The sequence below is a fragment of the Veillonella parvula genome (genome assembly GCF_018378075.1).
GTDB classification, from domain to species: domain Bacteria; phylum Bacillota; class Negativicutes; order Veillonellales; family Veillonellaceae; genus Veillonella; species Veillonella parvula_K.
Map to the genome: position 1 here is coordinate 1 of NZ_JAGZYE010000005.1, position 57,671 is coordinate 57,671.

Annotated in this window: 41 protein-coding genes, 1 other RNA gene and 1 pseudogene (1 of these 43 running past the window's edge); 32 read left to right on the forward strand and 11 right to left on the reverse strand. The window is 41.1% G+C overall.

Translation table 11 applies throughout. The annotated features are described in order from the left end of the window. Positions 1–31: 31 nt before the first annotated feature. Complete coding sequence (gene tnpA / locus KH286_RS05595) at positions 32–496, forward strand: IS200/IS605 family transposase (protein ID WP_038125930.1); 465 nt, start codon at positions 32–34, stop codon at positions 494–496. A 74-nt stretch (positions 497–570) separates the two neighbouring features. Here tnpA and KH286_RS05600 read toward each other — a convergent pair whose 3' ends face one another. Further along, on the reverse strand, positions 571–1,563 hold the full coding sequence (locus KH286_RS05600) for a hypothetical protein (RefSeq protein ID WP_004694840.1): 993 nt from the start codon (positions 1,561–1,563) through the stop codon (positions 571–573). 351 nt (positions 1,564–1,914) lie between these two features. Here KH286_RS05600 and KH286_RS05605 point away from each other — a divergent pair, with 351 nt between their 5' ends. Then, complete coding sequence (locus KH286_RS05605; RefSeq protein WP_278617730.1) at positions 1,915–5,409, forward strand: PD-(D/E)XK nuclease family protein; 3,495 nt, start codon at positions 1,915–1,917, stop codon at positions 5,407–5,409. Further along, entirely contained in the window at positions 5,399–9,154 is a 3,756-nt protein-coding gene (addA, locus tag KH286_RS05610) for a helicase-exonuclease AddAB subunit AddA (RefSeq protein WP_278617731.1), read from the forward strand. The genes KH286_RS05605 and addA overlap by 11 nt, the downstream gene beginning before the upstream one ends. 80 nt (positions 9,155–9,234) lie before the next feature. On the opposite strand, the gene KH286_RS05615 is transcribed toward addA, so the two are convergent. Next, entirely contained in the window at positions 9,235–10,176 is a 942-nt protein-coding gene (locus KH286_RS05615) for a diacylglycerol/lipid kinase family protein (RefSeq protein WP_004694845.1), read from the reverse strand. 208 nt (positions 10,177–10,384) lie between these two features. Here KH286_RS05615 and KH286_RS05620 point away from each other — a divergent pair, with 208 nt between their 5' ends. Beyond that, positions 10,385–11,092 (forward strand): GntR family transcriptional regulator, encoded by a 708-nt coding sequence (locus KH286_RS05620; protein ID WP_004694848.1) that lies wholly within the window; start codon positions 10,385–10,387, stop codon positions 11,090–11,092. Positions 11,093–11,269: 177 nt separating this feature from the next. Here KH286_RS05620 and KH286_RS05625 read toward each other — a convergent pair whose 3' ends face one another. After that, entirely contained in the window at positions 11,270–11,653 is a 384-nt protein-coding gene (locus KH286_RS05625) for a helix-turn-helix domain-containing protein (RefSeq protein WP_278617732.1), read from the reverse strand. A gap of 189 nt (positions 11,654–11,842) precedes the next feature. Between KH286_RS05625 and crcB the strand changes: the two genes are divergently transcribed. From crcB to KH286_RS09595, 3 genes and pseudogenes are all read left to right on the forward strand, one after another. Continuing rightward, the gene (gene crcB / locus KH286_RS05630; protein ID WP_101928541.1) at positions 11,843–12,223 is read left to right on the forward strand and encodes a fluoride efflux transporter CrcB; all 381 of its coding nucleotides are present in this window, start codon (positions 11,843–11,845) and stop codon (positions 12,221–12,223) included. 84 nt (positions 12,224–12,307) lie between these two features. Further along, a complete protein-coding gene (locus tag KH286_RS05635) occupies positions 12,308–13,288 on the forward strand; it encodes a molybdopterin-binding protein (RefSeq protein WP_278617733.1) in 981 nt (326 codons plus the stop codon). A 420-nt stretch (positions 13,289–13,708) separates the two neighbouring features. Beyond that, positions 13,709–16,207: pseudogene (locus KH286_RS09595) on the forward strand (S-layer homology domain-containing protein). 134 nt (positions 16,208–16,341) lie between these two features. On the opposite strand, the gene KH286_RS05650 reads toward KH286_RS09595, so the two are convergent. The 3 genes from KH286_RS05650 to KH286_RS05660 form a co-directional block, all read right to left on the reverse strand. After that, positions 16,342–16,572 carry a hypothetical protein gene (locus KH286_RS05650; RefSeq protein WP_008602207.1) on the reverse strand — a complete coding sequence of 77 codons (231 nt, stop codon included), beginning with the start codon at positions 16,570–16,572 and terminating at the stop codon, positions 16,342–16,344. 9 nt (positions 16,573–16,581) lie between these two features. After that, on the reverse strand, positions 16,582–17,427 hold the full coding sequence (locus KH286_RS05655) for a metallophosphoesterase (protein ID WP_278617736.1): 846 nt from the start codon (positions 17,425–17,427) through the stop codon (positions 16,582–16,584). A gap of 76 nt (positions 17,428–17,503) precedes the next feature. Further along, positions 17,504–18,277, reverse strand: coding sequence for a DUF4931 domain-containing protein (locus KH286_RS05660; RefSeq protein WP_281782483.1), 774 nt, complete (start codon positions 18,275–18,277; stop codon positions 17,504–17,506). A gap of 117 nt (positions 18,278–18,394) precedes the next feature. On the opposite strand from KH286_RS05660, the gene KH286_RS05665 reads away from it, so the two are divergent. From KH286_RS05665 to KH286_RS05675, 3 genes are all read left to right on the forward strand, one after another. Further along, on the forward strand, positions 18,395–18,916 hold the full coding sequence (locus tag KH286_RS05665; RefSeq protein WP_058948160.1) for an 8-oxo-dGTP diphosphatase: 522 nt from the start codon (positions 18,395–18,397) through the stop codon (positions 18,914–18,916). A gap of 126 nt (positions 18,917–19,042) precedes the next feature. Continuing rightward, positions 19,043–20,140, forward strand: coding sequence for an A/G-specific adenine glycosylase (mutY, locus tag KH286_RS05670; protein ID WP_278617738.1), 1,098 nt, complete (start codon positions 19,043–19,045; stop codon positions 20,138–20,140). Between the two features lie 16 nt (positions 20,141–20,156). Further along, positions 20,157–21,338, forward strand: coding sequence for a metallophosphoesterase (locus KH286_RS05675; RefSeq protein ID WP_278617739.1), 1,182 nt, complete (start codon positions 20,157–20,159; stop codon positions 21,336–21,338). 626 nt (positions 21,339–21,964) lie between these two features. Here KH286_RS05675 and KH286_RS05680 read toward each other — a convergent pair. Further along, positions 21,965–23,320 carry a class II fumarate hydratase gene (locus KH286_RS05680; RefSeq protein ID WP_278617740.1) on the reverse strand — a complete coding sequence of 452 codons (1,356 nt, stop codon included), beginning with the start codon at positions 23,318–23,320 and terminating at the stop codon, positions 21,965–21,967. 448 nt (positions 23,321–23,768) lie between these two features. Here KH286_RS05680 and KH286_RS05685 point away from each other — a divergent pair, with 448 nt between their 5' ends. Next, positions 23,769–25,847: an OPT family oligopeptide transporter gene (locus tag KH286_RS05685; protein ID WP_278617741.1), complete on the forward strand. Its 2,079-nt coding sequence runs from the start codon at positions 23,769–23,771 to the stop codon at positions 25,845–25,847. Between the two features lie 11 nt (positions 25,848–25,858). Beyond that, positions 25,859–26,704, forward strand: coding sequence for a hypothetical protein (locus tag KH286_RS05690; protein WP_004698216.1), 846 nt, complete (start codon positions 25,859–25,861; stop codon positions 26,702–26,704). A gap of 94 nt (positions 26,705–26,798) precedes the next feature. Here the strand turns inward: KH286_RS05690 and KH286_RS05695 are convergent, their stop codons facing one another. Together KH286_RS05695 and KH286_RS05700 are read right to left on the reverse strand one after the other, a co-directional pair. Next, the gene (locus tag KH286_RS05695; RefSeq protein WP_101928535.1) at positions 26,799–28,169 is read right to left on the reverse strand and encodes an S-layer homology domain-containing protein; all 1,371 of its coding nucleotides are present in this window, start codon (positions 28,167–28,169) and stop codon (positions 26,799–26,801) included. A gap of 183 nt (positions 28,170–28,352) precedes the next feature. Then, positions 28,353–30,068, reverse strand: a complete 1,716-nt coding sequence (locus tag KH286_RS05700; protein WP_278617742.1) for an S-layer homology domain-containing protein — start codon at positions 30,066–30,068, stop codon at positions 28,353–28,355. Between the two features lie 523 nt (positions 30,069–30,591). On the opposite strand from KH286_RS05700, the gene KH286_RS05705 reads away from it, so the two are divergent. The 6 genes from KH286_RS05705 to KH286_RS05730 all read left to right on the forward strand — a co-directional run bounded on the left by KH286_RS05705 (position 30,592) and on the right by KH286_RS05730 (position 38,582). Further along, entirely contained in the window at positions 30,592–31,329 is a 738-nt protein-coding gene (locus KH286_RS05705; RefSeq protein WP_004698263.1) for a (Fe-S)-binding protein, read from the forward strand. A 12-nt stretch (positions 31,330–31,341) separates the two neighbouring features. Then, positions 31,342–32,787, forward strand: coding sequence for a LutB/LldF family L-lactate oxidation iron-sulfur protein (locus tag KH286_RS05710; RefSeq protein WP_004694882.1), 1,446 nt, complete (start codon positions 31,342–31,344; stop codon positions 32,785–32,787). Then, positions 32,787–33,515, forward strand: a complete 729-nt coding sequence (locus tag KH286_RS05715) for a LutC/YkgG family protein (RefSeq protein ID WP_077707742.1) — start codon at positions 32,787–32,789, stop codon at positions 33,513–33,515. Before KH286_RS05710 ends, KH286_RS05715 begins: the two co-directional genes overlap by 1 nt. 176 nt (positions 33,516–33,691) lie before the next feature. Further along, positions 33,692–35,083 (forward strand): cation:dicarboxylate symporter family transporter, encoded by a 1,392-nt coding sequence (locus KH286_RS05720; RefSeq protein ID WP_077707741.1) that lies wholly within the window; start codon positions 33,692–33,694, stop codon positions 35,081–35,083. A 249-nt stretch (positions 35,084–35,332) separates the two neighbouring features. Then, a complete protein-coding gene (locus tag KH286_RS05725) occupies positions 35,333–36,886 on the forward strand; it encodes a nitrite/sulfite reductase (protein WP_278457314.1) in 1,554 nt (517 codons plus the stop codon). Positions 36,887–37,766: 880 nt separating this feature from the next. After that, the gene (locus tag KH286_RS05730) at positions 37,767–38,582 is read left to right on the forward strand and encodes a nitroreductase family protein (protein ID WP_004694890.1); all 816 of its coding nucleotides are present in this window, start codon (positions 37,767–37,769) and stop codon (positions 38,580–38,582) included. 72 nt (positions 38,583–38,654) lie between these two features. On the opposite strand, the gene KH286_RS05735 is transcribed toward KH286_RS05730, so the two are convergent. Then, positions 38,655–39,473 carry a MetQ/NlpA family ABC transporter substrate-binding protein gene (locus KH286_RS05735; protein WP_278457312.1) on the reverse strand — a complete coding sequence of 273 codons (819 nt, stop codon included), beginning with the start codon at positions 39,471–39,473 and terminating at the stop codon, positions 38,655–38,657. A gap of 261 nt (positions 39,474–39,734) precedes the next feature. Between KH286_RS05735 and KH286_RS05740 the strand changes: the two genes are divergently transcribed. From KH286_RS05740 to KH286_RS05750, 3 genes are all read left to right on the forward strand, one after another. Next, entirely contained in the window at positions 39,735–40,901 is a 1,167-nt protein-coding gene (locus tag KH286_RS05740; protein WP_278457311.1) for an iron-containing alcohol dehydrogenase, read from the forward strand. Between the two features lie 100 nt (positions 40,902–41,001). Beyond that, positions 41,002–41,667 (forward strand): AzlC family ABC transporter permease, encoded by a 666-nt coding sequence (locus KH286_RS05745; RefSeq protein WP_278457309.1) that lies wholly within the window; start codon positions 41,002–41,004, stop codon positions 41,665–41,667. Further along, positions 41,660–41,998 carry a branched-chain amino acid transporter permease gene (locus KH286_RS05750; protein WP_278617743.1) on the forward strand — a complete coding sequence of 113 codons (339 nt, stop codon included), beginning with the start codon at positions 41,660–41,662 and terminating at the stop codon, positions 41,996–41,998. The genes KH286_RS05745 and KH286_RS05750 overlap by 8 nt, the downstream gene beginning before the upstream one ends. 102 nt (positions 41,999–42,100) lie before the next feature. Here KH286_RS05750 and KH286_RS05755 read toward each other — a convergent pair whose 3' ends face one another. Beyond that, positions 42,101–42,952 carry an aldo/keto reductase gene (locus KH286_RS05755; RefSeq protein ID WP_101928528.1) on the reverse strand — a complete coding sequence of 284 codons (852 nt, stop codon included), beginning with the start codon at positions 42,950–42,952 and terminating at the stop codon, positions 42,101–42,103. 111 nt (positions 42,953–43,063) lie between these two features. Here KH286_RS05755 and KH286_RS05760 point away from each other — a divergent pair, with 111 nt between their 5' ends. From KH286_RS05760 to KH286_RS05810, 11 genes are all read left to right on the forward strand, one after another. Then, the gene (locus KH286_RS05760) at positions 43,064–44,179 is read left to right on the forward strand and encodes an efflux RND transporter periplasmic adaptor subunit (RefSeq protein ID WP_156697300.1); all 1,116 of its coding nucleotides are present in this window, start codon (positions 43,064–43,066) and stop codon (positions 44,177–44,179) included. 101 nt (positions 44,180–44,280) lie between these two features. Next, complete coding sequence (locus tag KH286_RS05765) at positions 44,281–45,216, forward strand: DUF2156 domain-containing protein (protein ID WP_058948150.1); 936 nt, start codon at positions 44,281–44,283, stop codon at positions 45,214–45,216. A gap of 237 nt (positions 45,217–45,453) precedes the next feature. After that, entirely contained in the window at positions 45,454–46,647 is a 1,194-nt protein-coding gene (locus KH286_RS05770; protein ID WP_118091255.1) for a GNAT family N-acetyltransferase, read from the forward strand. 1 nt (position 46,648) lies between these two features. Next, positions 46,649–47,518: an RluA family pseudouridine synthase gene (locus tag KH286_RS05775; protein WP_024061287.1), complete on the forward strand. Its 870-nt coding sequence runs from the start codon at positions 46,649–46,651 to the stop codon at positions 47,516–47,518. A gap of 315 nt (positions 47,519–47,833) precedes the next feature. Beyond that, positions 47,834–52,417, forward strand: coding sequence for a glutamate synthase large subunit (gltB, locus tag KH286_RS05780; protein ID WP_021148599.1), 4,584 nt, complete (start codon positions 47,834–47,836; stop codon positions 52,415–52,417). A gap of 113 nt (positions 52,418–52,530) precedes the next feature. Then, an RNA gene (gene ffs / locus KH286_RS09625) (signal recognition particle sRNA small type) lies at positions 52,531–52,630 on the forward strand. A 168-nt stretch (positions 52,631–52,798) separates the two neighbouring features. After that, positions 52,799–55,477, forward strand: a complete 2,679-nt coding sequence (dnaX, locus tag KH286_RS05790; protein ID WP_156697297.1) for a DNA polymerase III subunit gamma/tau — start codon at positions 52,799–52,801, stop codon at positions 55,475–55,477. 140 nt (positions 55,478–55,617) lie between these two features. Continuing rightward, entirely contained in the window at positions 55,618–55,947 is a 330-nt protein-coding gene (locus tag KH286_RS05795; RefSeq protein ID WP_008714816.1) for a YbaB/EbfC family nucleoid-associated protein, read from the forward strand. Continuing rightward, entirely contained in the window at positions 55,948–56,544 is a 597-nt protein-coding gene (gene recR / locus KH286_RS05800; protein WP_004694915.1) for a recombination mediator RecR, read from the forward strand. A 4-nt stretch (positions 56,545–56,548) separates the two neighbouring features. Beyond that, entirely contained in the window at positions 56,549–56,800 is a 252-nt protein-coding gene (locus KH286_RS05805; protein WP_156697296.1) for a hypothetical protein, read from the forward strand. A gap of 12 nt (positions 56,801–56,812) precedes the next feature. Beyond that, positions 56,813–57,671 carry the beginning of a 3'-5' exonuclease gene (locus KH286_RS05810; RefSeq protein WP_278617744.1) on the forward strand. It continues 1,730 nt past the right edge of the window, so only the first 859 of its 2,589 coding nucleotides appear in the window; it begins with the start codon at positions 56,813–56,815; its stop codon lies off the right edge, out of view.

Genomic DNA, 57,671 nt, shown 5'->3' on the forward strand with positions numbered 1-57,671 from the left:
ACAACATTTCAACATAGGAGGTTCAATGTCAATGAATGACGTAAAAAGCTTATCACATAGTAAATGGAGATGTAAATATCATATTGTTTTTGCTCCAAAATATAGAAGACAAATAATTTATGGTCGGATAAAAGCTGATGTAGGTAAAATTCTAAGAGATTTATGTAAAAGAAAAAATGTAGAGATTATCGAAGCGGAATGCTGTCCGGATCATATCCATATGCTAGTAACGATTCCACCACATTTAAGTGTATCGAGTTTTATGGGGTATTTAAAAAGCAAAAGTAGCCTCATGATATTCGACAAACACGCAAATTTAAAATATAAGTATGGAAATAGACATTTCTGGTGTAGAGGATATTATGTGGATACGGTAGGACGATATGAAGGAGCGATAAAAGAGTATATTCGCAATCAACTACAAGAAGATATAGCACAAGATACATTAAACTTTAAAGAGTATACCGACCCGTTTACGGGTGAGCCGGTAAAATAGGCAAAATAAAAGCCCCCGAGTAGGGGGCAGCCAGTGGTAATAGAGTGGTTGTCAGATCATTCATTCGTAACGAATTATTTTTTAGATTTAGTAGATACTTTGTTATTGGACACCTTAGCAGATTGTGCAATTGCGTATGCAGTGCCTTTTACTAAATCAGAAGCTTCAGCAGTGTTGCCAGATACGGTTACAGCTGCTACAGTGTCTTCAGTTACTGCGAATAATGCAGTTGCGTAAGGGTGTTGCGCACCATTTGGTACAGTTACAGCACCGGATTTAACAACAATGTAACGACCGTTGTTGTTGAAGATATCGTAATGAGCTGCTTGTTTTACACCATCATAGCTTTCATTGTAAGCGAACAATGCAGCTACTTCACCACTTGCTACTTGACCAGATTGTTGCATGGAACGCAATTTAGCGGCTGCCACAGCTGTTGGTTGAGTCATGTTTACAGTGATGCGCAAAGAGTTGTTATTTACAACTGCTTCAGTGATTACGTTTGTAGAGAATACATTCGCAACACCGTTGCCAGCACGGTTGTAAGAGCTAGCAGTTTTAACTTGGTAGCCATTAGTGTATGCAGGCAAGTCATATGTATAAGTTTTGCCATTTAATAATAAGTCAAACGCATTCAATTGGTTAGCTTTGTAGCGAGAAACGTAGGAGCTGCCGTTGCCATTAGCTGTTACGGAGTTTACAGTTTCTTGGTATACAGGTTGGGCTTCAGTAGGGATAGGATCCATGATTTGAAGACCTACAGCTGTTGTTTGAGGTGCCACAAAGATTGGATCACCTAATTCTTTAGATACAGGCATTTGTTGAGCCATATCGCCTGCTGTATAAGGCACTGCTGGCAATGGTTTGTAACCAGGACGTGGTGCACTTGTGGCATAACTAGTTTGGTAAGCTGGCGTAGCCGCTTGTGGTGCAGGATAAGAATATTGCTCTGCTGAAGCACGTTCATAAGCGCGTGCATTAGCATCGATAGTTGCAGCAAAAGCAGAGAAAGACATTGTTGTAGCTGCAAATACTGCAAAAGCAGTTGCTAAATGTTTTTTGTTCATAATAATTTACTCCTAAATACATGATTTTACAAATAACACAGATACTAACTTGTATTATATAGGAATTCATGCTAATTGTAAATAAAATATAAAATATTATCTTAATTATAAATAAATATAATCAGATGAGTCAAATATTGTACAATTAGCCATAGAATGTCATATTACTATATAATAATAATCAGTATAGTAATTTATTATATCGAAAAATTTCGTTTAATGCTATATCTAATTCGTATAGTGCTACAACTAATTTGTGTAGTGTTATATCTAATGCGTTAAATGATATGAGCAACATACATTTGTGAATTACATCAATTGAGATGGTGAAAGTTTCACTAGGGAGGTCTCATGAGTATTAGCGTCTATTATGGACGGGCTGGATCAGGCAAGACACGTGCCGTATATGAGCGCATACGTCAGGTCATGACAGATTGTCCAGGGGAACCAATAATTTTACTTGTTCCTGAACCTGCCACCTATCGGGTAGAACGGGAGCTAGCTGAATTTATGCCTGAAAAAGGCTTTACTACGGTTCGTGTCGTAGGCTTTGGGCGTTTGGGTTATCAGGTATATCAATCGATAGGCTCAAAAGGGGCTGGTCAATCAAGTTTATCAAGCTTTGGCCGGTCTATGTTGTTGCGCCTTGTAATGAAACGAAAGCAAAAGGAACTGGGGCTGTTAGAACAGGCTACAAAGCGGCCTGAGTTTTCCTCCGTATTGCAACAGCTCTTTTCTGAATTCCGCGCCTTTCGTGTAGGCCCTGCTGACCTAGAACGAGGGGCAGAATCTGTTAAAAATAATGTATTACAAAAGAAATTACGCGAGCTAGCTATCTGTATGTCTGCTTATGAAGAGGAACTCAGTCATCATGGGGAGCGCGACATCGATCCTATCATGGAAATCGTAGAGGCTTTGCCACAATCTCCTCTCATGGAGAATAGCCACGTCTTTATCGATGGTTTTCATTGGTTTACGCCCACACACTACGAGTTGATTTATACCTTGTTTGACTTGGCAAAGGAAGCCGTTATTACTATCGATTTACCGATGGCCCCAAAGGCGTTAAATTTAGCTCGTCGAGGGGAGCATCTTTTCAGCCGCCCTTTAGAGATTTACGACACCTTAGTTGCTCGTTATGGCTCTAGTATCAACTGGGTTGGCTTTGATGGGAAACGAGGCCCTCAAATCGTTCAAGAGCTAGAGGCTAATTATTTTGCTAGCCCTAGTAAGAAAAATACTACAGATGCAACGATTCCGCTTATTCGAGGCTATAACAGGGAACGCGAAGCCGATGCGGTGGCTCGTCGTATTTTAGCCTATATAGAATCATCTGAAGAGGCTCGTTACCGAGATGTATGTATCATGCTCCGCGAGTCTGAAACCTATGGTGACACTTTAGAAAAGGTTTTTGCTCGCTACGGCATTCCGCACTTTATCGACCGTCAGCGGCCTATGAAAAACCATCCATTAGGTGAGCTATTGTCGGCTCTCTTTGATATCGTGCGTCATAACTATAGTCGGGACAGCATGTTTCTATTGCTCAAGACGGACTTGATGCCGCTTACTCGTGAGGCTGTAGATGAGTTAGAGAACTACGTTCTCGAGTTTGGTATCGACCATTATAAATGGGAACGTGAAAGCTGGCCGTACCTACGAGGCTTTCATGAGGGGCAAGATGAAGAGAGCCACGTAGATGCACCACGCAGAGCACGTGTTAACAAAGCAAGAGAAACCATTATGGATATATTATCTCCATGGTTTGACTTTGCTGCTAATGCGGAGGGTCATACAGGGGCTGAGTGGGGTACACAACTTTATGGTTTATTAGAAATCTTACAAGTGCCAGAGCGGCTCTATGAATGGGCGAAGGACGCAGAAACTATAGGTGATCAAGAATCCAAAGCTAGTCATGAACAGATGTATAATGCGGTTCTTTCCTTTATAGACGAAATTTCTATGGTCATGAAGGATGAAATATTGACTCTGGACGAGATGATGCTCCTCCTCGAAGAAGGCCTTAGCGATGTAAATTACTCTATGATTCCGCCGTCTTTAGACCATGTGGTGATTACCACTATCGAACGTGGTTACAGCCAGTGGTGGCCTAAGGTGTTCGTAATGGGCCTCAACCAAGGCGTATTCCCTCAAAGTATGGGCGATGAAGGCCTCATCAAGGATAAGGAGCGTCAAGAATTGGCCGATGCTGGCATTACCTTAGCAGAAGGGGCCTTGCCGAAGGCTTTCAACGAGAATTTCCTATTATATCTCGCCATGACACGGGCATCCGATTCGTTGACCTTGTCCTATGCGGGCTCTGGTGAGGATGGAACAGGTCTTGAGCCATCCCTCGTTGTAAAGCGATTAGAATCTCTTGGGTACGTAGATCAGGCAGTAGATATTCCTCTCTCCATTGCACCTGATACAGAGGCAGATTACATGTGGCGCCCGCTTCAAAGTCTGTCATTGTTATCGGAGCGTTGGGGTGCGCTCTTTAGTGGTTATGAGGTTAATCCTCTTTGGTGGGGCCTCTATAATTGGGCTCGTGAAAGCGAAACCTATCGTCCTCGTTTAGCGGAGGTGTCACGTGGCATTCGAGATAACAACGATGTGCCTGTCATAACGCAGGATTTAGTGAATGGTCTATTCTTGTCTAAGGGCTACATGTCTGGTTCTGTGACGCGCCTTGAACGATACCAACAATGTCCGTTTAAGTTCTATGCCCAATATGGTTTGAAACTAGAACCGCGTCCAGTACGCTCCTTTGGAGCTCCTGAAATCGGTACGTTCTTGCATGCTAATTTAGAGCGCTTAGGTAATTATCTACTAGAAAATAACAAACAATGGCGTGACCTCGACGAAGAGGAACAAGAAAATCTATGCCGTACTGTGGCAGACGAAATCTTGCAAGAAAATCAGCTAGGTGAAGAAACGAGCGATGCCTACCAAAAGGCCATTGAACAGCGTGTACAGAGAACATTACATGTGACGGTAGACCGCCTCATAGAGTGGTCTAAGCGCAGCGATTTTGATACGAAGTATTTAGAGCAAGATTTTGGTCGTCAAGGTGGCTGGGATCCTATTCGGGTCCCTCTTGGTGAAGACCGTTACTTGCGACTTATCGGTCAAATTGACCGCATTGACGAATATACACGGGATGATCAAACCTATGGCATGGTTATCGACTACAAGTCGGGTGGTGCTCATGTGACGGCCCAAGATGTGTATTATGGACTTAAACTGCAACTCATGACCTATCTGTTGGCTTTGGAGTCCGCTTATGGTAAAACACATGGCGGATTTATGTCCCCTGCGGCGGTGGTTTACTCTTACGTGAAGAACCCTAAAATCCCTGCTGATGCGCCTATATCTTATGAAGATGCCGTTTCGTTGGCTAATGAAAGCGATGCTTGGCAAAACAGTGGGTACTTCTCCGATGATATAGAGTTGTTGACGCATATTGACAATAAGTTCTTGTCCTATGGATCTAAGCGAGGGCCTTATGTGCCGATTGCTACGAAAAAAGATCAAACCATTTCTAGCAGAGATTTGCGGAAGGTTAAGTCTACAGGTGAATTTGACATAATGTACCGCTATACAAATCACGTGATGGCTGAGACGGGTCGTCACATTGGGGAAGGGCAGTTCCCGATTAAGCCATATCAATTGAATGGCCTTAGACCTTGTACATTCTGCGACTACAGAACGGTATGTCGCTTTGACTCTAGCCGTAATCGATATAATTATTTGTCTAGATTGTCCGAAGATGATGCATTAGAACGGATGAAAGAGGTCTTAAACGACAGAAATAATAGCAACGAAGGAGGTGAAAACCATGGGTGTTAAATGGACGCCAGAGCAGGAGTCTGCTATTATAGCGCCTAAGGATTCCTCCTTAGATAATCAGACCTTACTTGTTGCGGCTGCTGCCGGTTCAGGTAAGACCGCGGTTCTTGTAGAACGCATTATTACGCGCCTTAAGGACATGGATAATCCCTTATCTGTTCAAGAACTCATGGTTGTAACTTTCACAAAGGCTGCGGCCCAAGAGATGAGCGCTCGTATTGGCCTTGCCTTGGCTAAAGCCATGGAATCTACAGATGATGCTGCACTACAAACGCGCCTTGAACGACAGCTCAATCTGTTGCCCTCTGCTCATATTTCTACATTGCACTCCTTTTGCCAATGGGTAATCCGGTCCTATTTCTATAAGCTCGACATTAATCCGACAGCGCGCATCGGCAATGAAGCAGAAATGGCATTGCTACAACAAGAGGTATTAGCCGATTTATTAACTAAATCCTATGAAGAGGGCCTTTATAATATCTATGAGCTAGCGGATTTCTTCAGCGATGATAAATCCGATGCAGGCTTAACGGCGAAGATTATGTCCCTGTATAACTACGCTATGTCCCTCGCCAATCCCGATGGATGGTTACGCAAAGCCTTAGAGCCTTATAAAGAGGCGATGGACATAAACCCTAGCGATACGTTATGGGGCGAATATATGTGGTCGAATCATTTAGCTACTATCAATCGTATTCGTGAGCGCTTAGAGCGGATGGAACAAATCTTGCTCGATCCGACAGGGCCTCACAAATGGCAAAACATATACGATAATCAACTGGCTGCACTAGGCATGCTTTCAGCGGCTCAAACTTGGGACGACATGGGCGAAGTTTGTAAACATATAGATACCTTTATTAAAGATCAGTTCCGCATGGGTTCAAAAGAGGCGCAAGCCTATGATCCTATATTGGTGGCAGAGTTTAAATCTTTGGGTGGTCAAAATAAAGATGACCTCAAAGCTATGCAAACCGCTATATTTACCGTTCCGGAAGCTACCTTGCAAGACCAGTTCAAGGCTCAATATCCAATCATAGAAGGGTTAGTAGAACTCACAATTGCGTTCCACCAAGCGTATCGGGATATGAAACAAGAGCAAGGCATCATGGATTTTAGCGACCTTGAGCATCTATGCTTGGCCCTTCTCGTTGAGCCTGGCACAGAGGATGAGCCTAAGCCATCTGAAGTAGCAAAGGAACTGCAAGATACGTTCAAAGAAATCATGGTCGATGAATACCAAGATACGAACGGCGTGCAAGAGACGATTATCAACTTGATTTCTCGCGTCGATAATAGGTTCTATGTGGGGGACGTGAAGCAGGCTATTTATAGCTTCCGTATGGCCGATAGTTCTCTATTTATGGAGAAATACAACACCTATGGGGGTAATGATGCCGTAGAGAGACGTATCGACTTGGCGAAAAACTTCCGATCTGACGCAAATATTTTGGCTGCTACGAACTTCTTGTTCTACCAAATTATGACGGAAGACGCGGCAGAGCTCAATTACACAGAGGCTGAATCGCTCATTCCTGGCCGCATCGTAGAGGATGCGCCAGAGGATTGGGTCGGTGGTGACGTGGAATTGCAACTCTTAGATGTGAGTAAGGATACCCTTGGTGCTGGTGAAAGCGACGAGGACGAAGGAGATGATCCTGAAAACAACGAGCGTGAGCTAGATTTCATCATTCAAAAAATCAAAGAAATCCATGCTGCTAAGAAACAGGTGCAAAATCCAGATGGCACATTCCGTCAAATCGAGTGGCGAGACTTTGCTATTTTGCGCAGATCCTTAGCGGGCTGGGGGACGCGTGCCGTAGAAGCCATGCGGCAAGCGGGAATTCCTGCAGTTGTAAATGAGCGAGATGGTTACTTTGAAGCCCAAGAGATTCAACTCTTATTGGCATTGTTATCCATCATAGATAATCCTGAACAAGATTTGCCGATGGCTGCCGTGTTGCACTCTGGCCTCGTAGGCCTTGATGCCAACGAACTAGGTGCATTGCGTCTGTCTGGTGAGGGCTCCTTATGGTCTCTTATGCCAGCCTATGCAGAAGAGGTTCAAGATGAGCGTTTATTGGCCTTTATTGGACATATGGAAAGGTGGCGCACCTTATCGCGTCGTCACGGTGTGACCGACTTGTTGTGGGATATTTACGAATCTCAAGACTATGTAAATTATGTGGGAGCTATGCCGAATGGCCTCGTTCGCCGTGCCAATGTGCTCGCCTTATACGATAGAGCCAAGGGCTATGAAGCCTCTGGCTTCCGTGGGCTCTTTAGGTTCTTGCGCTTTGTGGAAAGCTTGCGCGACAGCAACCAAGATATGCCTCTTGCCAATGTGGTGAGCGAGGCGGATAATGTGGTGCGCCTCATGACCATCCATAAGAGCAAGGGCCTTGAATTCCCTGTAGTATTCCTATCTGGTGTACAAAAGCGATTCAACATGATGGACTTGCGTTCAGAACTTCTTATCGATAAAAATGCAGGTCTTGGTTTGAAAGGGTATTTCCCAGATATTCGAGTATCCTTCCCGACCATGCCTTGGTTTTATGTGAAAGACGTAAAAGAAGCGGCCCTCAAGGCGGAGGAGCAGCGCATTCTCTATGTTGCTTTGACACGGGCACGAGATAAGCTGTTCATGACAGGCTTTATTAAAGGCTTTAAAAATTCTAAAGGTGTGTTAAGCACCATAGGTGAGCTCATTAAAAATGCGGCTTCCGTAGAAACTCAACAGTTACCGACAGATATTATTACACAAGCTAATACCTATCTAGACTGGATGATTATGGGCTTTGCTCGTCATTTAGATGGTGGCAATCCATTGCGCGTAGCCATTGAGTACGAAGGGCCAACTTATTTTGATTTACCGGATAAACAGTGCCGTTTAAAGGTTGAAATCCATGATGGCTCTCTTTATGGTGATCTCGATTACAAAGCGGATATCGACGAGACAACCATCAACAAGGTGCGTGAGTTAAAAGCTGTTAATTCCGTAGAATTACCGCAGGAAATCGTGGACCGCTTCAACTATAGCTATCCGTACAATGATGCTACTCGCCGAACCGCAAAAATTTCTGTCAGTGAATTAAAACGACGATTCCAAGAACGAGAACTTGAAGCAGGAACTATTGATACTTTGAATGAACCAATCGCAACGGTAGAAGTTTCAGCAGATGACCTAGCAAACTCCGTATTCGGTCGAAAGCCACAAGCATTACAGTCTGAAGATGATGTATTAACCGGTGCTCAATGGGGGACCTTGATGCATGAGGCTATGCAATGGCTACCTCTTGTGACGTATACGCAAGCTTCTTTGACGAAAGAACTCGATGCACTGGTGGCGAATGGGACTTTTACAGAGGAAGAACGGAATTTATTAAGCGATACGAGTTTGTATAAATTTTTTAGCTCTGATCTTGGTAAGCGCCTTATCAATGCAAAACGTATCGAGCGAGAGTTGCCGTTTAGCATGCTCTTTGAAGGAAAACGCGTATACGACACCTTAGAGGACGGGGAAAATCTGTTCCTTCAAGGTATTATTGATACGGCCTTTGAGGAGGATGGCGAATGGGTTCTCGTAGATTACAAAACGGATCGCGTTACATCCGGAGAAGAACTCATTAAACGATATAAAATCCAAATGGACCTCTATAAAGAGGCCTTGCAGCGATTGACGGGGATGCCCGTGAAAGCATGCTATATTTATAGCTTCCGCTTGCATGATGCAATCATCGTGGACTAATGTACATAGATTCTTATAAACTAATAAACACAAAAGCTCTCTATCTTTTGATAGAGAGCTTTTGTGTTACCAATTACTTGTTATATATGTGGTAGTTTAGGCAGATTTAAGGCTTTTTTCTTTTTGTGTTTTGCAGGTGCAAATACTTTGAGTACGCGTGGCAATACTTCAATATCCACAGGCATATCCGGACCCGCATCACCATCCATATTGGTCGATAAATCATCGACGTCAGATAGAAGTTCGATATGAGCTTTTTTCACCGTTAATGTCGTTGTATAACGAGAATTATAGATGGCACCACTGATAATGAGTGGTAATACGCTGAGAATATCGAGGATAAAATATTCCTTGAAGATAATGATACGCATATAACCATCATCTACTGAGGCTTGTGGCATAAAACGCTCAAAGCTAGAGACTACATTGGTAAGTAGGGCTAAAACGAGAGGAGATTTGCAAATGAAATCGTCATCCTCTGTTTTGATGCGGTACGTGTAGTCCTTTGTAGTGAACAATGCTTGGCCTGCTCTCAAGAAATACGCGAGAGGGCCGAGTATGCTTTTTTCCTTTGGTGTAACCTCATCTACAACTTTAGGAATAACGCCAGCTGCAATGTTATTGCAGAAATACCGATCATTACAACGGCCGATATCAATGGTTCGAGTTTCATTGATATCGATACGCCTGATAGCTTGTGTTGGATTTTGGGGAATACCGAGCGCACGAGACATATCATTTACTGTACCAACGGGGATAAACCCAAAGGTACAGGAGAATCCACCTTGGGCAATACCATTAACGGTTTCGTTAACAGTGCCGTCACCACCCATGCAGAATACGGCATCAAACCCGCGCTCACAAGCGTTCTTAGCGAAACGTGTAGCATCGCCTTCACCTCTGGTGAATTTGACCTCAATCGTTTCGAACAAGGTACTCAATTTCCATTGTAAATCGAGGGCGTAACGGCGCGCTGCACCGCCTCCTGAGACAGGGTTGATGATAATCAAACAACGGCTCATAGTATACTTCCTTACTTTCAAAAATGAGATATAGCTATTATCTATAGTTAAATTGACAGTCTTAATGATGAGTTCTATAATTGTAATGTATGCACTTAATTTCGCACAACATACTGTCTAAGATATGTTGTATACTATATTATACTCATTTTAACCGTTCTTTGAAAGTCTGAAAGCATGAATGGTTAGTAAGGTTTAGGGGCTAGTAATGGGAAGACAAAGTTCAAAAGATAAATACAAATTGTCCGCAGTGGATTCTATCGAAAGATTACCTCTCAGTGAACAAGTATATTTAACATTAAAAACAGCTATCTTAACAGGCGAATTGATGCCTCAAGAGAAGCTTAACGAAGTAAAGATTGCAGAACAATTACAAGTGAGTGCTACACCTGTGCGTGAGGCATTCCGCAAATTGGCTAAAGATAATCTCGTAGTTATCGTTCCTTGGAAAGGTGTTACTGTAAAAGCTGACACGCCAGAAGAAATCGTAGCACTTTACCAAGTTCGTGAAGTAATGGAAGGACTTGGTGCTAGATTATGTGCTCGTCATGCTACACCTGAGCAAGTACAAGAGCTAAGAACCCTTTGTAAAGAAATGCATGAAATTGAAGATGCCACAGAACGTGTTGATGTAAACAGCCGATTCCATACAATGATTGCTCATTACTCTGGCAATGAACGCATTGTAGATTATTTAGCAGGTTTCCGTGAACGCGTAAATCGCGACATGTACATCAGTTCTTTCAATGCTGTACGTACACATGACTGTGATGATGAACATGACCAAATCGTAGACGCTATTGAACGCCACGACGAAGTAGCAGCAGAAACGGCTATGCGTCAGCATATCAACAATGCATTTATCTTCAAAAAAGCAAATGCGGAAGTACAGCATAAAAAACTTAATGAAGTATAATGTTTGCTGATGCTGATGCTGATGCAATGGGCATAATGACATATGAGAGGCTCCGCCAATGGTGGAGCTTTTTTGATTATTATTTTGAATATCTAATCCAAATTTAATATAGATTATCTTAATATAAGGTAGTTATCATTTGTTGTACTTAATTAACAGCTATATTAGATCATTAGATTAGTTTGCTTTTGTTTGGTTTCGAGACGTTCTCTTGGTGTGGTTCAGAAACTCTAGCCGTTTATAGTGTGATGTTAGGTGCGCATTACAGTTTTTATAATCTATAACACGCAGTCTTACGAGCTGACTTACGTTGATTTGAAAGGCTTGAGCGATTTTAAAAAGAATTTCTAAAGACATGCCCGAGATGCCTGTACCACATTCTAATTTACTTAAATAACTACGACTGATACCAATGTGACGAGCTAACTCTTGTTGAGACATATTTAGGGACACACGAATAATGGCGATTTTATGACCTAAACAAACATATTGATGTTGTAAAAACGGGTCTTCGTACGTGTTGATCCGCAGTTCGGTGAGCGGTGTAGCCGAGGGGTTCATAGGGACTCCTTCCTTTTCCCTACTCTCTAAATATAGTATACTGAGATTGTTAGCGTCTGACTAATATAGAAAAGTAGATAATTATCGGCTATTACAGATAATTACACGAATTGTGAAAGTAGTATTACATGTATGCTATAGTAATGTGATCATAACATCTAGTATGTTATCGTAAGTAAAGGAGGCACTATGGAAAAATACATAGCCGTTGCCCTCGGTGGCGCCACTGGGGCCTTATGCCGTATGGCTCTCGGTGAATGGGTTATGACAAAGGTCAGCTCTTTTCCGTATGGTACGGTAGTAGTAAACCTCGTTGGTTGCCTCATTATCGGTTTAGTCTTAGGCCTTTATATGCAAAAGCCAGATCTACCTCAGTGGGCGAGATTTTTCCTCGTTGTAGGTGGGCTAGGTGCATTTACCACCTTCTCAACCTTTGCCTTTGAAATGCTACAGCTTATGATGGCTGAATCCTATGTACAAGCATTATGGTACGGTGTAGTACAAGTCGTAGGGGGCTTAATCCTCTGTTGGGTTGGTATGCTAGTAGTGCGTCTACTCTGTAGTATTTAAACATATTAACATTGAATAATAGTATTAAATACATTTTGATGTTATATCATAGTGTATTTTATTATTAATGACTTGGGAGATATTATGAAATCTATTAGAACACAAGATGCCGTAGGGCACACATTATTACACGATATTGTAAGAATCGTCATCGGTGAGGTGAAAGACACGCCCTTCCGCCGTGGCCATGTTATCACAGAAGAGGATATTCCAAAGTTATTAGACCTTGGTAAGGAGCATATCTTTGTGATGGAACCAGAAGATGAAGGTTTCTTGCACGAAGAGGATGTAGCTCGTGCTTTGTACCATATGGCAGGCGGCGAAAACATGCACGATGGCCCTATGGCGCAAGGTAAAATTGAAGCCATTGCAGATGTAGATGGTCTTTTCAAGGTTGATGTGGAACGCTTACACGCTATCAATAGCATTGGTGAACTGACTATTGTAACGAGATTTAATAATACACCTGTGAAAGCTGGTGATAAACTAGCAGGCATGCGCTGTATTCCATTGTTGTTAGAAGAACAACAAGTAGAGGAGGCAAAGAAAATTGCTAACGGCGAGCCTTTACTACATGTGAAGTCATTCGTACGTAAAACTATGGGTATCGTTACGACTGGTTCTGAAGTATTTGAAGGTCGTATTAAAGATGCTTTCACCCCGATCATTGAAGAACGTTGTGCTGAATTTGGCGTTACAAAGGTAGCTCATGAAATTGTAACAGACAATACGGATGATATCGTGGCGGCTATCGACAAGGTGAAAGCGGCGGGTGCGGATATCATTTTCTGTACCGGCGGTATGAGTGTAGACCCAGATGATCTCACCCCAGGCGCGATTAAACGCTATGCAGATCACGTTGTTACCTATGGATTACCTGTATTACCAGGGTCCATGGTTTGCATTGCTTACTGTGCAGATGGCACACCAATCCTTGGTGTACCAGGTGGTGTATTGTTCAGTAAACCAACTGCCTTTGATGAACTCGTGCCACGCCTCATCGCAGATGATGAAATCACCAAAAAAGATTGTATAGCTATGGGCCATGGAGGATTCTTGGGCTAATAGGTTAATATAACTAGAATAGTTAGAATAACTAATATAGCTATTCTAAGTATTCTAGCTAAAGCAAACAATATAACTAGAATAATTAGTATAGCTAATATAATGAATATAGTTAATATAGCCAATATAAGGAGATAAGATAAATCTTATCTCCTTATATTGTTATTATGCTATTAATTTATAGTATGATGAATTTGGTAGAATTTTTATTTATCGATAAAATTGATATTTTTATCGATTTTATTAAAAATTTCGTTTACTTCATTTAATATTTAAAGTACAATAATAGTTAAGGATAATGATAATACATTATTTAATAACGGACGTATTTTATGCTGAGTTTTGTTGAATATATATTATAAATGATAATATATTATCCGTTGTATTTATAATTTTAGATGTAGGGAGGAATAGTAAACGATGAAAAGCAAACAAGTTGCATTATCATTGGCAATACTACTTGCGTTAGGGACGGGAACTGTATTACATGTAGAAGCACAAGGAAATCCGACAGAGTATTCACGTCACTTTGGTGATGAAAACACGGTTACCAGTGACCATAGTTTGGCAGTAGGCTTCAGAAATACGGTATCCGGTTCGTATTCAACTGCTGTAGGTCAGTCATCTACCGCATCTGGTGGAACCTCACTGGCTATCGGACGAAGTGCGCAGGCAACCGCTAATAATACTAATGCTATCGGTCGGAGTGCACGGGCGGAAGGCGAGAATGCCACTGCAATAGGCCATGGATCTGTTTCTTCTGGACGTAATTCAAATGCCTTTGGTTCATCCGCGAAAGCATCTGCTGAAGGTTCTACTGCGGTTGGTAATAGTACAAAGGCTAATGGTATTTCAAGTACCTCTACTGGCTTTAATACTGAGGCATCCGGTAATTTCTCTTCAGCATATGGTAATGATGCTAGAGCAAAGGGAAATCGTTCAGTAGCTGTTGGTTATAATGCAAAAGCTGACGAGAGTGCAACTGCTATGGGTAATAATGCTAATGCTGGTGCTGCAAATGCTGTTGCAGTAGGTGCAGGTAATACGATTACTGCACGTGGTGGAGTTGGAATTGGTAGCAGTAATTCTGTCTCTGGCATTGATTCTGGTGCTTTTGGGGTTAGAAATAACGTAGCACAGGCAAATACATATGTACTGGGCAGTAATGTGACGTCGACACAAGGAAATAGTGTTCTCTTAGGAAATGCATCTACCGATAGAGTTGCCACAACAGAAACACAAGCTAATATAAATGGTATTAACTATTCCGGCTTTGCTGGGGTAGGGTCAGCTCGTAACGGTGTTACGAGTGTTGGTGCATCTGGTAAAGAACGTCAAGTGATTAATGTAGCATCTGGGAAAGTATCTTCTGATAGCACGGATGCTATAAATGGTAGTCAATTATATGCAGTAGCAAATACAGTGGGCGGAATTCTTAATAATCACAATACATTAATTCAAAATAATATTAATGAAATCGATAAAAATAAAGAAAAAATTGCCGACAATGAACGAAAATTAAAAGATCATACAGATGTCTTACAAAAACATGAAGATATTTTAAATGGACATAGTCAAGAATTAGAAAAACATAATAAATTAATTGTAAATCATGATAATCAAATTACTCGTTTAACTAAAGAAAATCTTCGTCAAGATGCTGATTTACTTCGTCATGAAGATCAAATTTAAAATCATGACATTCAATTAAAAAATCAAACTGAACGTATGAATAATCAAGAAAAACGTATTGACAATCAAGATAAGCGTTTAGATTATTTAGATAATCGTGTTGATAATCATGATGCTCGAATTGAAAATCATAGTGAGCGTATCGAAAGTCATGAACGTCGTATTGAATATAATAAGACTTTAGCCACAGAAGCATTAAAAGAAGCTAAAAAACATACTAGCATTTCTGCAGGTAATAATGTAACTGTAACTACAAGCACAAATGCTGCTGGTGGTACTGATTACAAAGTATCTGTAGATAAAGTTAAATTTGGTAATGTTTCTTTGGACAATAAAGGTCTAAATAATGGTGGCAATAAAATCACTAATGTAGCCGATGGTGAAGTATCCGCTACATCTAAAGATGCCGTTAACGGTAGCCAATTGTATCAAGCTACTAGCGGTATTAGTAATGGTGTGAACCTATTAAATAGCAAAATAGGAAAAGTTGGTGCTGGTGCGGCTGCATTAGCGGCTATTCATCCATTGGATTTTGATCCTGATGATAAATGGAATTTTGCGGCTGGTTACGGTAACTATGCCGGTGAAAATGCGATGGCATTAGGTGCTTTCTACAGACCAAATGAAGACACTATGTTCAGCGTAGCTGGATCCATGGGTAACGGTGAAAACATGGTCAATGCCGGCGTTTCATTGAAATTAGGTCAAAAAAATGGTGTATCTACTTCTAGAGTAGCTTTGGCTAAAGAGGTTCAAGACTTAAAGGCCATTGTAAAAGCCCAAAATGTAGAGATTCAACAAATGAAGGTATCCATGGGAATGGCACCTCAGTATGACAAGAAAGATGTGAACTTCCCTGATGTACCAGCTAATCATTGGGCTTATGAATATGTAAAAGACTTGGCTGATAAAGGTCTTGTTGAAGGTTATCCTGATGGCGAATTTAAAGGCGATCGTGCGATGACTCGTTATGAGTATGCCGCGATCATTTACCGTGCTTTACAATTGGGTGCTCCAATTGATGGCAAAATGGGGCGTGCGATTAACGAATTTAATCCTGAATTGGCTCGTCTTCGTGACTTGGATCGTACTCGTGTGGATCGAATCTCTGGTAAAGACAATGACCGTCATAAGGTAGAACGACTTCGTGTAAACAATAAAGACAATAAGCAAACTAATGATTACAGAGATGTTTACGGTAGTCATATCGATCGTAATGCGAAGTAATTACTTGTCTTGAAATAACCTTTTACACTAAAAGGAAGACAACAAAATAGTTCTTGTATAAACTAAAGAAAAAACAAAGGAGGCTGTGATAAACAGCCTCCTTTGTTCAATTAATTGCATTATTAATTGCGTTATTAAAATGATTTTTTACCTAGTGTAGGGTGGCTACAACGTTTTAGCGTTAGGGTATCAATCATATGGACGGCTTCGTCCAATGTAATATCTTCGCGCTTCGTTGGTGTTTCTAGGACAGCTAACGGATGATCCGTGCCCACCTCACCAGAAGGTAAGTATATATATTCTTGGTTGACGGTGTCACCAAAAATATAGCCGGCTTGTAAATGTTCTTTATGAATGCGACTCATGGTCTCTCCTTAAATAATTTGCTTTAGCTTGAAGTCTAGATAGTCTGCAGATACCAACTCTAGTTTTGTCGTACCGAATTCCTTTGGAATCCGGTTAAAGGAAATTTGATCGTGTAAGTGGCCAAAGATACAGATATCTACCATATATTGCTCCATGAGGTCCGTAAAGCCCGAAGGGGCGTTGGACTCGTTGAATGGAGGGTAGTGTAGCAACAATAATTTGGTTACTGGAATATTCTCTATATCTATAATTAAACTAGATGTTGTAATTGAATCAGATGTTGATGAATAGGATTTTTTAGAACAGGTCATATCTGTGACGTTTGTTTCCGTCCTGAGTTCTTCAAGCACTTTATGTATTGCTTTATCCATTTCTTGAAGTGCCGCTTCGGTACGCATCAATTCTCTATCGTAAATGGATTGGTCTGTTTCCGGAGAGAAGTGGGAGTCTCCAGGACAGAGGTAGGCACGCGTTCCTCCGAATGCAATAAGGCGCGGACCTTCTTCGGTTTGGATGAGTTCTGCGGTGCCGTGACCTTGTATAAAGGTAATAGCGTCGCCCATGAGATTATGCATCTTGTTCGCCGATGCCCACCAATAATCATGGTTGCCGCGAATCATATATTTTTTACCAGGTAGAGATGCAATTTCTTGTAAATCGCAGGCCGCTTCTTCAAGGCGGAGAGCCCAGCTCATGTCACCTACGAGAAAAACGATATCTTCATCGCTTACATTGGCATTCCAATGCTCTTTGATGCGGGCCCAGTGATCATTCCAGTGAGGACCAAAAATATCCATCGGCTTTGTGGGAGGATTGCCAGATAGATGGAGGTCGCCGATGGCAAATACTTTCATAAAAATCCTTTCAAATATGTATGGTTAAACCATATATAAAATTATATATCAAATTATGTACGGTATATGGTTAGAGCTATTTAGTAGCTTGAAAATAAGGCGTAATATCGTGCTTGATTTTAGCAGCTCGTCCCTCATCGCAAGTTTGTGGTATTTTGTATCCTACATAGAGGGGTGTCGTTACATAGCGCGCCACTACCTTGATGTAATCATAGCCGTCCTCAAGATTATATACAAAGTAATTATAGGACTGGCTAAAGTTTGCTACACTATGCAATACATAGCGCAGAATTTGCTGTAGTCGAAGGGCTACAGCACGAACCGGCGCATCTGGTTTGAAGCGAATATTGTACTCAAAGAACCCGATAATCGGATGGGTAGACAAGGTGATGCGTACATCTTGATCCTCGTGCAAGAGCCAACCCTCCATATTTTGCACCGTAATATCTTTATGGTAATCGTAATTCTCAAGGCCTATGATTTGGCTGTGAGGATGGCGAATAGAGCCACCGGACATATAGCCATAATTCTTGAAGAACAGTACGGATTTAAACTCTTTACGCTGACGAGTTTCGCGCCATTTATCGAGACCAAATTGGAGAATATGGGCGGCTTCATCTGTAGGTAAGGTGGAAAATTCGCCTTCGTCGGTTTCCGTTTCAATGATGACGGTAGGCCAAGTTTTTTCTAATACAGGATACTTGTTCATGAGCCATATAATATGGCCTGATGTATCGAGAATATCCGTTAATTTGGAACGATCACAGAAGGGACAACGCACTTGTTCATTGCGAATATTGACGGGCTTTGTCCGTCCTAATTCGATATTAAATCTAAGTGGTTTGTTCATCATGTGCCTCCTCCCTTGTAAGAAATTCTATACTCTTAATCATACCACAACTAGCACATTCGTACATGAAATAATGGTATAATAATAGTGTGTTATTTTTGTAATTAAGGAGATCCTATGAAACCAACGACACTCGTATTTCCCATTGATGAACAAAATCGTATATTGTTAGGGCGTAAGAAGCGTGGTTTTGGGGCTAATAAATATAATGGTTTCGGTGGTAAACTTGATGATGGTGAAAGCTTCCGAGAGTGTGCCATTCGCGAACTCTATGAGGAATCTGGCCTTCAAGGACGTGTCGAAGACTTAGAATGTGTAGCGGCTTTTGATTTTCAATTTCCTTTTGATGAAAGCTTAACGCACGTAAGCTATGTGTATTTCTTGCGTGCTTTCACAGGCGATGTAGAGGAAACAGACGAAATGGAGCCTCATTGGCTAGAACCAAATCAAATTCCTTATGAACATATGTGGGATGGTGACCGCAGATGGTTGCCGATGTTGTTAGAAGGTAAGAAATTAAAAGGACCTATCGTGTTTGGACGAGATAATAATATGGTGGATAAGATGGATTTGACCACTGTTGATACTGTTCTTGAAAGCGAACACTTGGCGCGCATCGATCTGTATATTAATGGATGATGAATGTACGATTTGTTACAATTTAACGTTAAAATCGTTATCTGGTGGGTATTGGAGTATAAAATAGGGAGTATGTAGCCGTGAAAGTGGTACTAGACTCCTAAATTTATAATATATTGAGGTAATATGACTGATAAAAAGAACCCAAAGTGGGTGCCACAGCTATTGGCGTGGTATGATGTACATAAACGGGAGTTGCCGTGGCGCGGTTGTGGGGACCCTTATAAGATTTGGGTTTCCGAGGTGATGAGTCAGCAGACCCGCATTGAGGCAATGAAACCCTATTATGATAACTGGATGCGTCTATTTCCAACCTTGGAGGATTTGGCAAAGGCCTCCGAAGATGAGGTAGTTCACGCATGGCAAGGGCTTGGCTATTATAGTCGTGCTCGTAACTTGCGTCTTGGCGTAAAGGACGTCGTTGAAAATTACGGCGGTATCGTGCCTCATGACCGTAAGACCATGGAGTCCTTGAAGGGCGTAGGTTCTTATACGGCAGGGGCTGTGCTATCCATGGCGTACAATGAACCAGAGGTGGCTGTAGATGGCAATGTACTGCGCATCTATGCTCGGTTATATCGCATCTTTGATGATATTTTGAGTACTAAAGGTAAAAAGGCTATTACGGCTATCGTAGAGGAGACTTTGCCTCATGATCGACCTGGCGACTTTAACCAAGCCTTGATGGACTTTGGGTCTGCCGTATGTATTCCAAAGACACCCCGCTGTGGCGAATGTCCTATTGTAAATATGTGCGAAGCATACCAACATAAGGATACAGATAAACTACCTGTGCGCATCAAGAAAACAAAGGTAGTAGAGGTGCCTTTATTTGTGGGGATCTTGCAGTATAAAGGCTATTATTTATTGCATAAACGGCCGAACCGTGGACTTTTACGATCCATGTGGGAATTCCCATCTGTGGAAATGGTATCTGCCTTTGAGGATGGAGAACGAGGCCTTGAGGAATTAGTTCAGGCCCTTGGATTTGATCTATTTTTGCAACCAGTACTTGTGAAAGAAATAACACATGTTTTCTCTCACCGAAAATGGTTTATGAAAGCATTCCGCGGTGATTTAACGTACACAGGGGATGCTAATAATATATCGATTGCAGATATCCAACAGCAATTGCCAAAGGACTGGATGCTCATCAAGCGTGATGAGTTCTCCGACTATGCTTGGGCGGGACCTCATGGTAAACTGACGGAAATCGCAAAGTAATTTGTAGGAGCAATGAATGAGAATTCTATTTAATATCATTTTTTCTGCCATCCTCGCAATAGGTCTGGTAGGATTTTGGGCTCTATTCCTCAACTTGTGGAAGCCTAAAAAGAAATGGCCAGCCTGGGTGGGCTATATAATCATTATCGGTGCGTGGTTCGCGGCTATCCGATACTATATACTCAATCAAGTGGATTTATATGGTACGATGTACTATCCTTTGATGAATATGTTCCGTACTGAAAGCTACGGATTCCTCTTTGGCGTATTCCTAGCGATTCCTGTATTTATCATACTTAGTCTATTATATTGGACAATCAATAAGATTTGGAGCAAAACACCAGAGGAAAATAGAACAGGCCGTCGCGCCTTCTTTAGAACTGCTGCAACTATAGTGCCGTTGGCTACTATTGGTGGCTCTAGCTATGCTGCCTTTGCGGGTCAACAAGAGGTAGTGGTAACTCATGAAAGCTTTGGCTACACGAACCTACCACCTGGTTTGAAAAACTATAAAATTGTTCAACTTAGTGATATTCATATAGGACCGAGTATCGACTTAGATGACTTTGATGAAATCCTGAAACTAGCGCTTTTACAAAAACCTAATCGCGTTGTTATCACTGGCGATCTCATTGATAAACTTGCATGGTTGCCGCAAGTCTGTGAAAGACTGACAATCTTTGCAAAACAAATCCCAGATGGGGTTGACTTTATCTTGGGAAATCACGAGTATCATCACGATGTAAATAAGGTACTTGACGCACTTAAACGAAATACACCTATGAATATTCTCGTGAATAGTAATATTCAAATCATGGGCGGCAAACAACCTGTATATATTGCGGGCGTTGCGTACGATAACGATCGTAAAAAGGACAACAGGGAAGCCATGATTAACAAAGCTTTGTCCGGAATTCCAGACTATGCCTTTGTTATTCTATTGGCTCATCACCCTGAATTCTTCGAAGAATCTATTGAACGAAAGATTCCGTTGACTCTATCTGGACATACCCATGGAGGTCAAATCGTATTCATGGGTATGTCATTAGTACCATTAGGCACACCATATACAAAAGGTCGCTATGTAGAAGAACAAAGCGTATGCTACGTTAATAATGGTACAGGACACTGGTTCCCAATCCGTATTAACTGTCCACGAGAAATTACGGTTATTACATTCTTTGATGGAGTGGCGTAATTTATTGGTTTATTGGTTAGAATGTTAAAGAGGTATTGTACTTCACATACAATACCTCTTTTATTATATAAACTTATATAATAATTGTGATATATTAGAATTAAAATTTTTAGTTATGTTGTGAATATATAGCTTTTATGTTGAGAGTAAATATATGTTTTTAAAAATTTATAATTATTTTGTGAGAGGCTTAGTACTTTTTTTACTTATAGGTATTCCATATAGTCTTGTCACAAATCCAGAGTTGATTGAAGATGAAGTAGACTATTATTTCTTTGTTATCGCGTATGTCATAATACTTTTATTCTATGTGGTATGGAACTATATTTATAACTATTTAACACGTAAAAGAGGTTAGCATTTGTACATATTCATTTACCGTTAGTTCTGAAATCTATCTTTTTTCGGTGATTGTTTTATATATAAACGGTTAAAACGAAATGAGGAAGAATGACTATATTTGAATTAATTCTAAGAATATGGCCATTTAAACTCAAAAGGACGCTATAGTCTAATCTTCAGTAATAAGTAGTACTGAAGGTTTCAAGACTATAGCGTCCTTTTATATTCCGTTCATTTGAGGTATGAGAGGATGTTACAGATATGTCATAGATATGAGAGAGATTTTATTTCATGCGAACTGCTTCGGCAAATTCGTCTTCGGTCATGAGTTTTTCTTCCAAGATGATTTCTTTAATAGAGCAACCGCGTTTGTACGCTTCTTTTACCACCTTGGCGCTCTTGTCGTAGCCAATATATGGTGTTAAGGATGTAGCAATCATGAGAGATTGTTCTACGAAGAAGTTGAGTTTTTCAGGTACAAATTCTACGCCGTCGATGCAGTGTGTTGTGAAAGAGTTCATAGCGTCTGCGAGGAGGCGACAGCTTTCAACAAAGTCATAGATCATGATAGGCATGTATACGTTCAATTGGAACGCACCGCTGCCTGCACAGAGCGTCATAGTTGTATTGTGGCCGAATACTTGGGCGCATACCATGGTCAAAGCTTCACATTGAGTAGGATTTACCTTGCCTGGCATGATGGAGGAGCCCGGTTCGTTTTCAGGAAGATGCCATTCGCCGTAGCCACAGCGAGGGCCAGAGCCTAAGAAGCGCACATCGTTAGCGATTTTGAATAGGGTAGTCGCTAATGTGTTAAGTGCACCGTGAGCCATCATAAATGCATCTTTGAGAGCAAGTCCTTGGAATTTGTTATTCTTAACACGGAATGGAGCGCCTGTTACCTCTGGCAATACAGTTTCCATAACGTCTAGATAGCCCTTAGGTGTGTTCACACCTGTACCGACCGCAGTACCACCGAGTGCTACGTCGAGTAGGTGGTCAGCATTTTGAAGGAGCATAGTTTTGGCAGTTTTTAGGCCGTCCACAAAGGCGCTAATTTCTTGGTCTACCATGATGAAAGTAGCATCTTGTAGGTGGGTACGACCAACTTTTTGCAATCCTTTTCCTTTTTTCTGCAATTTTTCAAAGGATCCGATAAGGCCGTCCAATGCAGGAATTACGCGTTTTGTAATTTCAAAGTATGCACAGATATGCATTGCCGTAGGGAATGTATCGTTTGTACTTTGACCGCGGTTTACATCGTCGTTAGGATGAAGCGGATTGGATTCATCTAACTGTTTAGCTCGGTGAGCGATGACTTCGTTCACATTCATGTTAGTTTGTGTGCCAGAACCTGTTTGGAATACGGTTAACGGAAATTCATCATCCCATTTTCCGTCCACGATCTCATCTACTACTTGAGCGATGAGTTTCGCTTTTTCCTCAGTTAATGCGCCACATTTTGCATTGGTTAAAGCACATGCTTTTTTTACAAGCGCAAGCGCCTTGATTTGTTCAATAGGGATGCGGTGGTCACCGATCTTAAAATTATTGAACGAGCGTTGCGTTTGAGGTCCGTAAATTCGTCTAGCGTCGACTTCGACTGGTCCCATTGAATCATATTCAATTCTTGTTTCCATAATGTTTACAACCTCCTTAAAAGACATGCCGACCCTACTGTCGGTACTTTAATTATATAAAATCCTGTATATTTGTACAGAGTAAAAGAGAATGATTTCTATTTTCATATAATTGATAGGTGTATATGCATAATGCGCATATACACCTATCTCCTCCCTACAATATATATGTGATGATTTATATTTAATTTGTATATATGTTTTATATAATGCTGATCTGAGAGGGAGAAGGCGATAGCCCAAAAACGACTTAGCGGCCCCGCGAAGCGGGGTGGGTGGCTTTGGAGGCTTTTGGGCTATTGCCTTTCCCATAGCTCAAGGGTTGGAGAAAATATGTATACATTATAAATATCGCATATATATTGAAATCATCGCTTTAACACGATAAAATGGAAGTAGCTTAGTATATTGTTTTAAGTTTATGATTTCACAGAGGAGGTAAGTACTTATGAAACATGACTTTACGAGCCATGACCTTCATCTGCCGGAACTGACGTTACGTGGGATGCTACTTGGTGCATTGATTACTGTTATTTTTACAGCATCTAACGTATATCTCGGTTTGAAGGTAGGTTTGACATTCTCGTCATCCATTCCGGCAGCAATTATTTCAATGGCGATTTTACGGTTCTTCAAGGATTCTAACGTTCTTGAAAACAACATGGTACAAACGCAGGCTTCTGCCGCTGGTACATTGTCCGCCATTATCTTTATTTTGCCAGGTTTACTCATGCTTGGGTATTGGAATGGCTTTCCGTTCTGGCAAACATTTTTGCTCTGCGCATGCGGTGGTTGTCTAGGTGTATTATTCACCATTCCATTGCGTCGTGCTATGGTAGTGAATAGTGATCTACCATATCCAGAAGGCCGTGCAGCAGCAGAAATTTTGAAAGTTGGCTCTCACAATGGTGAACAAGGCCCTCAATCTAGCTCCGGTATGACCGATATCGTGTCCGGTGGCTTTGTAGCTGGCCTTATTAGCCTTTGTGCAAATGGTTTCAAAGTGCTTGGCGATAGCATGAGCTTCTGGATTCCTGTAGGTAGCAAAGGTATTACTCAAATTCCTTTGGGCTTCTCTACAGCGTTGTTAGGTGCTGGTTACCTTATCGGTATCGCTTCTGGTATCGCTATCCTCGTCGGTGTACTCATCGCATGGGCTGGCTTCGTGCCTTACTTCACTAACATGTTTGCTCCAGATGGCGGTGCTACTGCTAAGTTTGCAATGGCTATTTGGAAATCTAAAGTTCGTTTCATCGGTGCTGGTGCTATTGGTATTGCTGCGATTTGGACTTTGATTACCTTAATCAAACCTATCATCGAAGGTATGAAAATTTCTGTTAAATCCATGAATAGCAGCTCCGCAGAACGTGAATTGCATCGTATGGATACAGATATGAGTACAAAATCCGTTTTAGGTGTATTCATACTTATTCTTATTGGCTTAGTATTTACATTCTGGGATTTCGTATCTGTCGTACCTATTAGTGCAGGTTTAATGTGGACACTCGTTGTAGTAGGTATCGTAGTAGCTTTATTGATTGGCTTCTTCGTGGCTGCAGCATGTGGCTATATGGCAGGCCTTATCGGTACATCTGCTTCTCCAATTTCTGGTATCGGTATTTTAGCGACTATTATTTCTTCCTTAGTTGTATACTTTATCGCAGCGGAAAATAATTTATTTGCTACACAAGAAGGTGTTCAGTTTGCTACTGCTATGGCTATCTTTATGACATCCGTAGTTATTGCGATTGCATCTATTTCTAATGATAATTTACAAGATTTGAAGACTGGCCAACTCGTTGGTGCTACACCTTGGCGTCAACAAATTGCCTTGTTACTTGGTTCTGTAGCCGGTGCCATTGCAATTGCTCCAGTTCTTAACTTGCTTTACCAAGCATACGGTTTCACAGGTGCGTTACCACGTGCTGAAATGGATCCAAACGCTGCATTATCGGCTCCTCAAGCGACTTTGATGACTACCATTGCGCAAGGTATCTTCAACTCTAGCATGGATTGGGATTATATTTTAATCGGCGTTGGCGTTGGTGTTGTGGCAATTATCGTCAACTTGATTCTCAAGAGCACAACTGCTACCTTAACATTGCCTCCATTGGCTGTTGGTATGGGTATTTATTTACCACCTACTTTAGAAGTACCGCTTATTATTGGTTCTTTCATCAGCTACTTCGTAGGTCGTTATCTTGTAGCTCGTGCTAAAATGCGTGCCGGTGAGCTTGCTGACTACGATGTAGAGCAATCCAATCGCCGCGGTGTTCTCTTTGCTTCTGGTCTGATCGTTGGTGAAAGCTTGATTGGTGTAATCATAGCTGTTATTATTGTATTGTCTGTTACAACTGGTGGTGGGGAAGCTCCACTTGAATTAGTAGGTCCTGAATTTGAAAGCACAGCACAATGGTTAGGATTGCTTGCATTCATATTCGCTGGTCTCTATCTTGTTCGCCGTGTTGTTACACACAAGTTCAATAAAGAAGAAGCTCTTGCTATGAAAGCTGAGCAAGAACAATAAGAGGTTAAACAATGAAATTAAAACAGTCTGTACTCATCATTATGGCTGCTGCATTGCCAGTAGTCTCCTTCGCAGCAAGCGAAGTAATACCTGTAACGCAAGATACTGTAAATGTACAAGCAAATCAAACAAATGCGAAACGTGTAAATCGTAATGATTTAACATATCGTATTTCTAGTACTGCTACACCTGAGCAGAATCGTGCGTTGCGCTCTAAAGCGTCTAAAGTAGATCGTAATGCAGTTGAAGTGGTAGCTCCAAATGCGGACCGTTATATGGATCGTAAAGAGGTTGCTGTATCACCTGTGGAATCTACTACAGATCATTTGGATTTAGTATTCCCAGAGGTTAAATCTGTTAGCCCTGCGGTAGAAAAAGCAATCAATACGACCATCAAAAAGTATGTTTCTAAAATACAAAATGATGTAGAAAAGTTAAATGCTAAAGAATCTGATAAAACAAATGTAGTTATGTACTATGATGTTAAAACAGATAAAAACGGCATTTTCAGCGTATTGATTCATACGTATACAATGCGTGATCATGATGCCAATGGTGTAAACTATGTAAAAGGCTTCACATTTAACACCACAACAGGTCGACAATTGTCCTTGTACGATCTTGGTGGTCTTAATAAAAAAGAATTGGTGAATGCGATTAATAATAATCAAGATGTGAAAGATAAATTAGGTGGCGATGTAAATATCGATAAAATGCCTACTGAATTCTACACAACAGATGATTATTCCGTTGTAATGATCTTGCAACAAGACGTAGATTCAATCCATAGCGCAGGTACGGTATATGTACCAGTTGGTATCTTGCGTGACCGCGAAAATGATGTAACAAAAAAATAATCGAACTGTGTAAATTCGATTATGTGTGTATAGTAACAGCTGTTTAATTGTGAAAAGAACCGCTCCTAAGGGGGCGGTTCTTTTTTTATCTACTTTATTGTTTGTCGTTATAATAGTTTACGCGTGGCGGTAATGGGAATTGAATATTTCCATCTGACTTTGTAAGCGGTTCCGGTGGTAATTGTAAGAATACATTATCATGGAATTTCTTTTTAAATGCTTTCAACGTCGATTTTTGAATAGAATCAACGGTAATGAGAAGGGCACTCGTATCAGTATTTGGGGAGATGGAAAGGATCTTTCCTTGAGGTTCTTTTTGTTGGTAAAGGGCGATGGCATCGGATTGATACTCCTCTAGTTGGGCCTGATTTAATTTACCTTTTGATACGACTACAGTTCTATCTAGCTGTGGATCATGAGCTTCTGTAATTGCTTTGGAGACGAGGTCAGTTTTCTTTTGATCCGTTAAAGATGCATGTAATTGGCCTGCCTCCCAGAAGAGGGCCCCGTCTTGACGGAATTTGGTGAAATCATTGCCATAGCCTAATGCTTTGTCGATGATATTAGCTGTTTTATTTTCTACTTGTTGCTTGAACAATGTGTTGTGGAAGGCAAGTGCTTGTTCTGTTTGTGTCATGCGGTACGCAATTTCCGCGGCTTCTGCACGAGTTACATATTTTTCAGGGTTAAACAATGTACCTGGAGCGTAGTTTGTGAACCCAAGATAGGCAAGCTCGCGAACGGCATCTTGTGCCCAAGGAGCCACGAATTTTTGGTCTCCATAGGATATATTATCAAGAACTGTTGGGTCTTCAGTGGTATATCCTAAATAATGGATATAGTTATCTGCTACTACAGCAAACTCTTGGCGAGACATATATTTTTCTGGTTTATATGTGTCATCGCCATATCCGCTGATGATATTCTTGCGCGCTACAGATTCAATAGCAAGAGCAGACCAACGGTCAGATGTAATATCTTTAAATTTACTTGATAAAAAGGCGGCCGTACCATCATCCGTGATATTGTTGAAGAGCGCTGCTACTTCTTCACGTGTCATAGGTTGGTTAGGTCGGAATGTACCATCGGAATACCCCTTCATTAGGTTTGCTTTTGTTACAGTGCTAATCGAGTTAGCTGCCCAAAAATCACTAGGCACATCTGTAAAGATGTGGGCGCGGATTCTTTTAATATCTTGAGGTGTACCGATAGAGGTGTTTACAATTGCAGGTGATGCGGTATTAGTAGATTTAACGTTAGCCGCTTCTGTTTTAGTAGTCTCCATCTTCGTAGCATCTGTTTTAGCCATTGGTGCTTTAGTTGTTTCCATTTTAGTGGCTTCAACAGTAGTTGCAGGAGCATGAGTTGTAGTGGTTGTGTTTGCAGAAGCAAAACCAAAGCCTGTTGTAGTTAATAATGTGCCGAGTACGAGGGCACGTAATGCGTGAGGGGTATTCTTGTACATAAAAATCCTTCCTAATCATGGTAAAGGCTAGCGCTTGATAGCCGTAGAATATAAACTTTCACCAGCATAAAAAGTTATATCCGTCGCATCATAGTCAATTAGTTGGCATGCATAGTGATATACAACAAAGCAGCGTAGTACTGTCGAGTATACGCTGCCTTGGCTGGTTAAGTGTAACGCCGATTAGCGTTTTACTGTCATTTTTACTTTGGAACCGAATAATTTAGAGATCCCTTGTTGTGTTTCTTTAGATGCTGTAGATACAACTGCGTAAAGTTGGTTATTTTCTACATCAGGGAATGTAGCTAGAATTGTACCTGCTTTTTCATTTTTGTTGTAGTAGTTGCGGAAGTTTGTATCGATTGCATCGTATTCAGCTTGGCTGTATTGGGAGGATTCAACTACAACATAGTTATTTACAGTAGAATCACCACGGTTTGCAAGGTTAGCTTTTACTGTGGAAATATCGCTGTCTGTTTTCAAAGCTACGTGTAATTGATTGTCACGCCAGTACATTACGCCATAATTTTGGAATGCATCTTCTGTTTTATAAGTTTTATTTAATTCAGAAAATACTTTGTCTTCTAATGCAGCTTGTTGTTTTTGATCAAGTGCTTTTAGTGTGCTGCGACGAACAGGGCGAACGGTGCGAGTAGGTTCAGCTTTTTCAGCTACTGCAGCATCTTTATTGCCTTTTACGTCTTTTTCAACTTTTTTTGCATCAGATTTTACAGCTTTATCAGCTTTAGCTACATCCTTTTTAGCGTCTTTACTTACTTTAGATGTATCTTTCTCTAATGCTGTATCAGCTTTTTTGGCATCTTCTTTTACAGCTGTCTCAGCTTTAGCTTCAGTTGTACTGTGTTTCGGTGTTGCAAGGCCAGCACCATTAAGCATGCGGTTCAAGATTGTTGCCGCTTGTGCTCTTGTTACAGGTTGTTTAGGGTTAAAGTTTTCTGTTGCCCCAGATGCTACGATGCCTCGTTGTGCCATGTATTGGATATCTGCCAAGTAAGCAGAGGAGATGCTAGCTTCGTCTTTGAATGTTACTTTTTCTGCTTTTACAGGTGTAGAAAGATTCAATTTTTTAGCTAGACTAGCAGCAGATGCAACGAATTGTTCGCGGTCCATAGTTTTGCTAGGTGTGAAAGCTGTTTTAGATGTGCCTTCCATTACGCCTGCAGCACTAACTAATTTGATAGCAGAGCTAGACCAACGATCTGCTTCCACGTCAGAGTAGGAGGTAGAGGATTCTTTTGTTGCAATCTCTGCTAATTCTTGTTCGTTTAAGTTGTGTTGTAGCACTTTGCCATAAATAGCAGCTGCTTGTTCACGAGTAATTTGTGCACTAGGTTTGAATGTATTATCAGCATAACCAGAAAGGTAACCAGCTTGTGTCATTGCTTGGATAGCATCGCGAGCCCAGTTATCTTTTGTGTCAGGGTATACACCAGTAGGTAAGTTTTCTTTAGTTTTTACAACTTTTTTACCTTCTACCTTTGCAGCATCTTCTTTTACATCATTTTTTACGGAAGTATCAATGCGTTTAACGTCATTTTTTACAGAAGTATCAACGCGTTTAGCATCGTTTTTTACGGATGTATCAGTGCGTTTAGCAGCGTTTTTAGCGGATGCATCAGCATATTTTGCATCACGTTTTACAACTGTGCTACCATGTTTAGCATCATTTTTGACGGATGTATCAATACGTTTAGCATCGTTTTTAACAGATGTATCAACACGGTGTTCATCCGCTTTAGCAGATACCTCAGCTCTAGTAGCCACATTAGATACTTCAGATTTTATATGAGTCGCAGTTGTTTCAGCGTGAGCCATGCTGAATGTAGAACCAAGGGCCAATGTAATTGCTAAAGACAAAGATAATTTATTTAGTTTCATGAAAAGGGCTCCTTTCAAACTATACTTATATAAAATAAATTATAACACTTTTTAAATTTATACACTACTATAAGAAAATGTAATCTATAAGGATAAAACTTACATGAATTTGAAAATTTGAGTACCATTATATAAATATAAAATGAAATATAGATAAAAGTTGATTTTCTAGTAGTTAAAAATGCAAAATGATAAACATTCGCAAAATCTAGATTTTATGGGGCTTTTACAAGAAAAAATGATAAATGAAATAATAGATGTGATAAAATTCAATGTTTGTTATTACAAAAAGTCATAACGATATAAGAAATAAAAGGGTACATACGAATATAGCAATTCTTTGGACAATATCTACATGATTAATTTATAATTATAGCGATGAGCTTTTGAATATTTATTTGAAAGCATAAGTAATGTTCAGGGCAGAAATTTAGTCGAAAAATTCACTACTAAAAATTGCCATAACACATACATATCAAAATTTTTTATTAGGTTAAGTACTAGAAAAGACGAGGAAGATAATATGAAAATTCATCTTTTCCAACAGTGTTTGATTGACATGTTCTACCCTCATGTAGGTATGGCTGGTGTAGAAGTACTTGAAAGATTAGGTTGTGAGCTTGTAGTACCTAAGAAACAAGTATGCTGTGGACAAATGTTCACTAACTCCGGTTATAATGACGCGGCTATGGACGCAATTAAGAATACAATCGAATGCTTTGAGAACGCTGAATATGTAGTCAGCATGTCCGGTTCTTGCGCTTTTGCAATCCGCGATGAATATCATCATTTCTTAAAAGATCAACCAGAGTGGTTGGCGCGCGCAGAAAGATTGAGTGGTAAAATTTACGAATTCACTCAATTTATTACTGACGTATTAGGTGTTGAAGATGTAGGGGCTCGTTTTAACGAATCCGTTACATACCATACATCTTGCCACGTAACTCGTTTGATGGGCATTAAAGAGCCTCCTTTCAAACTCCTTAAAAACGTTAAAGATATCAACTTGATTGAATTACCACGTGCAGATCGTTGCTGTGGTTTCGGCGGTACTTTCTCAGTTAAAAACCCTGAAATCAGTGAAGTTATGACACGCGAAAAAGCATTGGAAATTGCTGGCACAGGTGCCAACGTTATCTCCGGTTCTGACCAAGCGTGCTTAATGAACATCGCTGGTATGCTTGATCGTCTTCATAAAGAAGGCGAAATTGATCGCCGTATCAAAGTTATGCATATTGCTGAAATCTTAAACTGCCGTTAAGGAGGAGACGACATGGCACTTATATATGACAATCGCCCCTATAAAACACGTATAAAAGAATGTTTGGCTGACGATTTCAAAGTTGCAGCTATTAAAAAAGCACAAGACGTGTTTTATGATAAACGTAATACAGTAGTTGCGGATGTTCCTGAATGGTTAGATTTCCGCGCTGAAGCGGCTAAAATTCGCGATCACGTACTTAACAACTTGGATTACTATGTAAGTCAATTTGCTGACAATGCTGAAAAAGCTGGTTCTAAAGTTCACTTTGCGTTCGATGACAAAGAAGCGACTCAAATTGCATTAGATATCCTTCGCCAACGCGAAGCAAAAATGATCGTTAAATCCAAAACTATCTTAACTGAAGAAATTGGTTTGAACGAAGTATTAGAAGAAGCTGGTATTGAAGTTAACGAAACTGACTTGGCTGAATTTATTTTGCAAACTGCAGTAAGTCCTCCATCTCACATCGTAGTACCAGGTCTTCATTTTGAACGTAACAAAATCCGTGAAATTTTTGCTGAAAAATTAGGTTATACAGGAACTGAAAACCCTACGGAAATGACTCACTTTGTACGTGGTTATGTACGTGAGCGCTTCTTAAAAGCTGATGTAGGTGTTAATGGTTGTAACTTTGCAGTTGCTGAATCTGGTACATGTACAATCGTTTCCAACGAAGGTAACGGTCGTATGGCTAGTTCTATTCCTAAGACTCAATTAATTTTCTTAGGTACAGAACGTATTGTTCCTGATTTCAAAGCTCTTGATGTTATGATGGAAATGTTGAACCGTTCTGCAGTAGGTTCTAAGATTTCTAACTACTTCTCCATGATGACTGGTCCTGCGCGTCCTGGTGAAGCTGATGGTCCTGAAGAAACTCATATCATCATTATTGATAACGGCCGTTCTGGCATCTTGGGTGGTACATTCCAAGAAATGCTACGTTGTATCCGTTGTGGTGCATGTATGAATATCTGTCCTGTATACCGTCACGTTTCCGGTCATGGATATGGTTCTGTATATCCAGGTCCAATGGGTGCTGTATTGACTCCATTATTCAAAGGTTACGATGTAGCCGGCGATCTTCCATATGCTTCTACATTATGCGGTGCATGTACAGAAAACTGTCCAGTAGCTATTCCATTGCATGAATTGTTGATGGAGCACCGTCATATCATGGCTGATATTGAAAAGACTCGTCCAAAAGCAGAAGAAGCTATCTTCACAGCAGCTGCTAAGATGTTTGGTAATGCAACATTATTTGATCTTGGCACAAAAGCTGGTGCTATCGGTATGAACTTAATTAGTAATAAAGAAGGTAACATGCCTGAATGGACTCAAGCTATTCCAGTTATGAACGGTTGGACTAAGTCTAAAGAGTTGGGTTCCTTGAAATTCAAGAAATTCCGTGATTTATATGCTGAACATGAAAAGAACAAGAAGAAGGAGAAAAAATAATGGATGTAGCTAAACGTAATCAATTTATTGCACGTTTATCTCGTGCATTAGGCCGTGATCAAGAAATGTGCCCTGCTTTTGTAGAAGGCTTTGATTATAGCCATGGTCCTCAAGAAACTATGTTCCAAGATTTGAGTCGGGATCAAATTTTGACAATGTTTAAGGAACAATGTCAACGTGTTGGTACAAAATTCGTTGAAACTACACCTGACAAACTAGGTGAAACAATTTTGGCAGCTATCGAAGACTGGGGAAACGGTAAAATTGTATTCCCAAGCTCTCCTGAAGTAGAAGAATATAAATTAAAAGAATTGTTCGAACAAGATGCAGCTAATAATGGCGGCACTCGTACATACTTCCAATGGGATCCAGCTAAAGGTCGTGAAGAATGTATTTCTAATACTGCTAATGCTGATATTGGTATTACATTCCCATACTGCGGTATTGCGGAGACTGCTACTGTAGTACAAGCTTCTGGTGAGGACTCTGGCCGTGTGATTAGCTTGTTGCCTACAACACATATTGCTGTGTTGTATACTGATACAATCAACCCTCGCATGACACAAACAATGGAACATTTGGCTGAACGGTATCACAACGATCCAGCTAAGTTCCCTACAAATATCTGCTTGATTTCTGGTCCGTCCCGTACGGCGGATATCGAATTGGTAACTGTAGATGGTGCTCATGGTCCTATCCAAGTAACCTATATCTTAGTTAACAGATAATATAATAGCTAGATTTACTAAAGGCGATTTTCTTCTGGAAAATCGCCTTTTTGGTGTATATATTACAGAATACATTAAATATTACCAAAAATTAAATATTATACTTGTATTTTTTTCGATATATGCTATACTAAGTTCATAACCTATTGTTGTGATATGAATTAAAGAGGTGTATTATGAATATTCCATTCTTTACAGATTACCTCATGTTAAGCAATCCACTAAGTATTGGTATTATCGCGGTGTTCGTGCTCGTGTTAATAGGTATTTATGTATTGCAACGCAAGGGCACATCCTTCGGTAATCTCGTTATTATTGGTACTATTGTTGGTGCCGTACTTGGTATAGCGGTCCAAATTATTGCAGGCTTCCCTGATGATCCATCCAAAGTGGTTTACATCAAGGAAAGTACAAAGTGGTTCTCTCTCGTAGGGGGCGGTTTCATCGACTTAATCCGCATGCTTGTTATTCCTATCGTTTTTATCTCTATTGTTCACGTTATTTTGCACATGGAGGCAGGTGCTAACCTCAAAAAGTTAGTAGTTGCTATGATTTCTACAAATCTCGGCATGGTAGCCGTTGCTGCTATAGTCGGCCTAATTTTGGGGAATGCTTTCGGTTTAGGTCAAGGTTTTGATATTGTTGAATCTGGCAAGAAGATTCGTGAAATCAAACCTATGGTTGATACATTCCGAGCACTAATCCCAAGCAATCCAATTCAAGCGGCTGCTGAAACAAATGTTATCGGCATTGTCGTATTTGCAATTATCTTGGGTAGCGTAGCTCGTCTATTAAAACAAACAGGGACAAACTCTATGGAGGTGTTCACAAAACTATTTGATGAACTTCACCAATTGATTTCCTGGGTAGCTGATTTCATCATTGGTCTTATGCCATATGGTGTAGTTGCTTTGTTAGCTTCTACATTGGCAACACGCGGTGTACAAGCTATTCTTGATATGGGCTTGTTCGTAGTATTGCTTTACGTTGGTCTTTTGATTATGTTTGTCGTACAAGCAATCTTGATTACTAGCTTTGGCTACAATCCGATTACATACTTCAAGAAAGCGAAAGCACCACTCTTATTGGCGTTCACTTCTCGTTCTTCGATGGGTGTATTGCCATTAACTGTAGAGACTTTAACAAAACGTCTTGGTGTAAATGCTACAACTGCTAATACAGTAGCTTCCTTCGGTACTACTGCGGGCATGCAAGGTTGTGCCGGCGTGTTCCCAGCACTTGTTGTGGTGTACATCTCTAATGTAGCCAATATTCCATTCGATATGACTATGTATATCATGAGTGTTATCGTTATTGCTATTGGTTCTGTTGGTATCGCAGGCGTGCCAGGTACGGCTACAATGGCGGCATCTGTATCCCTTAGTGGTACAGGACTTGGAGCGTACTTCACCTCCATTAGTCCAATTCTAGCTATCGATCCATTGATTGACATGGGACGTACATGTTTGAACGTATCTGGGTCATTAACAAATGCTTTGGTAGTAGACAAAATTATGGGAACCATCGATAAAGACGCATACAATAATCCTAACGAAGGTCGCGTATAAAAACTAGCAACACTTAATCATATAATTATTATAAAAAGGGGCTGTAGCTGAATGTGGTAAAACCACATTTGGTTACAGCTTCTTTTGCCTTTTTAAAAGTGATAATTATTACAGATTGTAAACTATATTATTAATAATCGATATTGAAATTGTGAGCTTAGCTACTAACATACTTATGCATATATGGTATACTAAGCGTTATAAAGTTACGAATTATGCTTAATAAATATAAGCCAAGAGGGTAATAGTATGATTACACAAGAATTGAAAGATCGATTAATTGCAGATTATCCAAAGTTTGAGGATATGACACATAAGTTCTATAAGAAAGAATTATCCATTGCAGACTATAAAGGACAATCTGGTGCTTATGGTAGTTACGCTGAGCGCGGTGCAAATACTGGCATGAGCCGTTGGCGCTTCAACGGTGGTCGCATGACGCGCGAGCACATACAGTTTTTAGCGGACTCCATTCGTAAATATAACCTGCAACATGTACATTTCACTACCGGCCAATGCTTACAAATGCATGGCCTTGATGGTGATACTATATTGAGTCTCTATAAGGAATGTTATGACCACGGTATCTATAACCGTGGTGCTGGCGGTGACAATCCCAATGTGGTGGCTAGTATTTTACGCGGCATTGATCCTCGTGAAACTTTAGATATTACGCCATATACAACAGCTATTAGTGAATTTCTTATGGAGCAAATGTTCTATATCAAGATCCCTCGCAAATTTAAAATGGGTATAGATAATGGTTTTGATAGTACCCCACATTCTACGTTCAAGGACCTAGGTTTTAACTTAACAAAACACAATACTTTTGATGTGTATGCTTGTGGTGGTATTGGTCCTAATCCTCGCATTGGTATTCCGGTGGCACATGATGTAGCACCTGAGGATGTTTTGTATCATGTGAAAGCTATGCTTATGGTTTTTGCTAACCATGGTAATTTCAAAAACCGTGGTAAGGCTCGTACCCGTTACATGCCTGCTGAAATGGGTGGGGCGGAAGCTTTCATCAAGATCTATGAAGAAACCCTAGCTATGGTAAAAGAAGTAGAACACCTAACTATTAATCCAGCTGATTATGCTTATGAAATTACAAAAACTGGTAAGCGTGATGATTCTGTGGAAAATTATCGTATTCACCGTCAAAAACAGGAAGGTTTATATTACGTAGAATACCATCCAGCAGGTGGCGATGTGAACGTAGCACACTTGTTGGCTGCCCTTGACTATGTAGTGACACTTGACCAAGTAGAAGCACGTATTGCGCCAGACCAAGCATTGTTCTTCATTAATCTTACAGCTGATGAAGCACGCAAAATTGCGGAATTAACTGATGACAGCGCTGAAAATGATTTCCGCCGTTCCGTATCTTGCGTTGGTTCTACTATATGTCAGATTGGAATGCAAGACTCTAACGGTCTTTTGAAAGATATCTTCGCACACCTTGAAGAAAAGGGTATAGATACAAGAAAACTACCTCGTTTACATATATCCGGCTGTCCACACTCCTGTGGTACACACCAAATCGGTGAAATTGGTTTCCATGGTGCTGTAAAATTAGTAGATAAGAAACCTATGGTAGCATTTATCCTTGTAGACGGTGGCTCAGAACACATGGGCTCTGAAAACTTCGGTAAAATGGCTGGCAATATTGTAGCTACAAAGATTCCAGAATTTTTGGAATCTTTGGCAAATATTCTGAACGAATCCCCAGAACCAGACTTTGGGACCTGGAGACTTACGCATAAAGGGGACTACATGAATCTTATAAAAGCATTTGAGTAAATATGTAAAAGCATTTGCGTAAATATGTTTGGGTTGCTTGTGATGGGGCCCACTTAGATTGCGACAACTTAATAAATAATAAAAAGAGTTCCCTCTTTGCTCCGTTCTTCGCAAAGTCGCTGCATAGGGAACTCTTTTTATTATTTGAGCGTCTGCTATTAACCAGTCCCATCACAAGCTACATCTGATATTTACTCAATATGCTTTTATATGATGGGGGAAGCTTTTAGAAAACTAGGTATTTCTTTGCTCCGTCCTTCGTAAAGTCGCTGCAGAGGTACCCAGTTTCATTTTTATAACACCTGATGTAAATTAGTCCCATAGTAAAGCGACTTACCTTACTAATATACAGAGCGGCCTCATGACAAGCTACATTCGATATTTACTCAATATGCTTTTATAATTAGAGGAGCGGAGAGGCGAGAGCGGTTAAGTAGTTTTGACTGAATTTGCATCAAGACAAGCCAGTAGATTAGCCTCTGGCTAGTCCTTCCCATACGGTGGGCATGGCGCCACTACTATAAAGTTTATTATAATGTGTAAAATGATAGTGTTTTCTATGATTTATTTCAAGGTGTAATTGTAATGACTCTATATAAGTATTAGCTAGATTATTTACGCTTTTGGATGGGGCATCTTTATAAATACAGTGATAAAAAAGTAAGAATACGCTTGTGCAACGACTTTGCGAAGAACGGAGCAAGCAAGCGTATTCTTACTTTTTTTACCAAGTTGTATTAATGAAACGGGGCCCCATCCAAAAGGCAAATATAGGAACAGGGATTAGCTCCATTACAATTAGAATAATTGTTTAAAACTAGATATGACTTGATTTTGTATGTTATAATAGACTTTATAGTAGTATTTGGAGGATATTCAGATGTTATTTACCGTCAATACAGAAGTCTGTACACGATGCGGCCTTTGCGTTGCTGACTGTCCGACCGGATTGCTGGTGATGTCCGATGCTGGACCTGTAACTGGCAGGGGAGGTTGTATCTCCTGTGGGCATTGTATTTCCGTATGCCCAACGCTTGCTCTTGATAGCGATATGACACCGCGTAAGGAGCAAATCGATATTACAAAGGAACCTAAGTTAACGCCTGAGCAAGCTGAGCTATTCATGCGTAGTCGTCGCTCTATTCGTAACTATCAAAATAGACCAGTCCCTGTAGAGCTCATTCGCAAAGTGCTAAACGTTGCAAGAATGGCGCCAACAGCGACTAACACACAAGGTATTTCGTATATAGTAATCCGAGATAAACAAACGTTGCGCCGTATTGCTGATCTTGTTCTAGAGTGGATGCATCTGGCTGCAAAAACAGTACCGATTATGCGTCTCTATGCTCGTGCTGCTCAAGCAGAGGTAGATAAAGGCAAGGAGTATATCTTGCGCGATGCGCCGGCTCTCGTAGTGGCAATTGGCTCTAAAAAAGATATTCATCGTACCCATGATAGTGGTCACTCTTGCTTGTCTTATGCTGAGCTATATGCGCCGACTTTAGGCCTTGGTACTTGTTGGGCTGGTTTCTTTGAACATGCTGGAGAAGCTGAATACCAACCATTATTAGATGAATTAGGTGTACCTGATGATAAAATTGTAGCTGGTGGCATTCTTATGGGATATCCTAAAGTACGATATCGCAATATTGTAGAGCGTCAACCATTAGATGTTACATTTGATACAGAAGAGTAAAAAAGAGATGCCCCAATGATTGTAATCATTGGGGCATCTCTTTTTAGTTATATAGTGACGATATAAACTTTATTAGTTGGCAGTTGTAATAGTGCCTTTGAATGTTTCGTCGATGTATTGTTTAATAGCATCAGATTTGTAAATATCTGCAATTTTTTTGTATGTTTCGTTGTCTTTGTCTTCACTACGAACTGCAAGTACGATAACTGTTAGTGGTTCATCTTTAGATTCGAAGAAGAAACCTTGTTTTTCTACACTAAGACCAGCACTTTGCACATAGTTCATTGGAATAACTGCAATTGTTACATCATCTAGACTACGAGGTAATTGAGCTGCTTCTAGTTCTTGAATCTTTATATTCTTCGGGTTAGATGTGATATCTGCAACTGTTGCTTTGAAGCCGACACCATCTTTTAACGTAATTAATCCAGCTTTAGCTAATAATGCTAATGCACGACCACCATTAGTAGGGTCATTTGGGATAGAAACAGTAGCGCCTTCAGGTACATCTTGTACGCTGTGTACGCTATTACTATATAAGCCCATACGCACCAAAATTGTTTTACCGATTGCTACTAAGTTGGAACCATTTTGTTTGTTAAAGTTTTCCATAAATGGTACATGTTGATAAGCATTCAGTTGAATATCGCCATCTGCAAGGGCTTTATCAGGTGTTACATAGTCTGAGAATTCAACTACTTTAAGATCGATTCCTTGTTTTTTAGCTTCTTTTGCTACAGCTTCAGCTACTTGTGCATGAGGACCAGATGTAGCACCTATTTTGATTTCTTTTTGTGTTTGTGTTGATTGATTTGATGTACTACCACAACCAGCGATAGTAAATGCAAGAGCACCGATAAGTAATGGTGCTAACAATGTTTTTAATTTCATATAATCATCCCTTTCAAGTCTTATAATGGTTATATCCTATCATGGATGAAGGGGATTTGTATATGATAAAAGCATATCAGTTAGCTATAGATTAAAACTATGGTGAAATTCTAGCTCATTTATAATACAATTCAATATAATATATTGATTAATGTGTTATATTGAATGTGTGATCGCTAGGTAGTAAATTTATATTTTAAATATTTTTGTATAATTCTAATATGGATTCATATATCTATATGTCGGATTAATGGAGGATGTATGTATAATTTTGATTTTTATAACCCTACACATATCGTATTTGGTAAAGACCGTTTAGATGAATTAGATACATTGGTACCAAAGGATGCAAAGGTGCTCATTACTTATGGTGGTGGCTCCGCTGTGCACAGTGGTCTTATTGATCGCATTGTGAAAGCTCTTGGTAACCGCAAAGTTGAGCAGTTTGGTGGTATTGAGCCAAACCCATCTCTTGAAACTTGTGAACGTGCGGTAGCTTTCATTAAAGAACATGGCGTAGATTTCGTTCTCGCTGTAGGCGGCGGTTCTGTAGTAGATGCTACAAAACTTATCGTTATGGGTGCTACCTATGATGGTCCCGTTATTGAGGTAATGAAAGTTGGTGTGCCAGAGGTTCCGGTAGACATGGTACCAAATCCATTACCATTTGGCACAGTTATGACACTACCTGCAACTGGTTCCGAAATGAACAATGGTGCAGTTATTACTTATGGTGACGGTAAATACCCTGTATTCAGTAGCTTAGTATTCCCTAAGTTCTCCATGCTTGATCCAACATTGACTTTCACCTTGCCTGAAAGACAAGTTAAGAATGGCGTTATCGATACCTTTGTGCATACCACAGAGCAGTATTTAACATACCCTGTAGAAGGTCGTATTCAAGATCGTTTCAGCGAAGGTATTTTAAAAACTATGATTGAAATCGGCAAAGAAACAGTAGAAAATCCAGAAAACTACGATATTCGTGCTAACCACGTGTGGGCCTCTACATTGGCATTAAATGGTTTAATTGGTGCCGGCGTGCCACAAGACTGGGCAACTCATCTGATTGGACATGAGTTAACTGCGGCGTACCATCTTGACCATGGTATTACATTGGCTATCGTATTACCTGCATTGTTAGAAGTGAAAAAAGCAGACAAACTTGAAAAATTGGCACAATATGCTACACGGGTATGGCATATTACAGAAGGTACAAACGAAGAAAAAGCGGACAAGGCTATCGCTAAAACTCGTGAATTCTTCGAGTCCCTTGGCGTATCTACGCATTTGAAAGACTATGGTCTTGGTGAAGAAGCAGTTGATAAAATTGTGAAACAATTAGAGGACCATGGCATGACACAACTTGGTGAAAATGGTGATGTAACACCAGAAGTAGCTCGCGAGATTTTAACGCGTGCCTTATAATTAAGGGGATTAACAGTGTAAACTTGTATGATATGGAAAGGAGGCGCTCCCTATAAATAAAATAAAAAATAGAAGTGCATTTTCTTTTGCACTTCCTATTATGATTCCCATGGGGCTTAGTTTCCTTTTTCTTGGAGTAGGCTTTGGTTTGTATGCTACCAGTCAAGGGTTTCCTTGGTGGACCGCTCCTGTTTTAGCTAGTACCATATTTGCAGGCTCCATGGAGTTCGTAACTATTGGGCTGTTAATGGCAGGCTTTGATTCAGTGAATACTTTTATGTTGACCTTGTTTGTCAATGGGCGCCATTTCTTCTATGGTCTATCTGCACTACAGCGATATGTGCATATGGGATGGAAATGGTTTCCTACAGTTGCGTGGATGTGTGATGAAAGCTTTGCAATTAATGTATCTACGAAGTTACCCGATGATGTAGATGAAAAATGGTTCTACTTCCATGTATCGTGGCTTAATTATATCTTCTGGGTGGTGAGTACTCTTGTAGGGGGATTGTTCGGTGATTTATTAGCATCTGTAGATTTGCGAGGTATTGGTTTTGTATTACCTGGCTTATTTATTGTTATATTCCTTGAAATGTTATTTAATGCTAAAAGTAATAATATTCGAGGCTTAGGTGCTGTTGGAGCCGTTGTAGCACTAGCAATGCTTCTATTAACGGGAAAATCCTTATTTATGCTTGCTTCTATGGGGTGTATGCTCGTAGTATGTTATATAGCGTATAAGTGGGGAGGTGTACATCTTGACTAGTTTTGAAATAGTCATTACCATTGCCATTGTTGTAGCGGGCACATTACTTACACGTTTCTCTGCTTTTCTTATTTTCCCACATGGTAAGAAGGCCCCAGATTTTGTACAGTATTTAGGCAAGGCATTACCTGCAGCGGTTATGGGGATGCTTGTTGTGTATACCTTTAAAGATACAATTGTGTTATCCTATCCATATGGAGTACCGGAACTTATTGCTTTATTAGTGACCGTTGGCATGCATGTATGGAAACGAAATATGTTTATGTCTATTGGAGCCGGCACTGTAGTATACATGATACTTGTTCAAGCCGTATTTAATATACCTAAATAAAATAAAGTATACTAACATAAACTATAATAAAATAAAGAGCACTAAAATAAACCACTTATATCTATTCCTAAAGGAGGATATAAGTGGTTTTGTTTTTATGTTCTATTTAAGTTGTAATAATCTTTCAAGACCTAGTGCAGTGTGGTGGTCCTCTAAGAAGTCTTGTTGATCTAATAATTCCATAACATCCATGTCGATGTTAGTGAGTTTGAAATCGAATACATCAAAGTTAGCTTCCATATGGCTTACATTATTTGCCTTTGGTAATGGAATGATGCCTCGTTGAATATGCCAACGCAAGATGATTTGATGCTTTGTTACACCGTATTTTTCAGCCAAGCTTTTGATGATAGGATGATCAAAAATCGGTTGGCGATCACGGGTAAATGGAGACCATGCCATGCCTACAACTTGATGCTTTCTCATCAATTGTATAAGAGCTTGGCGTTGGTTGAATGGGTGACATTCAATTTGGTTCACTACAGGTTTTACATTACAGTGATATAGCAAGTCGATTAATCGGTCTTCATAAAAGTTAGAAAGACCTAACCCACGCAATATATTTTGGTCGTATAACTCCTCCATGGCGCGCCAAGAGCCGTAGTAATCGCCCAAAGGTTGGTGAACGAGCATGATGTCAATATAATTGGTATCTAGTTTCTTTAAGGAGCTTTCAACAGCACGCATCGTATTATCGTAGCCTGCATCGGTGTGCCAAATTTTAGTAGTGATGATTATATCTGTTCGTTTGATACCAGATGCTCTGATTCCTTTAGCCACGGCTTCTTCATTGCCATAATAGGCGGCCGTATCGAGTAAACGATAGCCTACGCTAAGTGCATTAGCAACAGCTTGTTCAGTCTCTCCTTCGGTACCTGTTTTATAGGTACCATAACCGATGGAGGGAATGAAGCTACCATTATTTAAAATCCTAAAGTCCATCCGTTCTTCCATGAGAACCTCCGTTATATCCATAAATTAAAGGAATTAGCTTTCATACAATTCTAACTGATTTTATGATATACTAAGGTATTGATAAAAATCAATATGATAGGAAGTGACAGAATGCAAATAAATCGTTTTTGCTCTGTAATTGCTATCCTTGGTGTTATGATTATGACACTCGCTATTGCGGGATGTGGTACGAAAACCGTATCCGTCGCAGAGGTAACGTACAAGGATATGCCGTTGCAGATTCATAATGATGCCAATGTAACGGCCCTTAATAAAGCGACGATAACGCCGACCTTGACGGGGCAGGTCGTGTATGCCGTGAAAGTAGGCGATCAAGTACAGCAAGGTCAAACTGTGGCAACTGTAGATACATCGGCTTTACAACAACAGCTAGCATCCTTGCAAGGACAATTAGCGCAAGCCCAATCACAATCATATGCCACAGCTGTGACGACTACGACTGCAGCATCTATAGACAGTACTCAACTGGAACAGGCTCAACGCATGCGTGAAGCGGGCATAATCACACAAAAAGAATATGATCGTATTTTGGAACGATCTCAACCACAAACTACAACAGTTACAACCGGTGGTGGCGGAGGCATCAATACGGCAGCCATTGAGGCACAAATCGCACAAGTATCGGCTCAGATGGCGGCATCTACAATCGTGGCTCCTATAGCAGGTACTGTAACATCTATCTATAACGAAGACCGTCAAATGGCGATTGCAGACCGTCCATTTATGATGATTCAGCAATCTACGCCGATGGTTGCATCCCTCAGCATTCCTCGTGATGCGGCTATGAAATTAGGTACACCTGAAGCGAAGAATGGCATGAAGGTACTTCTCAAGGTAGGTGACCAAGAATTACCAGGTGAATTGACTTACGTAGATATTACTCAACCTGAAAATGTGCCAAGTGTTCTTGTGAAAGCCACTTTCAATAATGAGAAAGGCCTAATCAAGGCTGGTGAATTCTATACACTCGTTATTGAATCTAATGTGAAAGCCAAGATGCTGACCGTTCCAACTAAGGCGGTTCGTGAAAACCAAGATGGCAAGTACATATATGTGTTAACTGAAAATAATACCGTTGACGTACGTGTTGTTGAAGTGGGTACTACAGTAGATGATGATGTAGCGATTATTTCTGGCCTAAATGAAGGTGATAAGGTTATCACTACAGATGGTACCTTTGAATTAGGGGAATCTGTAAAATTATAACTACAAATTAAGTGACTTCAATAGAGTATTATGAAGAGCCTAATGAATATTTGGCTATATTCAACTTTTACCGATAACGACGGTAACCTCAGAAGAGGAATCTGATAGGAGGGATTATTATTTTAGAATTTAAACGTTTTGAATTAAGAGATAAACCATTAATCGACAAGTATTTTGAACAACATCATTATGAAGCATCTGATAACTGCTTTACTACATTATTTATGTGGCAAGATGCGTACGGCATTCGTTGGGCTGAAGAAAATGGCGTGTTGTACATTCAAGGTGGCGGTAAGCGTGAACCATTCCTATTGCCTCCATTTGCTGGTAAAGATGCAAAGTTCCTTGATGGTTTATTGCGCGCTAAAGAATGGTTTGTGGAAAATAAATTGCCATTCCGCTTCAAAGGTATTAGCAAAATCATGAAAGAGCGCATGGAAGAATTATGTCCTGGACGCTACACATTCACACCTGACCGCGATAACTACGAATACATTTATAAGTCTGAAGATCTTATCAATTTGTCCGGTAAGAAGTTCCGTCAAAAGAAAAACCATTTAAATCAATTCCGCATGCAATATTCCAACTATGAATATGTGCCAATTACAGAAGATATCATTCCATTATGCCGCGAAACAGCAGCATCTTGGGTAGAAACCCATCATGAAGAAGGTATCGAAGATGAATTGGTTGCTATCAATTTATTATTTGATAACTGGGATGTGCTAGGCCTTAAAGGCGGCACCATTAAATTGTTTGGCCGCGTGGAAGCTTTCAGTATCGGTGAATTGTTGAATGATAAAATGGCGTTGATTCATATTGAAAAAGCAAATCCAGATATTCGTGGTTTGTACCAAGCGATCAATAATGAATTTATTCGTCATGAATTCAGCGATGTAGAATTCATTAACCGTGAAGAAGATATGGGCTTGCCTGGTCTTCGCCAAGCAAAAGAATCTTATAACCCAGATCATTTTGCTGAAAAATATGACGCAGTATATGCTAACGAAGCAGATAATGCGACAGGTGGTAAATAAAATCTGAGCTATGAAGTCGATGTGCTTCATAGCTCATTTTGTTATAATAGAATTGTTAGACTATCTATTTGAATGTAACTATCGTATCATCATGGCGATATGGCGATATGGCGATATGGCGATATGGCGATATGGCGATATGGCGATATGATGTGCTTAAATTAGATCAGATTAGATATTATACGCTGTGACGCGATAGATAGATAACGGCTCTTATGATATAACGAGGACAAAATTATGGAATTTAGAATTGCGATGGCTCAAGATACGCCTCATGTAGAAAATCTATGGGCGTACTGCTTTGAACCAAAGGAAGATCCATTCTTTCAATATTATTTTACAAATTGCTATGAACCAGAGAATACAATGGTCGGGTTAGAACAGGACCAATTGTTGAGTACCGTTCATTTGCGTCAATACAATCTTAATGTACGTGGTGCCGTATTGCCTACGAGCTATATGGTAGGCGTTGCAACGCATCCAGCAGCCCGCCGTGGTGGTGTAGGCGGTGCACTGTTAACTGCTGCACTAGAGGAGCTTCGTAAACGCGGTCAAGCTATGACGATTTTGATGCCATCCAAGGCAGCGTTCTATCAGCAATATGGTTGGGAACTTTATGCTCATCAATGGGTGAACACCATGTCGCTAGAAGACTTGCGCCCTATGACAGATAAAACGTTGAGCTTTGGCTTACTAAATAGCGTAGATCAATGGACTTTGTTAGATCCAGTATATAAAACATATACGGCTCGTCTTTCTGGCTACGCAGAACGTGGCGAAAAGGAATGGAAACGTTTGTTAGGCAGCTTCTTTGCAGAAGGTGTAAATGTTGCTGTAGTGCGCAACGATGACCATGTCATTGAAGGCTATGCAGTGTATCGTTTAGGTCAGCCTGAAATTCCTGTTACTGAGCTGGTTTACACGACACGCCGTGCACAACGTGCATTATTAAATTATTTCTATAATCACCGTTCTCAAGGTACGTCTATCCGTTGGAATGAAGGCCTTCACGATACATATTATCGCTTCTATCCTGATGGTAGAACTGGCCACGCTACCATGCCATATATGATGAGTCGTATTGTAGATGTAAAAGCTGCTTTTGAAGCAATTCCTGTCAATCAAGAGGCATTGATGATGCCTATAACAATGATCTTTGCTGTAAAAGATGGGCTTTGCAGTTGGAACGAAGGTCGCTATGAAGTACAATATGGCAGTGCATTAACTCCATCCGTTAAAAAGATTTCTGATACGATAGAGGATGAAACAGATATTACCATTGAGGTCGGTGCGTTGAGCCAGTTATTAATGGGCACACTTACGGCTCGAGACCTTGCGTTTGAAGGGAAACTTTCAGTAAGCGAAGAATGGTTAGACTATTTCGATATTCTCTATCCTGAACAAAAAACGTATATTAACGAGTGGTGGTAATATGAGCTGGAAAACATATACGGTGAAAGAACCGACAGAGTTGACGGTCTCTAAATATGTAAAGGAACGATTTTCCCTATCCGCTCGGGATATCCAAATGATGTTTCGCAAGAAACGGGTAAAAGTTAATAGCCGTGTGGCTCATTCGCAGCGAGCACTTAAAAAGGGTGATGTATTAACCTTAGAATTACCACAAGATAAGGATTATGGAGTAGACGTAGAAAAGGGGCCGATTACCGTTCTCTATGAAGATGCTCATACCCTAGTTGTGAATAAGGCTCCTTTTATGCTCGTTCATCCAGCAGGGCAAACAAAGTCTTGCACCTTAAGCAATTATATAGCTGGTTATTATGCGAAAAAGGGTGTAGTTCATAAGGTTCGTCCTGTGCATCGCCTCGACCGAGATACATCGGGGTGTATTCTATTTGGTAAAACAAAGGAAGCACAACAATATTATACTGATGAGCTACAAGCAGGGCGTATCGATCGTATTTATACAGGACTTGTAGAAGGTCGTATTGATGTGGATGGCATGGTAGATGCGCCTATTGGGGTAGATCCAGTATTTGATAATCGCCGTGTTATCGATGAGTTTGGTCAGTCGGCTCAAACGGAATATACCGTTCTCGGTCATGAAGGAGACAACACTCTGTTACGTTTTAAGTTGTTGACTGGCAGAACTCATCAAATTCGGGTTCACATGGAACATATTGGTCACCCTATTATTGGTGATGCTATGTATGGTACGCGCAATAAGCCCTATACACGCCAATGTTTGCACGCATCAGAGCTAACTTTCGTGCCGTATGGTAAAGACGAAGCTATTACGATTACCTGTGAAGTAGGGGATAATTTTGGTCGAGAAAAATAACTGTTGGTTTTTCCACTCTAAATAATAAGACTATCGTATTTATTGGATGAGAAGCTTATTATCCCTGTATCCTTGTATACAAAAAACAATAGTGATAAAAACTCATAGTCTATGCATGAAAAGCATAGACTATGTTTTTTTTATATTTTCAATTCACAGTGGACAGGAGTATACTGTGTATAGACATAAAATTCTATAGAATGTTAAATTGATAATTTTATAGAGAAATAGTTTGTTAGTTATACTTTTACCAAGACCGAACGGAACGATGCCGCAGTGCTTGGAATGATCAAGTGATATGAAGGAGTGCACGTTATGGATATGAAGCAAAGCACAATAGAGCAACAACGTCTAGATCAAGCTAGACTTGAAGCCAATGGTATGTACAGTAGCCAATTTGAAAAGGATGCGTGTGGCATGGGCTTCGTTGTTAATATTAAGGGGAAAAAATCTCATGATATTATCGACGATGGTTTACGCATTTTAGAGCGCTTGGAACATCGTGGCGGTGCCGGTGCCGACAAGGATACTGGGGATGGTGCCGGTATTTTAGTACAAATCCCACATGAGTTCTTCAAGCGCGAGTGTGAAGTGCTTGGTATTAATCTACCTGCAGCTGGCGAATATGGCGTAGGTATGGTCTTTGCCCATAAATATGAAAGTCTCCGTAACGAGCAAAAACGAATTCTCGAAGAGGTCGTACGCGAAGAGGGGCAAGTTGTTCTCGGCTGGCGTGAAGTACCGGTAGATGGTACAAAGGTTGGTAAAGAGGCTGCGGCGATTCGTCCTTGGATGATTCAAATCCTTATCGGCAAAGGCCCAGATGTAACTAACAATAAGGAATTTGAACGCAAATTATATATCATTCGTAAATTGGCGGAAAAACGCATTATTCCATTGAGCAAGGAATTGTCTAGCGATTTTTATATTGCCTCCTTGTCTTCTAAAACAATCGTATATAAAGGTATGTTAACACCTGGTCAATTGCGCGACTTTTACCTTGATTTGAGCGACCTTGATTTTACCTCCGCATTGGCAATGGTTCACTCCCGCTTCAGTACGAATACATTCCCAAGTTGGGCTCGAGCACATCCTAACCGTTTCTTAGTTCACAATGGTGAAATCAACACCATTCGCGGCAATGTAAACTGGATCAATGCTCGTGAAGGTAAAGCGGAATCTCCATTGTTCCCAGATATCAAAAAGGTATTCCCTGTAGTAGATGATAGCGGATCTGACTCTGCTATGTTTGATAACACATTAGAATTCTTGCACATGACAGGCCGCTCCTTGCCTCATGCGATTATGATGATGATTCCTGAGCCTTGGGAACGCAATAATCTCATGAGTCAAGAAAAACATGATTTCTATGAGTTCAATAGCTTTATGATGGAACCTTGGGATGGTCCTGCGGCTATGGGCTTTACCGATGGTACAGTTATCGGCGGTGTCCTTGACCGTAACGGTTTGCGTCCTGCTCGTTACTATGTGACAACAGATGATCGCGTTATCATGGCCTCCGAGGTTGGCGTTGTAAACGAAAATGCTGAAAACATCCGCGCTAAAGGCCGTTTGGAACCAGGTAAAATGCTACTCATTGATACAGCGGAGCAACGTATCATCTCTGATGAAGAAATCAAACATCGTGTCGCTACTGAATTACCATACAATGAATGGGTAAAGGAACACGTTATTCATTTGTCTGAAATTACGCAAGCCGATGAAAGTACAATTCCAACAGTAGATGATTTATTCAAAGAACAACAAGCTTTTGGTTATACCCAAGAAGACCTTGTGCGCATGATCGTGCCTATGGCAAAAGATGGGAAAGATCCTGTTGGTGCCATGGGAGCGGACGCGCCTTTAGCTATCTTGTCAGATAAACCACAATTGTTATATAGCTACTTCAAGCAAATGTTTGCGCAAGTAACGAATCCTCCAATTGATTCTATTCGTGAGGAAATGGTTACATCTACACGGGTTATGCTTGGTAACTCTGGGAATTTAACAGAACCTAACAAAGCTGGTACCTATGCATTGTCCATGCGTACCCCAATTCTTACAAACCAAGAATTGGCATCCATTAAAGCTCTTGATTGCCGTCGCATGAAATCTGTAACCTTGCCAATCCTATTTGATCCAACTAAGGGTGCCGAAGGCTTGCGCGATGCATTAGATGAATTGTGTGCTAAGGCAGAAGAAGCAGCTCGTACAGATCAAAATGTATTGATTTTATCTGATCGTGGTGTCGATGAACATCATGCGCCAATTCCAGCGTTGTTGGCTGTAGCAGCCGTTCACAATCACTTGATTAGCAAAGTATTGCGTACAGAAATTGGTCTCATCCTTGAATCTGGTGAACCTCGTGAAGTACATCACTTCTGTACATTAATCGGCTATGGTGTAACAGCTATCAACCCATACTTGGCGCTTGAAACTGTACGCGATTTACAAGCTCGGAAACGTCTTGGCGATATTACACCAGAACAGGCAGAAAAGAACTACATCAAGGCCGCTGTAGGTGGCATTATGAAGGTCATGTCCAAAATGGGTATTTCCACAGTTCGTTCCTACCACGGTGCACAAATCTTTGAAGCGTTGGGCTTGAATACTAACTTCATTAATAAGTTCTTCGTAAATACACCAACACGTATTGGCGGTATTGGTCTTGGTGGGGTAGCACATGAAGCATTAGCTCGTTTTGAACGTGCTTTCAAATCCGATGAAACAGTACTCGAACCAGGCGGTTGGTATGGTCCTGTAAAAGATGGGGAAGAGCATCTATTCAATCCTAAGACAATCGAGCTTTTACAAGAATCTCTTATCAACGGCGACTACGCAAAATATAAAGAATATTCCAAAGCGATTCGCAATGATTACCATGTTACATTGCGTTCCTTGATGGAATTGAACTACCCTGTAGGTGGCGGTATTCCTATCGAAGAGGTTGAACCTGAAGAATCCATCGTAAAACGCTTTAAAGCTGGTGCTATGAGCTACGGTGCGATCAGTAAAGAGGCGCATGAAGCCATTGCCATCGCTATGAATCGTTTAGGCTCCACATCTAACTCTGGTGAAGGCGGCGAAGATGTAGATCGTTTTAAACCATTGCCAAACGGCGATAGCATGAACTCCGAAGTAAAACAGATTGCATCTGGTCGTTTTGGGGTAACCGCAAACTACCTCATTCATGCAAAAGAATTGCAAATCAAATGTGCTCAAGGCGCTAAGCCAGGTGAAGGCGGTCAATTACCAGGCAAAAAAGTATATCCTGAAATTGCCAAGGCTCGTCACTCCACTCCAGGCGTTGAGCTCGTATCTCCACCACCGCATCATGATATTTACTCCATCGAAGACTTGGCAGAGTTGATTTACGACTTGAAATGCGTCAACAAAGATGCGCGTATTTCCGTTAAATTGACTTCTGAAGCAGGTGTTGGCACAATTGCTGCTGGTGTTGCGAAAGCAAAAGCAGATAACATCTTGATTTCCGGATACGATGGTGGTACAGGTGCAGCAGGTCGCACGTCTGTAAAACATGCAGGTGTACCTTGGGAACTTGGTCTCTCTGAAACTCATCAAACCTTGATGCTCAACAGATTGCGTGACCGTGTTCAATTAGAGGTAGACTCCAAGTTGATGACTGGTTTTGATGTGGCTGTAGCAGCCATGCTCGGTGCTGAGTTATTCGGCTTTGGTACATTGCCACTCGTTGCGGTGGGCTGTAAAATGGCTCGTGTATGTAATCTTAATACATGCCCTTACGGTGTAGCTACACAAGATGAAAAATTGCGTGCTCGTTTCACAGGTAAGCCTGAATATGTTGAAAACTTGATGATTTTCATCGCACGTGAATTGCGTGAAATCATGGCTCGTTTAGGTATTTGCTCCGTAGCTGAGCTCGTTGGTCGTATCGATCTTGTGCGTCAAAAATCTCAAGATGATAACTTCAAATTGTCTCGCGTTGATCTTAAACGCATATTGTTCCGTCCATACATTGATTCCTCTGTGGGACATATGCACATGGTTGACCAAGATCACGAGTTGGAACGCACCTTGGATATGTCCAAACTTTTGCGTATGTGCCGTCCTGCTATTGAGGATCAAAAACCGATTCGCGCTAAATTGGCTATCACTAACATCAACCGCGTTGTAGGTACCTTGGTTGGTTCTGAGGTGACACGTCGTTATGGTGAAAGCGGCTTGCCAGACAATACAATCAAGTTGAATTTCGAAGGCTCTGCGGGTCAATCCTTCGGTGCTTTCATTCCTAAAGGCATGACACTAGAACTTGAAGGTGATGCGAATGATTACCTCGGTAAAGGCTTGTCCGGCGGTACTATCACTGTATATCCACCTAAGAAATCCATCTTTGAAGCTGATGAAAATATCCTTATCGGTAACGTTGCCTTCTATGGTGCAACCTCTGGTACATCCTACATCAACGGTGTAGCTGGTGAACGTTTCGCCGTACGTAACAGCGGTATCACTGCCGTTGTGGAAGGCGTCGGCGACCATGGCTGTGAATACATGACTGGTGGCGAAGTGCTCGTACTCGGTAAAATTGGCCGTAACTTTGGAGCAGGTATGTCCGGTGGCTATGCGTACATCCTTGATTGCGATGAACGCTATGTCAACACAGGTCTCGTAGAATTACGTACTGCCAATAATGATGACCTTAAACGCATTAAAGAACTAGTAGAACAACATGTATTGCATACTAACTCTGCTAAAGGCCGTCACATCTTAGAAAACTGGAATAACTTTGTAAACAGATTTACAAAAGTTGTGCCTGTAGCCTATGAAGAAATGCAAGCTGCTATTGAACGCTTCAAAGAACAAGGCTTATCCTTAGAAGAAGCACAATTGGCTGCATTTAAAGAGAAATATGCAAAATAATTTTTAATTTGATTGAATATCGTTTGGATAGGATATATGAAAAGCCTCTATAGCTTTGACTATAGAGGCTTTTTCATGTATAATATTTGTATTGCAATATTGGATCATGGCAGTTCTCGGGCCTGTGCAATGGAGGCCTGTGAATCGTGTCAGGACTGAGAGGTAGCAGCACTAAGCGGTAACCTTCATGTGCCACGGGGACCCCGGGGGCTGTCGTGATCGAATATTGCAAGGCGGCCTGTGGGGCCGCTTTTTTTATGTCTAATTGATGGGCTCAAATGACTAGTGTAAATTACTGATAAAACTCTATAAAATGAGTCGGATTTTCTTGAATATGGTATAATAAAGTATTGCAAGTTTCGGAAAAAAGGGGGTGTTCCAATGGCATATATTGCGCTATATCGTAAGTATCGTCCGCAGACATTTACCGATGTAGTTGGTCAGCATCAGGTGTCTGATACATTGATGCGCGCTATCCGGGAGGATAAGGTAGCTCATGCCTATTTATTTGCCGGTCCGCGGGGGACTGGTAAGACGAGCATGGCGAAGATTTTTGCGCGCGCTATCAATTGCGAGCAGGGGCCAACGGATCACCCTTGTAACGAGTGTAGTGCTTGTAAATCGATTTTGAGCGGACAGTCCATGGATGTTCTTGAAATTGACGCCGCATCAAATCGCGGTATCGATGAGGTGCGTGCTCTTCGTGAAAGCGTCAAATTTATGCCTGTTGAAGGGCGTAAAAAGGTTTTTATCATAGACGAAGCCCACATGCTCACTACAGAGGCGTGGAACGCGCTTTTAAAAACAATCGAAGAACCTCCTGCTCATGTGATGTTTATCTTTGCCACTACAGAAATTGAAAAATTGCCTGTTACTATCGTGTCTCGTTGTCAGCGCTATACTTTTAGACGCATTACTTCTGATGACATCGCACAACGGTTATCTTACGTAGCAGAAAAAGAAGGCTTTGGTCTTGATTCTGCGGCGGCTCAGCTTATCGCTGTTCATGCAGATGGTGGTTTGCGTGATGCCTTGAGTATTCTAGACCAATGTGCAGGTATGGCAACGGGCTCTATTACACCGCAAGTGGTGGAAGAGTTAATCGGTCTCGTAAGTAAGGAATGGATTATTCACTTCCTAGATGCTTTGCGCAACGGCGATGGCCCTAAAGTATTATCCTACGTTCACGATGCATTGGCGGAAGGTCGCGATGCGACGCAGATTATGGAAGCCCTCATTCAACATGTGCGTGCCTTGCTCGTTGGTAAGGTGGCTCCTGATGCGGATGAGCTCAAGGTATACGATACCTTTAAGAATGAGTTCCTAGCTCAGGCCAATAGTGTTGATTTCAATGAACTTAACCAATATGTACGCAGTGCTCAATCCATCATGAATGATGCGAAACAAGTGGACAATCCACGAACCATCATCGAAATGGGTCTACTCGTGCTTTGTGCTAAATTAGGCTCTGTTGATGAAAGCTTAGAAGATCGTGTATATGCTCTAGAAAGTGCTGAGCGATCTGAACGAAATGATTTATTGAACCGCATGGCTCAATTGGAACAACGAGGCCCAGCGGCTCCTACACCAGCTTATAGTGCTAATGCATTTGGTCCACCTAGCGGCTATGCGAACAGCTTTGTTCCTGTAGATAATGCTGCTGTACAGAATTCTTCCATGAGTAGTATTCAAAATACTGCTGTTGGCACTGTGCCACCTCCAAGCAGCGTAGGCATGACACCACCGCCTGCGAGTATAGGTATGACGCCTCCACCGATGGGAGCACCAGGTAGTACACCGCCTCCGATGAATGGAGTGGGTATGGCTCCGCCACCAATGGGCGGCGTTGGCATGGCGCCACCACCGAATAATGGAGACCCAGTTTCCCGAAAAAACACGAGAAACCAAGCTAAAGGTCGCGGTAAAAAAGGCATTAGTACACAGGCCATCATTAGTGACCAAATCTTGTCTGCTCAAGAGTATCGCAATGTACAATCCAATGTGATTAAATACTTGAAGGATAGCAATCGCAATATGACCTCTACCGTTATCGGTCAAGGTCAGCTGGTGTACGTAGACCAAAGCAAGGCGGTCATGGCCTTTAAAAATGCATTGCATCTCAATGTAATGACCAATGAAGTGAATTTGGCGGAGGCGGTTGATGCTTTCACCTATACACTGGGCTATGCAGTACATGTAGAAATCGTGGATGCTCTCACGCAAGTTTATAAAGACTATAAAAAGGCTGCTGGTAGCACCACACAACGCCAAGTAAAAGCACCCCAACGACCACAAGAACCGATGGTTGACGTAAAGACGACTTCAGGTGCGGAACCGACACAAATGGATTTAACCAATAATCCGCAAGAGAGTAAGCCTGATTCTGCAGCCGTGGACGCGGCTAAGGCTGCGGCGATGGCATTCTTAGCTAAGAAAACCGGCGGTGCCGTTGCAAATACGGTAGTTAGTGATAGTGCGAATACAACTACAATAGATGCATCAGAAACTGCATTAGGAGCTGGCGTAGAAACAGAGCCAGCATCCAGTGGTGATGTGCCAATTACATCCTTTGATGGTAGTTCTGCGACACAGGTGCCAGATGGTGAAATTTCTATTGAGTCTTTAGCAGGTTCTATAGAAGGGGATGATATTCCGGTTCATTCCTTTGATGATGTGCCTGTAGACGATATGGAGGGTTCTTATGTATCATCCTTAGATGATATGCCACCACATCCATTAGATAGTGTGACTGTTATCAGCGAGGATGGCGAAGTGTTAGAGCGCCCTATGGATAGCGGTGCGCATATCGAGGTTGAAGCTGTCCCAAAGTCTGATGGGGGTGAACCTCGTGAGGGAACCCCATACCAAAGTGATGGAAATACAATGCTTTCACCAGCACCTATTGAAGTAGAAGCAATCGATAGCGTTACGGTGGCTCGAGAATACGCCTGGGATCCAGAGCATATGACAGAAGAGGAACGAAACAATCCTCTCTTGGCGGAAACATTAGAAAAATTATCTGAAGACCATGACATCATAGTCGAGGTTATCGAAGAATAGATAAAAAGTAATTGTTATATAATAACCTTTGGCCTTGGGGCTATTAGGTGACACATATGTAATAAATCTATGTCATATATTGTTAATGATATGGACTTAGAATATTAGTATAGGACGATGTCCTAAAAGGAGGAAATACAATGTTTGGTAAAGGTATGGGCAATATGACTGGCATGATGAAAAAAGTTCAAAAAATGCAAGCAGATATGAAGAAAATGCAAGAAGAGTTAAAAACTCGTACTGTAGAGGCTTCCGTTGGTGGCGGTGCTGTAACTGTTGTGATGAACGGTGAAAAAATCATCGAGTCTTTGAAATTGAATCCTACAGCTGTTGATCCTGAAGATGTGGAAATGTTAGAGGATTTAGTAATGGCTGCAGTAAACGAAGCTAGCAAAAAAGTAGACGACCTCTTGGCTCAAGAAATGGGCAAAGTAACTGGTGGTCTTAACTTGCCAACAGGTTTATTCTAAATGACAAACGCTTTAGAACGGCTCGTAGAACAGCTACGCCGCTTGCCTGGCATCGGTTCCAAGTCGGCTAGACGCTTGGCTTATCATTTGGTAGAAATGCCGAAGGAAGAGGTAGACCGCCTCGTGGAAACCATCGTAGAAGCGAAGGGGGCTACGCGTCACTGTTCTATTTGCTTTAACTTATCAGCTCAAGATCCTTGCGAATTCTGTAGCAATCCAAATCGCGATCAAACGACGATTATGGTTGTTGAAACATCTCGCGATGTCATTGCTATCGAGCGCAGTGGTGATTATAAGGGCTTGTATCATGTATTGGAAGGCGCTTTGTCCCCTATGGAGGGCATCGGTGCTGACGATATTCGCGTAAAAGAATTGATTGCACGCCTTCGCGATGGTGTTGTACAAGAGGTTATCCTCGCGACAGACCCAGATGTCGAAGGGGAAGCAACAGCTCTGTATTTGGCGAGATTATTAAGTCCAAGTGGCATCAAGGTAACGCGCATTGCCCGCGGTGTTCCTGTGGGTGGCGATATCGAATATGCCGATGAATTAACGCTAGGCGGTGCCGTAGTGAACCGTCAAGAAATGAAAGGATAGTAGTATGGGAGCTTTATTAGCATCACCGATTATATCGGCGGTTATTTCCATTGCTGTAGCCTACATTGCTTTCAGAGTAGCATTTTTCACCATTAAACGGGTGGCTATGAATGTTGTGATTGGTGGCTTAACCTACTGGGTATGCGTTTATATACTTAATATCCCAATGGATATTGGGGTGGGTATTTGGGCATTAACAGCAATTTTAGGTCCTATTCCTATGGTCTTAGCTGCTATATATTACGGCATTAAATAACAGGAGGTTTTTATGCTTATCAATCGTGAACAACAACGCGTTATTGATGAAGTGGAACAGAATATCCTCTTGTTAGCGTCCGCTGGGACGGGAAAAACGAATACACTTGCTTATCGGGTGGCGCACCTCATCGAGGGTGGCTATGCGAAGGCGGAGAATATCTTGTGTATGACCTTTACGAACAAGGCCGCAAACGAGATGAAAGACCGCATTCAATCGCTCGTAGGCAGTCCTGCAAAGGCTGTGGAGGTTAGTACATTCCACAGCTTTTGCTTTTTCATTCTCCAACAAGAGGGAAAGCGCAACGAAACCTTGTACACGGATGTGACCATCTTTGACGAAGAAGACTGCAAGGAACTCTCTGAACCATACCGTCCTGGTAAATTGCGAGAAATGTCCTTTGCTAATGTTATCGCTATGGTGAAAGAATATCGTTCCTTATATGGCTTTTATTCTGATGATCTCGTAGGGGATTACAAGCGGACAATCGAACGCTTACAGAAGGAACAGCGCGAAGCCATTGAGCAGCAATTCTCTAGCTTTGGCAATGTCCTCTACAGTGAACTCCATGATTTCTTGAACCATGGTCACGAATGGATTGCTGCGTATGATGAAAGCTTAGCTTCCGTGCACGGCCTAGATTTTACAGATCTCATCTGTGGTGTTCATCGCCTATTTCAAGACCCTGTAGTTCGTGAGCGCTGGCGCAGCCGTTACAGCTATATCTCTGTAGATGAAATGCAAGATACAGGCGTACTAGAGTACAAAGTTCTAGAAATGTTATGGGAAGGTAATCACGTACTTTTGTGTGGTGACTATTTCCAAACGATTTACGAATGGCGTGGCTCCGATCCGTTCCGCTTGCTCAAGC

Excerpts from the sequence above, each read along its gene's own strand:
- tnpA (WP_038125930.1), top strand. The coding sequence starts at position 32 with ATGAATGACGTAAAAAGCTTATCACATAGTAAATGGAGATGTAAATAT.
- KH286_RS05600 (WP_004694840.1), bottom strand. The coding sequence starts at position 1,563 with ATGAACAAAAAACATTTAGCAACTGCTTTTGCAGTATTTGCAGCTACA.
- KH286_RS05605 (WP_278617730.1), top strand. The coding sequence starts at position 1,915 with ATGAGTATTAGCGTCTATTATGGACGGGCTGGATCAGGCAAGACACGT.
- addA (WP_278617731.1), top strand. The coding sequence starts at position 5,399 with ATGGGTGTTAAATGGACGCCAGAGCAGGAGTCTGCTATTATAGCGCCT.
- KH286_RS05615 (WP_004694845.1), bottom strand. The coding sequence starts at position 10,176 with ATGAGCCGTTGTTTGATTATCATCAACCCTGTCTCAGGAGGCGGTGCA.
- KH286_RS05620 (WP_004694848.1), top strand. The coding sequence starts at position 10,385 with ATGGGAAGACAAAGTTCAAAAGATAAATACAAATTGTCCGCAGTGGAT.
- KH286_RS05625 (WP_278617732.1), bottom strand. The coding sequence starts at position 11,653 with ATGAACCCCTCGGCTACACCGCTCACCGAACTGCGGATCAACACGTAC.
- crcB (WP_101928541.1), top strand. The coding sequence starts at position 11,843 with ATGGAAAAATACATAGCCGTTGCCCTCGGTGGCGCCACTGGGGCCTTA.
- KH286_RS05635 (WP_278617733.1), top strand. The coding sequence starts at position 12,308 with ATGAAATCTATTAGAACACAAGATGCCGTAGGGCACACATTATTACAC.
- KH286_RS05650 (WP_008602207.1), bottom strand. The coding sequence starts at position 16,572 with ATGAGTCGCATTCATAAAGAACATTTACAAGCCGGCTATATTTTTGGT.
- KH286_RS05655 (WP_278617736.1), bottom strand. The coding sequence starts at position 17,427 with ATGAAAGTATTTGCCATCGGCGACCTCCATCTATCTGGCAATCCTCCC.
- KH286_RS05660 (WP_281782483.1), bottom strand. The coding sequence starts at position 18,277 with ATGAACAAACCACTTAGATTTAATATCGAATTAGGACGGACAAAGCCC.
- KH286_RS05665 (WP_058948160.1), top strand. The coding sequence starts at position 18,395 with ATGAAACCAACGACACTCGTATTTCCCATTGATGAACAAAATCGTATA.
- mutY (WP_278617738.1), top strand. The coding sequence starts at position 19,043 with ATGACTGATAAAAAGAACCCAAAGTGGGTGCCACAGCTATTGGCGTGG.
- KH286_RS05675 (WP_278617739.1), top strand. The coding sequence starts at position 20,157 with ATGAGAATTCTATTTAATATCATTTTTTCTGCCATCCTCGCAATAGGT.
- KH286_RS05680 (WP_278617740.1), bottom strand. The coding sequence starts at position 23,320 with ATGGAAACAAGAATTGAATATGATTCAATGGGACCAGTCGAAGTCGAC.
- KH286_RS05685 (WP_278617741.1), top strand. The coding sequence starts at position 23,769 with ATGAAACATGACTTTACGAGCCATGACCTTCATCTGCCGGAACTGACG.
- KH286_RS05690 (WP_004698216.1), top strand. The coding sequence starts at position 25,859 with ATGAAATTAAAACAGTCTGTACTCATCATTATGGCTGCTGCATTGCCA.
- KH286_RS05695 (WP_101928535.1), bottom strand. The coding sequence starts at position 28,169 with ATGTACAAGAATACCCCTCACGCATTACGTGCCCTCGTACTCGGCACA.
- KH286_RS05700 (WP_278617742.1), bottom strand. The coding sequence starts at position 30,068 with ATGAAACTAAATAAATTATCTTTGTCTTTAGCAATTACATTGGCCCTT.
- KH286_RS05705 (WP_004698263.1), top strand. The coding sequence starts at position 30,592 with ATGAAAATTCATCTTTTCCAACAGTGTTTGATTGACATGTTCTACCCT.
- KH286_RS05710 (WP_004694882.1), top strand. The coding sequence starts at position 31,342 with ATGGCACTTATATATGACAATCGCCCCTATAAAACACGTATAAAAGAA.
- KH286_RS05715 (WP_077707742.1), top strand. The coding sequence starts at position 32,787 with ATGGATGTAGCTAAACGTAATCAATTTATTGCACGTTTATCTCGTGCA.
- KH286_RS05720 (WP_077707741.1), top strand. The coding sequence starts at position 33,692 with ATGAATATTCCATTCTTTACAGATTACCTCATGTTAAGCAATCCACTA.
- KH286_RS05725 (WP_278457314.1), top strand. The coding sequence starts at position 35,333 with ATGATTACACAAGAATTGAAAGATCGATTAATTGCAGATTATCCAAAG.
- KH286_RS05730 (WP_004694890.1), top strand. The coding sequence starts at position 37,767 with ATGTTATTTACCGTCAATACAGAAGTCTGTACACGATGCGGCCTTTGC.
- KH286_RS05735 (WP_278457312.1), bottom strand. The coding sequence starts at position 39,473 with ATGAAATTAAAAACATTGTTAGCACCATTACTTATCGGTGCTCTTGCA.
- KH286_RS05740 (WP_278457311.1), top strand. The coding sequence starts at position 39,735 with ATGTATAATTTTGATTTTTATAACCCTACACATATCGTATTTGGTAAA.
- KH286_RS05745 (WP_278457309.1), top strand. The coding sequence starts at position 41,002 with ATGATTCCCATGGGGCTTAGTTTCCTTTTTCTTGGAGTAGGCTTTGGT.
- KH286_RS05755 (WP_101928528.1), bottom strand. The coding sequence starts at position 42,952 with ATGGAAGAACGGATGGACTTTAGGATTTTAAATAATGGTAGCTTCATT.
- KH286_RS05760 (WP_156697300.1), top strand. The coding sequence starts at position 43,064 with ATGCAAATAAATCGTTTTTGCTCTGTAATTGCTATCCTTGGTGTTATG.
- KH286_RS05770 (WP_118091255.1), top strand. The coding sequence starts at position 45,454 with ATGGAATTTAGAATTGCGATGGCTCAAGATACGCCTCATGTAGAAAAT.
- KH286_RS05775 (WP_024061287.1), top strand. The coding sequence starts at position 46,649 with ATGAGCTGGAAAACATATACGGTGAAAGAACCGACAGAGTTGACGGTC.
- gltB (WP_021148599.1), top strand. The coding sequence starts at position 47,834 with ATGGATATGAAGCAAAGCACAATAGAGCAACAACGTCTAGATCAAGCT.
- dnaX (WP_156697297.1), top strand. The coding sequence starts at position 52,799 with ATGGCATATATTGCGCTATATCGTAAGTATCGTCCGCAGACATTTACC.
- KH286_RS05795 (WP_008714816.1), top strand. The coding sequence starts at position 55,618 with ATGTTTGGTAAAGGTATGGGCAATATGACTGGCATGATGAAAAAAGTT.
- recR (WP_004694915.1), top strand. The coding sequence starts at position 55,948 with ATGACAAACGCTTTAGAACGGCTCGTAGAACAGCTACGCCGCTTGCCT.
- KH286_RS05805 (WP_156697296.1), top strand. The coding sequence starts at position 56,549 with ATGGGAGCTTTATTAGCATCACCGATTATATCGGCGGTTATTTCCATT.